This window comes from Actinoplanes sp. TFC3, assembly GCF_001553785.1.
GTDB lineage: Bacteria > Actinomycetota > Actinomycetes > Mycobacteriales > Micromonosporaceae > Actinoplanes.
In genome coordinates this window covers 4,580,337-4,635,943 of the sequence record NZ_LOJP01000001.1, presented here as the reverse complement: position 1 = coordinate 4,635,943, position 55,607 = coordinate 4,580,337, and the positions used below count along the sequence as shown (strand labels likewise).

Sequence of the window (55,607 nt, the reverse complement as noted above, 5' to 3'; positions counted from 1 at the left end):
GTTCCTGACGGGCCGTCGTTGGGTGGGCGGGCGCAGGCTGGGGAACAGAGCGGGCGGCACGGGCGGCCGGAAGCCGCGCCGGATCGCGGCGACAGCATCGGGCGGCACACCGGCGCCATGCCGATCGTGCGACCAGGCGAAGATCGTCGGATTCCGGGTACGAGCGAAGCGCCCGAAAACCGCGGCGGCCCCGACGCCACCGGGCCCATCCGCCGGCCCGGTCAGCCGCCGTCCCCACAAGCTGCCCGAGCCTCCGCTGCGGTGGTACCGCCGGTGGTACCCGGGCGCGAGGGCGTACGGACACCGGCCGTGCCGGGACGAGCCGGGGCCATGGCGGCGGGTACGGGTAACACCGGCCCCATTCCCAAAGTCGGACGAGTAACGCCCGGGGGGACGATTCGCGGGTCCGGAAGGGTGCCGCGGCCCGGTCAACCGGTTTCCGGTCAGCCCGCAACCGGTCAGCCTGCGCCGGGCAAATCTGCGCCGGGCCAATCTGTGCCGGGCCAATCTGTGCCGGGCCAATCTGTGCCGGGTCAGGCCGGGACAGGTCAGCCTGGGCAGGGACAGCGGGCGGCGGGTCAGACCCAGGCTGGGCAGCCGGGGCGCGGCACGGGGGCTGTCCGGGCGGCTGCGGCTGTGCAAGGTGCTGGTGCTGGCACGGGTGCCGATGTGCAGGGTGCGCCGGCGGGTGAGTTTCCCGGGCGGGGGGCGGATGATGCTGCTCCGGGGCAGGGTACCGCTGGAGTGGCCCGTGGTGGGGCTGCCGTGGTGCCGGGTCAGCCTGCTGGCGATCTGGCGCGCGGAGGGCTCGCGGACAGGCCGGGCCGGGGTGGAGTTGGCGCTGCCCCCGGACGAGCGACGGTACCGGGCGACGCGCCGGGCCGGGCAGCCGTTCCGGGAGACAGCTCAGGCCGGGCTGGCATTTCGGACGACCAGCCGGGCCGAGTGGCCATCCCGGGCGAGGGACCGAGCCGCACAGCCGTGGCCGGAGAAGGACCGGGGGAAGGAACGGGCCGAGCGAAGGTCCCGGCCGCCGGACCAGGCCGAGCCTCCGTCCCGGGAGTGAACGGACCGGGTCGGGCAGCCGTCCCGGGAGCAGGCGGACCGGGCCGGGCATCGGTTCCAGGAGCAGACGGGCTGGGCCGAGCATCGGTTCCAGGCGCAGGTGGGCCCGGCCGAGCATCGGTCTCCGTCCCGATCGGCGACGTAACCCCGATCGGTGAGGTAACCCCGATCGGTGAGGTAACGCGGATCGGTGAGGTAACGCGGATCGGTGAGGTAACCCCGATCGGCGACGACGTAACCCGGGAGGACGAGGAGCCCGGCACCGGCCGGCTCACCGGAAAAGCCCGCGCAGGCAGCGCGACCGTCGGCAAAGCAACACCCGGCGCACTTGTGGGCGTACCGGGGGATGGGTCTGATGGTGCGGACCCGCTGAGGCTTCGGGCCGCTACGGCCGGGGCGGAAGACGGGGCTGGGGCCGGGGGTTTGAAGGGGGCTCGCTCGGAGCTGCGGCGGCAGTTGCGGGCCAAGCGGCGGCTACGGGTGCTGACCTTGTTGTCGTTGACCGTTGTGGTGCTGGGGCTGCTGCCGATGGCTCTGGTGGTTCGCTCGGCTATGCGGGATCCGGTCTTCAACTCGCTTGACGCGTTGGATGTGCCGGGGTGGGCCGATCATGACACCGAGGACAAGATCAGTGGCAGCCGGTGGTGTTTCCTGGAGTGCCGGTTCCGGGAACGGCTGGTGCAGTCGGAGAAGCCGTTTGCCGAGACCAGCAAGGCTTATTCGGCCGCTTTGACCAGTGCGGGGTGGAAGCCGCTCGGGGACAAGTGCACCGATCAGCCGGTTGAGGACGGGAAGTACACCTGCTGGCAGCGCGACGAGTTCACTCTGGATCTCTGGGTACGTATTCCCGAGTGCGCGGTCGACGCCGTGGCGGCCCAGGATCCTGATGTGCTGCCCTCGGTCGGACCCGATGGAGTGGTTGAGACCGTCGATCCCTCGAAGTGCACCGGGTCCACGGTCAGCATCAAGGTGCAGAATGCCGTCACCGACCCCCGTGGCAAGGGCGCACCGGCCATCGACCCCTCGCTGGTGGGGGAGACTCCCGACCCCGTGCTGACCAATGATCCCCTGCTGAACCCGACACCCTCGGCGTCGTGACGCGGACTCCGGTGACGGACGGTAGGGTCTGCACGTTGAACTGAGGTCCGTCGGTAGAGGAGACGCGTGTAATGGACGCCGGGGAAATCGCAGGCCTGATCGCGGCGGGCGCGTTCTTGATGCTTGTGTTTGTACTTGCCGTGCCGATCTTGCGGCTGCGGCGCACCGTGGACGCGGCCACGCAGGCCATCAATGACCTGAACGACCGGACCGGTCCGCTGCTGGCCGAAGTAACCGGAACAGTGCAGAACGTCAACGTGGTGCTCGGGCAGTCGCAGGTCACACTGGACGGTCTGAACGTGCAGCTCGCCAAGGTCGACACGATGACCGAGCACGCCCAGAACGTCACCGCCAATGTCGCCAACCTGGCCACGGTGGTGTCCGCCGCCGCCGCGAACCCGCTGGTCAAGGTGGCCTCGTTCGGCTACGGCCTGCGCAAGGCCGCCGCGGCTCGCCGGCACGCCGAGGACGAGCGTGAGGTCCGTGCCACTCTCAAGCGGCGCCGCAAGTCCGCCCGCGCCAACTGACCAGGAGATATCGAGCATGAAGCGGTTGCTCTGGCTGGGCGTGGGCCTGGCTGTCGGCGCCATTGTCGTTCGCAAGCTGACCCGCAAGGCCAGCGAGTTCACGCCGTCGGGTATCGCCACCTCGCTGTCGGAATCCGCTGGCGGTCTGATGGAGTCGCTGCGTAGCTTCGTGGATGACGTCCGCGAAGGGATGGCCGAACGGGAGCAGGAGATCCACGAGGCCTTCGCCGCGGGTGAGCTTTACGAGGACAAGTTCGCCGAGCTGCGCGAGGAGGCGGAGCCCGGTTCGTACGGGCGGCATGCCCAGGAGGATCAGCGATGAAGACGGCGGAGATCAAGCGGCGCTTCCTGGCGCATTTCGAGGCTGACGGGCACACGGTTGTCCCCAGTGCCCCGCTGCCCGCCATCGACGACCCGAACCTGCTGTTCATCAACGCCGGCATGGTGCAGTTCGTCCCCTTCTTCCTGGGCCAGCGCACCCCGCCGTACGAGCGGGCGGTCTCCGTGCAGAAGTGCATCCGCACGCCCGACATCGACGAGGTCGGCAAGACCTCGCGGCACGGCACGTTCTTCCAGATGAACGGCAACTTCTCGTTCGGCGACTACTTCAAGGCCGGCGCGATCGACCTGGCCTGGGCGCTGTCGACCAAGCCGGTGTCCGAGGGCGGCTTCGGCCTGGACCCCAGCCGGATCTGGCCGACGGTCTACCTTGACGACGACGAGGCGTTCGAGCTCTGGAAGAAGATCGGGGTGCCGGTCGAGCACATCGTGCGCCGGGGCAAGAAGGACAACTACTGGTCCATGGGCATCCCCGGTCCCGCGGGTCCCTGCTCGGAGCTGTTCTACGACCGTGGCCCCGAATATGGCGCGGACGGCGGCCCCGAGGTCGACGAGGACCGGTTCATGGAGTTCTGGAACCTGGTCTTCATGCAGTACGAGATCACCAACGTGAAGAGCAAGGAAGACTTCACGATCGTCGGTGACCTGCCCAAGCAGAACATCGACACCGGGATGGGCCTGGAGCGCATCGCGTCGATCCTGCAGGGGGTGGACAACCTCTACGAGATCGATGAGGTACGTCCCATCCTCGCCCGCGCCGCGGAGATGACCGGCAAGCAGTACGGCGTGCACTCCGGTCACGTGGCCGGCGAGTCGCATCCCGACGACGTGCGCCTGCGGGTGATCGCGGACCATGTTCGTACCGCGCTGATGCTGATCGGTGATGGTGTCACGCCGGCCAACGAGGGCCGCGGGTATGTGCTGCGCCGGATCATGCGCCGCGCGATCCGGGCGATGCGGCTGCTGGGCTGGCAGGACCGCGCGCTGCCCGAGCTGCTGCCGGTGGCGCGGGACTGCATGGCGCCCTCGTACCCGGAGCTGGCGAGCGACTTCGACCGGATCTCCACGTACGCGTACCAGGAAGAGGATGCCTTCCTGTCCACGCTGCGGGCGGGCACGACGATCCTGGACACCGCGATCACCGAGACCAAGCAGGCCGGCACGGCGAAGCTGTCCGGCGACAAGGCGTTCCAGCTGCACGACACGTATGGCTTCCCGATCGACCTGACCCTGGAGATCGCTGCCGAGCAGGGCCTCGCGGTCGACCAGGACGGCTTCCGCCGGCTCATGGCCGACCAGCGCTCCCGGGCCAAGGCGGACGCGGCGGCGCGCAAGACCGGGCATGCGGACCTGTCGGCGTACCGTTCGGTGCTCGACAACGGCGGCCCGATCGAGTTCACCGGTTACCAGGAGGTCAGCCGGGAGTCGCGGGTGCGGGCGCTGCTCGGCTCCGGCGGCACCAGCGTCGCGGCGGCGGGCGAGGGCGACTATGTCGAGCTGGTGCTCGACACCACCCCGTTCTACGCCGAGGGCGGTGGCCAGCAGGCCGACACCGGCCTGATCAACGTGGGTGGCGGGCAGGTCGAGGTCGTCGACGTGCAGCAGCCGCTCCCCGGTCTGATCGTGCACAAGGCGCGCGTGGTGCGCGGCGAGGTGCGCGCGGGCGAGGCGGGCTTCGCCGAGATTGATGTCACACGCCGCAAGGCGATCTCGCGCTCGCACACCGCGACCCACCTCATCCACCAGACCATGCGCACGTTCCTCGGCGAGTCGGCCACCCAGGCGGGTTCGCTGAACGCGCCCGGCCGGCTGCGCTTCGACTTCAACACCCCCGGTGCGGTCTCGCCGAGCGTGCTGCACGACGTCGAGCAGCAGGTCAACGAGGTGCTGCTGCGGGACCTCGAAGTGCATGCGTTCATCACCTCGCAGGAGGAGGCGCGCCGGCTCGGTGCGATGGCGCTGTTCGGGGAGAAGTACGGCGACGAGGTCCGGGTGGTTGAAGTCGGCGACTACGCGCGTGAACTTTGTGGTGGCACGCACGTGGCCCGCTCCGGCCAGCTGGGCCTGGTGAAGATCCTCAACGAGTCGTCGATCGGCTCGGGCGTGCGCCGCGTGGAAGCGCTGGTCGGCATCGACGCGTTCGGCTTCCTGGCCAAGGAGCACCTGCTGGTGACCCGGCTGGCCGAGCTGTTCCGGGTGCCCGGCGACCAGGTCGCCGACCGGGTCGAGCAGACCGTCACGGCGCTGCGCGACGCCGAGAAGGAACTCGAGAAGATGCGGGCCCAGATGGTCCTCGGCGGCGCCGGCGCGCTCGCCGGGCAGGCCAAGGACCTGCACGGGGTGGCGTTCGTGGGCACCGAGGCGCCCGAGGGCGCGGCCACCAACGATGTGCGTACGCTGGCCCAGGAGATCCGCGGCAAAATTGACTCCGCCCGTCCGGCGGTGGTCGCGGTCGCGGCCCGCGCGAACGGCAAGGCGTCACTGATCGTGGCCGTCAACGCGGTGGCCAAGGGCCGCGGCTTGTCCGCGTCCGACCTGGTCAAGGGCGCGTTGTCGGGTCGTGGCGGCGGCAACGCCGATCTCGCGCAGGGCGGCGGCGTGAGCGCCGATCAGGTGCCGGTGCTGCTCGCAGCGGTGGAGAAAGCGGTCGGCGAGACCGCCTGAGGAAGGTGGGTGTCGGCGATGAACGCACTGCCGCGGGGTAGGCGGCTGGGCGTTGATGTCGGTAAGGTGCGCGTCGGGGTCGCACTCAGTGACCCCGACGGGATCCTGGCCACCCCCCTGGTCACGGTCTCCCGTGACATGGGGGCGGCGTCCGACGCCGTGCCCCGCGACATAGCTGAGCTCGGTCGCCTCGTGGGGGAGCACGAGGTGGTGCAGATCGTCGTTGGCCTTCCCGTGCGCCTCAACGGGCGCGAAGGGGATGCCGCCATCGACATTCGTGCGTACGCTGATCGGCTTGAACACGCGGTCAGGCCCGTACCCATCGTGCTGGCGGACGAACGGATGTCGACTGTTGTCGCCAGTCGCCGGCTCGCCGAGCGGGGGGTCAGGGGCAAACGACAGCGGGCGGTCGTCGACCAGGCGGCCGCGGTCGAGATTCTGCAGAGCTGGCTGGACGCACAGCGGAGGCGGACGACATGATCGACGAGCTGGACCTGGCGTTTGACGAACAGGCCGAGCGCGGCAAACCTCGCCACCGGCGCGGCTTCAACGGGGGCGGCGGCGGTAAGAGCGGGGGCAAGACCGCAATCGCATTCCTCATGGCGTTCGTGCTGCTCGGCGTGCTCGGCGTCGGCGGCTACCTGGGCTACGAGAAAGTGAAGGGCTTCTTCACCGCGGCCGACTACGACGGCGCGGGCGGTGAGGCGGTGCAGGTCTCCATCGCGGAGAACGCCAGCCTCACCGACATCGGCAACACCCTGGTCGACTCCGATGTGGTGAAGAGCACGGCGGCCTTCGTCGACGCCGCGGATGCGAACCCCAAGGGCAAGAACATCCAGTCGGGCACGTACAACCTGAAGAAGCAGATGGCGGCCGAAGAGGCCGTGACGATGCTGCTCGACCCCAAGTCGCGCGTGGTCAACGGGGTGACGATCAAAGAGGGCCTGACCACGGTGGAGATCTACGCCCTGCTGTCGGCGAAGACCCGCATCCCGGTCAAGGACTTCGAGGCAGCGGCGAAAAACCCGATCGACCTCGGTGTTCCGGACTTCTTCTTCAACCGGCGTGACGGCAAGAAGGCGTCGGGCACGATTGAGGGCTTCTTGTTCCCCGACACCTACGAGTTCCCGCCGAAAGCCACGGCTGCGGACATCCTGCGGACCATGGTGACCAAGTTCCTGGACGCCACGGCCGATATCGACTTCACCAAAACAGTTGAGGGCAGCCTGTCGGTCTCTCCCTATGAGGCGCTGATCGTCGCGTCGCTGGCCCAGGCGGAATCCGGCACCGCGGCAGACCTGCCCAAGGTGGCCCGTGTCGCCTACAACCGCGCGTACAAGAAGAAGATGCCGCTGCAGTTCGACGTCACCACGAACTACTGGCTGAAGCTGCAGAACAAGGACGCCAAGCACTCCGGCAAAATGACCGACGCCGAGTTGCAGGACCCGAAGAACCCGTACACCACGGAACTCAAGGTCGGTCTCCCGCTCGGTCCGATCGACAACCCGGGTAAGGCGGCGCTGCAAGCCGCTGCTAAGCCGGCGACCGGTGACTGGCTGTTCTTCGTGGCGATCGACAAGTCGGGCAACTCGGCGTTCGCGGTCACCAACGCCGAGCACGACGCCAACATCCAGAAGGCGTGCAGGAACGGCATCCCGCTCTGCTGACAAGCCGATGATCCGGCCGCCGCCGGCCACCCGGATCTTCGGGTGGCCGGCGGTCCTGCTTGTGGGCGAGGCGCGTCCTGCAGCAGCGTTGTGCTTTAAGGTCGGGGCGTGTCCACACCTTCCGGCCGCAAGGCGGCGGTCTGCGGTAAGCCGATCGCGCATTCGCTCTCCCCGGTCATCCACGCCGCCGGTTTCGCGGCGGCCGGGCTTTTCGGCTGGAGTTACACGGCCATCGAGTGCGCCGAGGCTGAGCTGCCGCAGTTGGTGGCGGGTCTCGGCCCCGAGTGGGCGGGCCTGTCGCTGACCATGCCGCTCAAGGAAAAGGCCCTGACGCTGGCCGCGGAGGCATCATCGGTCGCGGTGGCGACGGGTGCTGCCAATACTCTGGTACGTCGTGACGACGGCTCCTGGTACGCCGACAACACCGACGTTCCGGGCATGGTCCGGGTGCTCCGCGACGCCGGGCTACGCCGGTCGACCGTCGAGCCCGCGATCACCGTGCTCGGCGGCGGCGGCACCGCTCGGGCTGCCCTCGCCGCGGCGGCCCAGCTCGACGCGGCTGCGGTCACCGTGGTCACCCGCCGCCCCGAAGCCAGCGAGGAACTGCGCCCGGCGGCCGAGGCGCTCGGTGTCACCCTCACCGGGGTCAGCTGGACGAACGCCCCGGCCGCGTTCGAGGCCGACGCGGTGATCTCCACGGTGCCCAAGGGCGCGGCCGACAGCCTGGTCAGCCGGATCCCGTGGCGGGCGGGCACCGTGCTGTTCGACGCGATCTACGATCCGTGGCCCACCCCGCTGGCCGAGGCGGCGTCCGCGCACGGGGTGCGGGTGGTTTCGGGGCTGGACCTGTTGCTCGCTCAGGCGCTGGGGCAGTTCGAGCAGTTCACCAGGGTGGTGCCGGCTCCCGAACGGGCAATGCGCGAGGCTTTGACGGCGGCGGCCAGCGTTCGTTAGCGGTGCCCGGCGGGCTGTGGACGTACCGGATGGGTCAATGTCAGGACCGCGACCACCGCGACCGTTGCGAAAGCCGCGATGGCCAGGCCCATCGGTACTCCCTTGACCGGCTCGCCCAGCCCGGCCAGCGGGGCCGCCGCAGCCGCGATCACCGACTGGATGCCGCCCAGCAGAGCGGCAGCGGTGCCGGCTCGTTCCGGGTGCAGATCCAGCGCCAGGGCCATTGAGTTCGGCGTCATCAGACCGATGGTGCCGACCAGGATGAACATGCCGATGAGCAGCCCGGCCAGCACCCCGGTGGTCGCTGAGATCAGCACGATCACCCCGGCCGCCGCCTCCACGGCGAGGGTGACCACCAGGATCGCGCGCGGCGTGAAACGGTCGAGCAGCGGACTGTTGGTCTGGCTGGCGATGATCAGGGCGCACGAGTTGACGCCGAACAGGATGCTGAACACCGTCGCCGAGATGCCGTATCCCTCCTGCAGAACAAAGGATGAGCCGGACAGGTAGGCGAACATCGCCGCGAACGCGAACGACTGCGCGAGCGCATACCCCACGAAAACTCGGTCGGCGAACAGCGTCCTGGCGGCGCCGGCAATGTCCGCGAGGCCCCCGGAAGAGCGCCTTTCCGGTGCGAGCGTCTCCGGCATCCTCACCACAAGCAACACAAACAGTAGGCACGCGATCCCACCCAGCGTGACAAAGATGCCCGGCCACGCCGTCACCCTGAGTACAGCGCTACCCAGCGAAGGCGCCGCGATCGGGGCCAACCCGAAGATCAGAGAAAGCCGTGAGAAGAACTTGGCCGCCGCCACACCTGAGTAGAGGTCCCGCACGATCGCCCGCGCCACCACCACCCCGGCGCCACCCGCGAACCCCTGCGCCAGCCTCACCGCTGCCAGCAGCCCGGCGTTGGGGGCAAAGGCGCACAGCACCGACAAGATGGCGTACGCCGCCACGCCGGCCAGCAACGGCCGGCGGCGGCCCCACCGGTCGCTGAGCGGTCCGCAGACCAGTTGGCCAAGGGCGAGGCCGATCAGGCACGTTGTCAGGGACAGTTGGACCTGGGCATCCTCGACGTGCAGGTCCCGGGCGATAACGGGGAAAGCGGGCAGGTACATGTCGAGCGACAACGGCCCGATCCCCGTGATGAACCCGAGCATGACGACCATGAGCGCGGTGCTGGCAGGCCGGACGGTAAGGCGTGAAGACACGAGCGGACCATACCTCTGACGTTTGCGGTGGGGACGAGATCGACCGGGCCGGGTCGATCGGACGGTTCGGGTATGTGAGGGGGCCGGATGGCTTGCCGGTGGGTTGACCTGTCCGCTCAGCGGGATGGCGGTGGGGGGCCGGCGAGCCAGGAGCCGTACGTGCCAGACTGTGATCCGTGTTGCGCTGGCTTACCGCAGGTGAATCCCATGGACCGGCGCTCGTCGCCCTGCTGGAGGGCGTGCCCGCCGGGGTGCGAGTGACGAGCGAGGACATCGGGCGGGATCTTGCGCGCCGACGGCTGGGGTATGGCCGGGGTGCGCGGATGAAGTTCGAGCAGGATGTTGTCGAGATCATCGGCGGCGTCCGGCACGGGGTGACGCTGGGCAGCCCGGTGGCCGTCCGGGTGGGCAACTCGGAGTGGCCCAAGTGGGAGACCGTGATGTCCGCCGATCCGGTGGATGCCGCCGAGCTGGCCGCTCAGGCCCGCAACGCCCCGCTGACTCGGCCGCGGCCCGGGCACGCCGACCTGGCCGGCATGCAGAAGTACGGCCACACCGATGCCCGTCCCATCCTTGAGCGCGCCAGTGCCCGGGAGACCGCCGCCCGCGTCGCTGCTGGGGTGGTGGCCAAGGCCCTGGTCAAGCAGGCGCTGGGCATCGACATCGTGTCGCACGTCATCGAGATGGGGTCGGTGAGCGTCAAGTCCGGCCTGGTGCCCACGCCCGAGGACGCCGAGCGGATCGACGCCGACCCGGTTCGCTGCCTCGATCCCGAGGCCAGTGCGCGGATGGTGGCCGAGGTCGACGCGGCCAAGAAGGACGCGGACACGCTCGGGGGCATCGTGGAGGTGCTCGCTTACTCTGTACCTCCCGGTCTGGGCTCTCATGTGCAGTGGGACCGCAAGCTGGACGCCCGGCTGGCCGCCGCCCTGATGTCCATCCAATCGGTGAAGGGCGTGGAGATCGGCGACGGGTTCACCCAGGCCCGCTCGCGGGGTTCGGTGGCGCACGACGAGATCGTGCCGGGGCCCGTGGGGGTGCGGCGGGTGACCGATCGCGCCGGCGGGCTGGAGGGTGGCATCACCAACGGCGAGAGTCTGCGGGTACGTGCCGCGCTCAAGCCGATTTCGTCGCTGAACCGGGCGTTGCAGACCATCGACGTGACCACAGGCGAGGCAGCCACCGCGATCAACCAGCGGTCGGACGTGGCAGCAGTGGCCGCCGGTGCGGTGGTGGCCGAGGCGATGGTGGCGCTGGTGCTGGCGGAGGCGGCGACCGAGAAGTTCGGCGGCGACTCGGTGGGCGAGATCCAGCGCAACCTGGCCGGTTACCTCGACAGCCTGCTGATCCGCTGATGGCGCCCGCGGCAGTGCTGGTGGGCCCGCCCGGCGCCGGGAAGACCACCGTCGGCAAGGCGGTCGCCGAGCTGCTCGGCGTGCCGTTCGCCGACACCGACCACCTCATCGCGCAGCGCGCCGGCAAGCCGATCCCGGAGATCTTCTTCGACGACGGCGAGCAAACCTTCCGCGCGCTGGAGCGCGAGACCATCGCCGAGGCGCTCACGTCCTTCGATGGGGTTCTTGCGCTGGGCGGAGGAGCAATTCTCGACTCGGATACGAGGGAAGCGCTGCACCCGCACACCATCGTGTTCCTGTCCGTGGAGTTGCCCGACGCCGTCAAGCGCGTGGGGCTGGGCGCCGGCCGGCCGTTGCTGAGCGTGAACCCGCGGGCGACGCTCAAGTACCTGATGGAGGAGCGCCGCCCGCTGTACACGTCGGTGGCCACCCATACCGTGCACACCGATGGCCGCCCGCCCGAGGAGATCGCCACCGAGCTGGCCGGTCTTCTCAAGGTCGGGTGACCCGGCCCTCCAGGGCTTCGATGCGCTTGATCAAAGGCGCAAGCTCCGCTCGTACGGCGGTCAGCAGATCCGTCGCCGCAGCAGGCTGGGCCGTGGTCGCCCGCAGGTGCGCGTAACCCGCCACCGCCGCAGCGACCGCCCGTTTCGTCGCGCGCGCGTCCGCCCCGAGGTCGCGCAGCACCGCCCCGGCCACGCCGTCCGGTTCGGCGCTGAGCCCGATCAGCAGATGCTCACACCCCACGTAGTTGTGGCTCAGGCTCACCGACTCCAGCACGGCCAGCTCGATCGCCGCCACGGCCGGGGCGCTCAGGTGCCGGCCCTCCCCGGCGCCGCCCGGCTCGGCGGTGTCCGGCACGGTGATCGCCGCCACGTCGATGTCCATCGCGCCGAGCACCTGCAGTCCCAGGTTGCTGCCCTCGGCGATCAAAGCGTGCAGCAGGTCACCGGTGGTCACCGAGCGCCCGGCCGCCCGCTGCGCAGCCAACCCGAGCACCGTGGCCATCCGGGCGGTGATCTGCGGGAACTGCTCGGCGATCCGGTCGGGTTCCAGCGGCTGGGCCAGCGACTTGCGCAACCCGGCCACCCGGCGCAGGGCCTGCTGCAGCGCGTACTGGCAGATGGCGGACACCGGCAGCCCCGCCTCGCGGACCGAGTCGGCCAGGTCGTCGGGCAGGTACACGTTGATTTTCGGCATGCGACAGATGTAACCCCTCGGGGGGTTAGTTGTCTATAACCCCATATCCGCGCGACTAGCATCGCAGCCGATGGACGACGTGACCCGCATCCCCGTATCCGGCGACCGCCCCTACGACGTGCTCGTCGGGCGCGGCCTGCTGACCGCCCTGCCGCCGCTGGTCGACGGCGCCGCCCGTGCCGCCGTGCTCTATGCCGCGCCGCTCAAGGAACGCGCCGAGCAGGTCGCCGCCGCGCTCGCCGGGGCCGGCTTGCGCCCGCTGCCGATCGAGGTGCCGGACGCCGAGGCCGGCAAGAGCATCGAGGTGGCCGCGGGCTGCTGGGATCAGCTCGGCGCGGCCGGCTTCACCCGCACGGACGTCGTCGTCGGCGTCGGCGGGGGAGCGGTGACCGACCTGGCCGGCTATGTGGCGGCGAGCTGGCTGCGCGGGGTGCGCTGGGTGCCGGTGTCCTCCTCGCTGCTGGGCATGGTCGACGCGGCGGTGGGCGGCAAGACCGGCGTCAACATCGCCGCGGGCAAGAACCTGGTCGGCGCGTTCCACCCGCCCGCCGGGGTGCTCTGCGACCTCGGCCTGCTGACCACGCTGCCGGGCGACGACCTGCGCGCCGGGCTGGCCGAGGTGATCAAGTGCGGGTTCATCGCCGACCCGGCCATCCTCGAGCTGGTCGAAGGTGACCCGGCGGCCGCCGCCGACCCGGGCAGCGCGGTGCTGCGCGAGCTGGTCGAGCGGGCCATCCGGGTCAAGGCCGAGGTGGTCGGCGCCGACCTGCGCGAGTCCGGGTTGCGCGAGATCCTCAACTACGGGCACACGCTGGGTCACGCCATCGAGAAGCACGAGCGTTACCGGTGGCGCCACGGCCACGCGGTCGCGGTGGGTCTGGTCTACGCCGCCGAACTGGGCCGGCTCACCGGCCGCCTGGAGGACGCGGTGGCCGCCCGGCACGCCGCGGTGCTCAAGCTGGTGGACCTGCCGACCTCGTACCGCGCCGATGCCTGGGAGCAGTTGCTGCCGGCCATGCGCATCGACAAGAAGGCGCGGGCCGACACGTTGCGCTTCGTGGTGCTCGACGGCCTCGCCAAGCCCGGCATTCTGGCGGTTTCCGACGAGCACGTGCTCCAGCAGGCGTACGAGGTGGTGGCGCGATGAAGGTGTACGTGCTCAACGGCCCGAACCTGGGGCGCCTCGGCACCCGGCAAGTCGATGTCTACGGGGCCGGCTCTTATGCCGACCTGGTCGGGTTGTGTGAACGTACCGGGAAAGAACTGGGCTTGGAGGTCGAGGTCCGCCAGACCGACGCCGAGCACGAAATGCTGGGCTGGATCCACGCCGCGGCCGACGAGCAGACGCCGGTCGTGCTCAACCCGGGAGCCTGGTCGCACTACTCCTACGCGGTGCGTGACGCGTGCGCGATGCTGCGGGCGCCCCTGGTCGAGGTGCACATCTCCAACATCCACGCGCGCGAGGAGTTCCGGCACCACTCGGTGATCTCGGCGGTGGCCACCGGGGTGATCGCGGGCCTGGGCTTCGACGGCTACCGGCTCGCGCTGGCACACATCGCGGGACGCTCTCGCCCCGATTCGCCGGGTGACACCTCTCGCCGGTAAACTTCTTCGGTCACCTCCGCGTATCGATCACAGGGCAGGACATGGCTTCCACCAACGACCTGAAGAACGGCCTGGTGCTCAACCTCGAAGGCGAGCTGTGGGCCGTCGTCGAGTTCCAGCACGTCAAGCCGGGCAAGGGCGGCGCGTTCGTGCGCACCACGCTCAAGAACGTGCTCTCCGGCAAGGTCGTGGACAAGACCTTCAACGCCGGCACCAAGGTCGAGACGGCCACGGTCGACAAGCGCACGATGCAATACCTCTACCAGGACGGCGAGGACTTCGTCTTCATGGACCTGGACACCTTCGACCAGATCACCGTGCCCGGTGGCACGGTCGGCGAGGCCGCCAACTACCTGCTGCCCGAGGCCGAGGCCACGGTGGCGACCCACGAGGGCGTGCCGCTCTACATCGAGCTGCCGACCAGCGTCTTCCTCGAGGTCACCTACACCGAGCCGGGCCTGCAGGGCGACCGCTCCACCGGCGGTACCAAGCCCGCCACGGTGGAGACCGGCGCGACCGTCAACGTCCCGCTGTTCATCACCACCGGCGAGAAGATCAAGGTCGACACCCGCGACGGCCGCTACCTCGGCCGCAGCTGAGGCGTCGCCACATGGCTGAAGGTCCCAAAACGCAGATGCCTGCCCGCCGCAAGGCGCGCAAGCGGGCCCTGGACGTCCTCTACGAGGCCGACCTCCGGGACCTCTCCCCGCGCGGGGTGCTCCTGACATACCTGGAGCGCATCGAAAAGCCCCGCCCGGATCACCTCGACTACACCATCGGCCTGGTCGAGGGCGTGGCCGAGCACCTCGACCGCATCGACGAGCTGATCGCCAGCTACGCCGAGGGCTGGACCATCGACCGCATGCCGGTGGTGGACCGCAACCTCGCCCGCATCGCGGTGTACGAGCTGCTCTACGTCCCCGAGATCGACGATCCGGTAGCCATCACCGAGGCCGTCGAGCTGGCCAAGCAGATGTCCACTGACGACAGCCCGCGCTTCCTCAACGGCATCCTCGGCCGCATCGCCGAGTTCGCCACGCGCTGACCGTTTTCGCTCAGCCGATCCGGGCCCGCCCAGGGCCTGGGTCGGCTTTGCTGTGTCCCTCCGGCGCCGGCCCCAACGCCCGCGGTGGCCCGCGCTGCCTGCCGCTGCCCGCGCTGCCGTTACTGCCTGCGCTGCCGTTACTGCCTGCGCTGCCGTCACTGCCTGCACCGCCCGCGCTGGCTGCGGGCTGGTCCGGGCATGCAGAAGCCCGCGCCGCCTGATGACGGCACGGGCTTGCTGAGCCGGCCACGCGCGGATGCCCCGCCCGGCCTCCGGTGTTACCGGCTCAGTGGTGTCGACGCCGGCTCAGCTGGCGAAGAACGCGCGCGGGTCCGCGACGAGCACGCCCTGCTCGGTCAGGCGCTCGATGAGGCCCGACGGCGAGATGTCGTACACGATGGCGAGGGCGCGCAGGTCGTCGGCGCGGATGGACAGCACGCGGCCGTTGTAGTCGCCGCGCTGCTGCTGGATGGCCCTGGCGTAGCGGGCGACGTAGGCCAGGTCCTCACCGGCCGCGTCGTACAGCTTTTCCAGGTCCAGCACGATCTTGTTGGTGGCCTCGAGGCGGACTCCGCTGCCGTCGGGCAGCAGCTCCGACACGGGCACGCGGTAGAAGTCGGCCAGCTCGGCCAGGCGAGATACGGTCACGGCGCGGTCGCCACGCTCGTACGAACCCACCACGACGGCCTTCCAGCGGCCGTTGGACTTCTCCTCGACGCCCTGCAGGGACAGGCCCTGCTGCTGGCGGATGGAGCGCAGGCGGGCGCCAAGCGACTTGGCGTACTCAGACGGCATTCGGACACTCCAGTACTGTGCTGGCCCGGAGGGTTCTTCCTCCGGATCGCTACGCTGCGTGACGGTACGGAGTTTGCGTTCCCTGGTCAAGTGTCGGTTACCGATGAGTCGCTGAGCCAGGGAGGGAGTTGCCCGCATTCGTCCGTCTGGTCCCGTGGGTAGGCCACGTCACCATGGTCATCGCCGCCCTCACTGGTAACGTAGCGTCAGCCACCGGGCAGCCCATGATCGGGGTGCCCCAGCAATGCTCAGACGTCCTTTAACGACCCGTCCGGTGAGGCGGGGAAGGAGGTCCGCCGTGGCACAACCACGCGCCGACACCGAAACACCCAGCAAGATCATTCTGACGAGCTCCGACCTGCACCGGGTCGTGGACCGCATCGCTCATCAGATCCTTGAGAAGACCTCCGGGGCCACCGGCACGGTCCTGCTCGGGATCCCCACCCGCGGCGTTCCGCTGGCCCGCCGGCTGGCCGCGCGCATCCACGCCTTCGAAGGCATCGACATTCCGGTCGGCGCGCTCGACATCACGCTCTACCGCGATGACTTGCGCTTGCACGCCACACGCGCGCTGGGACGAACCGAAATCCCTGCTGACGGCCTTGATGGACGCAGGGTGATCCTGGTCGACGACGTGCTTTTTTCCGGCCGTACGGTCAGAGCAGCGCTCGACGCCCTCAGCGACGTCGGGCGCCCGAGTTCGGTGCAGCTCGCCGTGCTGGTCGATCGCGGCCACCGGGAGTTGCCGATCCGCGCTGACTATGTGGGCAAGAACATCCCGACCGCGCTGAGCGAGAAGGTGCGCGTCTCGCTCGCCGAGATCGACGACGGGATCGACGAGGTCAAGCTGTTCGGAGGGGCTCGATGATCAAGCATCTGCGCTCCGCGGCCGACTTGGACGCGGAAACCGCCACGCTGATCCTGGATACCGCCGGTGAGATGGCCGCGCTCGCGGGGCGTGAGGTCAAGAAGCTGCCGACGCTGCGCGGGCGGACCGTGGTGAACCTGTTCTACGAGGACTCCACCCGTACCCGGATCAGTTTTGAAGCCGCCGCCAAACGCCTCTCGGCCGATGTGATCAATTTTTCCGCCAAGGGCTCCAGCGTCTCGAAGGGTGAGAGCCTCAAGGACACCGCGCTGACCCTGCAGGCCATGGGCGCTGACGCGGTGGTGATCCGCCACCCGGCCTCGGGCGCCCCGCACCGGCTGGCCTCCTGGGTGGACGGCTCGGTGATCAACGCCGGCGACGGCACGCACGAGCATCCCACCCAGGCGCTGCTGGACGCGTACACGATGCGCTCGCGCCTGGGAAAGATCGACGGCCTGAAGGTGGCGATTGTGGGTGACGTATTGCACAGCCGCGTCGCCCGCTCCAACGTTCTGCTGCTCACGACGCTGGGCGCCGAAATCACGCTGGTCGGTCCGCCCACCCTGATCCCGGTCGACATCGCCGCCGCGCTCTCACCGCAGACGAAAGTGTCGTACGACCTGGATAGCGTCCTGCCCGACATGGACGTCGTGATGATGTTGCGGGTGCAGACCGAGCGGATGCAGGACTCCTACTTCCCCTCCGCCCGGGAATACAGCCGCCGCTACGGACTCGACGCCCCCCGCATGCGCAGGCTGCCCGAGCACGCGATCGTCATGCACCCCGGACCGATGAACCGGGGCATGGAGATCGCGCCCGAGGTAGCCGACTCGTCCCGCTCCACCATCGTTGAACAGGTCGCCAACGGCGTCAGCGCCCGGATGGCCGTCCTCTACCTGCTTCTGGGAGGCAAAGCATGACCGCCTGCACCGAACTGCGCTCGCCGGCGCCCCATCGCCGTCGTGACGGTGAGGGCCAGAAGGGCATGCCGGAAGGTGGCGCAGCATGAGGTCCTACTTGCTCAAAGGGGTCTCCCTCCTCGGGCAGCCCGCACAGGACCTGGTGGTTCGTGACGGTGTGATTGCCGAGGGCGGCAAGGCCGACGAGACGATCGACGCCGAGGGCCTGGTGGCCCTGCCCGGCCTGGTCGACCTGCACACCCACCTGCGCGAGCCCGGCCGCGAGGACGCCGAGACGGTCGAGACCGGTTCGCGGGCCGCGGCCCTCGGCGGCTACACCGCGGTGTTCGCGATGGCCAACACCTCCCCGGTCGCCGACACCGCCGGCGTCGTCGAGCAGGTGTGGCGGCTCGGGCGCGAGGCCGGCCTGGTCGACGTGCAGCCCATCGGCGCGGTCACCGTGGGGCTGGCCGGCAAGCAGCTTGCCGAACTCGGCGCGATGGCCACCTCGGCCGCCAACGTCCGGATCTTCTCCGACGACGGGAACTGCGTTGCCGACCCGCGGCTGATGCGCCGCGCGCTGGAGTACGTGAAGGCGTTCGACGGCATCATCGCCCAGCATGCCGAGGAGCCACGGCTCACCGAAGGCGCGCAGATGCACGAGGGCGAGGTCTCCACCCGCCTCGGGCGCACCGGCTGGCCGGCCGTCGCCGAGGAGGCGATCATCGCCCGCGACGTGCTGCTCGCCGAGCACGTGGGCAGCCGCCTGCACGTCTGCCACGTCTCCACCGCCGGTTCGGTCGAGGTGCTGCGCCAGGCCAAGGCCCGGGGCGTACGGGTGACCGCCGAAGTGACCCCGCACCACCTGCTGCTGACCGACGAACTCGCGGCCAGCTACGACCCGGTCTACAAGGTCAACCCGCCGCTGCGCACCGCCGCCGACGTGCAGGCGCTGCGCCAGGCGTTGATCGACGGGGTCATCGACATCGTCGCCACCGACCACGCCCCGCACGCCGTGCAGGACAAGGAGTGCGAGTGGGCGTACGCGCGGCCGGGCATGGTGGGTCTGGAGACCGCCCTGCCGGTCGTGCTCAGCGTGCTCGGTGAGCAGTGGAAACTCATTGCCGAGCGGATGTCGCGCACGCCGGCCCGGATCGCGGGCCTCAGCGGGCACGGCACCGACCTCAGTGCCGGATCACCGGCCAGCCTCACGCTGGTGGACCCGTCCGCCCGCCGGGTCGTCGACCCGTCCGGGCTGGCGAGCCTCAGCCGCAACACACCGTACGCGGGCACCACCCTGCCGGGTCGCATCGTGGCGACCTTCCTCCGGGGAGAGCCGACAGTCCTGGACGGGAAGGCCGTCAAGTGAAACCAGCAATTCTCGTACTCGAAGACGGGCGCGCATTCACCGGCGTGTCCTACGGCGCCGAGGGGGAGACCTTCGGCGAGGCAGTGTTCACCACCGGCATGACCGGCTACCAGGAGACGCTGACCGACCCGTCGTTCCACCGGCAGGTCGTCGTGCAGACCGCGCCGCAGATCGGCAACACCGGGGTCAACGACGAGGACGACGAGTCCGGCAAGATCTGGGTGGCCGGCTACGTCGTGCGGGACCCGGCCCGGCGCCCGTCGAACTGGCGCTCCACCGGTGACCTGGGCGAGCGCCTGGCCGCCGAGGCCGTGGTCGGGATCAGTGGCATCGACACCCGCGCCCTGACCCGGCACCTGCGCTCGCGCGGGGCCATGCGGGTCGGCATCTCCACCGTCGACCTCGACCCGGCCTCGCTGCAGGCGCGCGTGCTGCAGCAGCCGCAGATGTCCGGTGCCGACCTGTCCGCCGAGGTGTCCACTGCCTCGCGCTACACCGTCGAAGCCGAGGGTGAGCACCGGTACACGGTCGCCGCGCTCGACCTCGGCATCAAGCGCAACGTGTCGCGGCGCCTCGCCGAACGCGGTGTCACCACGCATATCTTCCCGGCCACGGCTTCGATCGAGGAGTTGCTGGCGGTCAGCCCGGACGCCGTCTTCCTCTCGCCCGGCCCCGGCGACCCGGCCACCGCGGACGGTCCGGTCGCGCTGGCCCGCGAGGTCATGACGCGCAAGGTGCCGCTGTTCGGCATCTGCTTCGGCAGCCAGATCCTGGGCCGCGCGCTCGGCTTCGGCACCTACAAGCTGGGGTACGGCCACCGTGGCATCAACCAGCCGGTGTTCGACAAGACCACCGGCAAGGTCGAGGTGACCAGCCACAACCACGGCTTCGCGGTCGACGCGCCGCTGAACACCGTGATCGACACCGGCTTCGGCGGTGTCGAGGTCTCCCACGTGTGCCTCAACGACAACGTGGTCGAAGGCCTGCGGGCGCTCGAAGTGCCCGCGTTCACCGTCCAGTACCACCCCGAGGCGGCAGCCGGCCCGCACGATGCGGATTACCTGTTCGACCGGTTCGTGGAACTCGTCGAGAAGGTCGAGGCCCGCTGATGCCCAAGCGTTCCGATCTCAAGCACATCATGGTGATCGGCTCCGGCCCGATCGTCATCGGCCAGGCCTGCGAGTTCGACTACTCCGGCACCCAGGCGTGCCGGGTGCTGCGGGCCGAGGGGATCCGCGTCTCGCTGGTCAACTCCAACCCGGCCACGATCATGACCGACCCGGAGTTCGCCGACGCCACGTACGTCGAACCCATCACCCCGGAGTTTGTCGAGCTGGTCATCGCCCGCGAACGTCCCGACGCGATCCTGCCCACCCTGGGTGGCCAGACCGCCCTCAACACCGCGATCGCGCTGCACGAGAACGGCGTGCTGGACAAGTACGGCGTCGAGCTGATCGGCGCGAACGTCGACGCGATCCGCCGCGGCGAGGACCGCCAGCTGTTCAAGGAGATCGTCGCCAAGGCCGGCGGCGAGACCCCGCGCAGCCGGGTGTGCCACTCGATGGACGAGGTCCGCTCGACCGTCGCCGAACTCGGCCTGCCCGTGGTCATCCGGCCCTCGTTCACCATGGGTGGCCTGGGCTCGGGCATGGCCCACACCGGCGAGGACCTCGAACGCATCGCCGGGGCCGGGCTGGCCGCGTCCCCGGTGCACGAGGTGCTCATCGAGGAGAGCGTGCTCGGCTGGAAGGAATACGAGCTCGAGCTGATGCGCGACAAGCACGACAACGTCGTGGTCGTGTGCTCGATCGAGAACATCGACCCGATGGGCGTGCACACCGGCGACAGCGTCACCGTCGCGCCCGCCATGACGCTGACCGACCGCGAGTACCAGCGCCTGCGTGACCTGGGCATCGCGGTGCTGCGCGAGGTCGGCGTCGACACCGGCGGCTGCAACATCCAGTTCGCGATCAACCCGGACGACGGCCGGTTGGTCGTCATCGAGATGAACCCGCGCGTCTCGCGTTCCAGCGCGCTGGCCTCCAAGGCGACCGGCTTCCCGATCGCCAAGATCGCGGCCAAACTCGCCATCGGCTACACCCTCGACGAGATCCCCAACGACATCACGCTCAAGACGCCGGCGGCCTTCGAGCCGGCGCTGGACTACGTGGTCGTCAAGATCCCGCGGTTCGCGTTCGAGAAGTTCCCCGGCGCCGATGCCGAGCTGACCACCACGATGAAGTCCGTCGGCGAGGCGATGAGCCTGGGCCGCAACTTCGCCGAGGCGCTCAACAAGGCGATGCGCTCGATGGAGACCAAGGCGGCCGGCTTCTGGACCGCGCCCACGTTCGAGGATGTGGACGAGGCCCTGGCGGCGCTGAAGGTGCCGCACGACGGGCGCCTCTACACCGTGGAGGCCGCGCTGCGCCTGGGTGCCAGCGTGGAGCAGGTGCACGAGGCCAGCGGCCGCATCGACCCCTGGTTCCTCGACGAGATCAAGGCGCTGGTCGACCTGCGCGCCGACATCCTGCAGGCCCCGGTGCTCGACGAGGCGATGCTGCGCCGGGCCAAGCGTTCCGGGCTGTCGGACCGCCAGCTCGCCGCGCTGCGACCCGAACTGGCCAACGAGGACGGCGTGCGCACGCTGCGCCACCGGCTCGGCATCCGCCCGGTCTACAAGACGGTCGACACCTGTGCCGCCGAGTTCGAGGCCAACACGCCCTACCACTACTCCACGTACGACGAGGAGACCGAGGTCGCGCCCTCGGACCGGCCCAAGGTGCTCATCCTGGGCTCCGGGCCCAACCGCATCGGGCAGGGCATCGAGTTCGACTACTCGTGCGTGCACGCGGTCATGGCGCTCAAGGGTGAGTACGAGACCGTCATGGTCAACTGCAACCCGGAGACCGTGTCCACCGACTACGACACCGCCGACCGGCTCTACTTCGAGCCGCTGACCTTCGAGGACGTGCTCGAGGTCTTCCACTCCGAGGACTCGTCGGGCAAGGCCGCGGGTGGGCCCGGGGTGCTCGGCGTGATCGTCCAGCTCGGCGGGCAGACGCCACTGGGTCTCGCTCAGCGATTGAAGGCTGCGGGCGTACCCATCGTCGGCACTTCTCCTGAATCCATCGACCTTGCCGAGGACCGCGGGTTGTTCGGGGCGGTGCTGGCCAAGGCCGGTCTGCGCTCGCCCGAGCACGGCACGGCGACCTCGTTCGAGCAGGCCAAGGCCATCGCCGACGAGATCGGCTACCCGGTGCTGGTCCGCCCGTCCTATGTGCTCGGCGGGCGCGGCATGGAAATCGTGTACGACGAGCCCACGCTGGCCGACTACATCGCGCGGGCCACCGAGATCTCGCCGCACCACCCGGTGCTGGTGGACCGCTTCCTCGACGACGCCATCGAGATCGACGTGGATGCGCTCTGCGACGCCACCGGCGAGGTCTACCTCGGCGGCGTGATGGAGCACATCGAGGAGGCCGGCATCCACTCCGGCGACTCGTCGTGCTCGCTGCCGCCGATCACGCTGGCCGCCCCGCACCTGGCCGAGGTGCGCCGCTACACCGAGGCGATCGCTCGCGGCGTCGGCGTGCGCGGCCTGCTCAACGTGCAGTACGCGCTCAAGGACGACGTGCTCTACGTGCTGGAGGCCAACCCGCGCGCCTCGCGGACCGTGCCGTTCGTGTCCAAGGCGACGGCGGTGCCGCTGGCCAAGGCGGCCGCCCGGATCATGCTCGGCGCGACCGTCAAGGAGCTGCGCGACGAGGGCATCCTGCTGCGGGACCGCGACGGCGGCTCGACCCCGGCCAACGCGCCGATCGCCATCAAGGAAGCGGTGCTGCCGTTCAAGCGGTTCCGCACCCCGGCCGGGCAGGGCGTGGACAGCCTGCTCGGTCCCGAGATGAAATCGACGGGCGAGGTCATGGGCATCGACCCGGGCTTCGGGCCGGCGTTCGCCAAGTCGCAGGCGGCGGCGTACGGCTCGCTGCCCACCAGCGGCAAGGTCTTCGTCTCGGTGGCCAACCGCGACAAGCGCTCGATGGTCTTCCCGATCAAGCGCCTGGCCGACCTGGGCTTCACCATCGTCACCACCGCGGGCACCGGCGAGGTCCTGCGCCGGCACGGCATCGAGTGCGAGGTCGTGGCCAAGCACTTCGAAAGCCCCGGTCAGAACGCGGTAGCCCTGATCAGCGCGGGGGAGATCGCGCTGATCATCAACACCCCGCAGGGATCCGGAGCAAGTGCCCGATCCGACGGGTACGAAATCCGCAGCGCGGCTGTCACCCACGACATCCCGAGCATCACCACCGTGCCTGGCGTGGCGGCGGCGGTCATGGGCATCGAGGCTCTGATGCGCGGCGACATGTCCGTACGTCCGCTGCAGGAGCTGCACGCGGCTCTGCGGGACAACCAGTGACGTTCTTCGAAACCGCCGTCCGCCCGGTGCTTTTCCGGGTGGGCGGCGGCGACGCCGAGCAGGCCCACGAGTTCACGCTCAACCGTCTCGCGGGCCTGCCCCCGGCCGCGCTGCGCTTGCTGAGCCGCCAATACGCGGTCAGCAAGCCGACCGAGGTCTTCGGCGTACGCTTCCCCAACCCGGTCGGCCTGGCCGCCGGGATGGACAAGAACGGCGTCGCGCTGCGTTCCTGGCCGGCCCTCGGGTTCGGCTTCGTCGAGGTGGGCACGGTCACCGCCCAGCCCCAGCCGGGTAACGACCGCCCCCGCCTGTTCCGCCTGCGCGACAGCGAAGCCGTGATCAACCGGATGGGCTTCAACAACCAGGGTGCCGCCGCGCTGGCCGCCCGCCTGCGCGACCTCGGCCCGCTCGGCATCCCCCTGGGCGTGTCGCTGGGCAAGTCCAAGGTGACGCCGCTGGAAGATGCCGTGCAGGATTACCTGACCTCGTACGAGCTGCTGCACCCGTACGCGGACTACATCGCGGTCAACGTGTCCTCACCCAACACCCCGGGCCTGCGAACCCTGCAGGACAAGTCGGCGATCGCGGCCCTGCTCGGCGCGCTGGTCGGCAAGACCCCGGTGCTGGTCAAGATCGCCCCCGACCTCAGCGGCCCGGCGATCGCGGAGCTGCTGGAAGTCTGCCTCGCGTACGGCGCCGCCGGGATCATCGCCACCAACACCACCCTGTCCCGCGATGGCCTGGCCGCACCGGACCAGCCCCGCGGGACGGAAACGGGCGGCTTGTCGGGCCGCCCCCTGACCGAACGAGCCCGCAAGGTGGTCCACTTCGTCCACCAGGAGACCGGCGGCAAACTCCCCATCATCGGCGTGGGCGGCATCCTCGAAGCCGACGACGCAGCCCGCATGTTCGACGCGGGAGCGGCGCTGGTCCAGCTCTACACCGGCTTCATCTACCGGGGCCCGGCCCTGGTGAAGGCGGCCGTACGAGCCTCGGGCAAGGCTACGGCCGCGAGATGAGCAGGGCGGTCGGGCGGGTGACGCTCGACCGGGGGACTGGCGACGCGACGGCGCCTGTGGGACGGCTCCCATGGGCGCCGTTCGTGGCTCTGGTGGCGGTGCGGGCCATGACCAGGGCCTCCTGGTCTCGGACTGACGGACCTTGGGCCGCCAAGATCGCGGGTGCGGCGAGGACACCGGCTGGCCGCGGTGCAGCGGGGCACCGGGCCGCCGTCCGGGCGGAGCCTCACGAAATACCCGTTCGCCGCGTTGTTCGGCGGCGGATCGGGGACCGTGCCGGGCGTAACCACTCAAGGTCATCTGCATTACCAGTTGCGGCGGCGCTGCGGTGTCCGCCACCTGACAGCAAAGGAACTTGTCGATATGGAGACCTTCGGCGATCGGCTGCGTGCTGCCACGGCGGCCAGGGGGCCGCTGTGTGTGGGCATCGATCCGCACCCCGGTTTGCTGGAGCGCTGGGGGCTCGGTGACGACGTCGCCGGCCTGGAGCGTTTCGCCTTTACGGTTGTCGAAGCACTGGCCGATCGGGTCGCCGTCTTCAAGCCGCAGTCGGCGTTCTTTGAGAGATTTGGGTCACGTGGCATCGTCATCCTTGAGTCAATTATCCGACAGTCACGCGATGCCGGTGTGCAGGTACTTCTCGACGTGAAGCGCGGTGACATCGGCTCGACGATGGCCGCTTACGCGCGGGCGTACCTGGATTCGGACAGTGCTTTGAGTGTTGACGCGATTACGGTGAGTCCCTATCTCGGAGTGGGCTCTTTGCGGCCCGCCTTCGATCTCGCGGCGGCGAACGGGGCCGGCGTCTTCGTTCTGGCGCTGACGTCAAATCCGGAAGGATCGGAGGTCCAGCACGCCGTCACGGCCGGCGGGCGAACCGTCGCGCAGACCGTCATCGACGAGATTTCCCAGCTCAACGCGGGTGTGGAAGGTCTTGGAAGTTTCGGACTGGTGGTCGGCGCGACCATCGGGGAGACCGGCCACGACCTCTCCAAGGTCAACGGACCGCTGCTCGCTCCGGGCCTCGGCGCGCAGGGTGGCGACCCCGCCGGGCTGCGCGCGATCTTCGGCGAAAGCCTGCGGAACGTGCTCCCTTCGTACTCACGGGAGGTTCTCGCCGCAGGCCCCGACCCGGCCGCATTGCGGGCCGCAGCGGACCGCGCGACGGACGCTTGCCGGGCCGTGATCGGGTGAAACCGCCTGCCTACCAGGCCCGGCCGCACCGCGATCAGGGGTACCCCCACGTTGCCGAAAGCGCCATTGACCGCTAGTTTTCCCCGCGCCGGGAACCACATGCCCCTTTGGTTCCCTGGCACACCACGTTTCACAGATGCGCCGGTATTGAACTACAGGCGCGATAGGGACCTGAGGAGAACTGGTGCCGCTCCCGTCACTGAGCCCCGAGCAGCGTAAAGCCGCGCTGGAAAAGGCTGCGGAGATTCGCAAGGCCCGGGCCGAGCTGAAGGAACAGCTCAAGTCCGGCAAGACCACCCTCGCCGCCGTGCTCGACCGGGCAGAGGGCGACGACGTCGTCGGAAAGTTGAAGGTCTCGGCCGTGCTCCAGGCGCTGCCGGGCATCGGCAAGATCCGGGCCACCCAGATCATGGAGAAGCTCAAGATCGCCGACAGCCGTCGCCTCCGTGGCCTCGGCGAGCAGCAGCGTAAGGCCCTCCTGGGGGAGTTCGCTGCGAACTGACTCTGCGGCTCGTGTAGGAATGAGCCGTGAGCATGGATGACGACGCGCGCCCGGCGGCCCGACTCACCGTCCTTTCCGGCCCCTCGGGGGTGGGCAAGGACAGCGTGATCGAGCTGATCCGGGCGCGCTCGCCATGGATCAAGCTGTCGGTGTCGGTGACAACCCGCAAGAAGCGCGATTACGAGACGGACGGCGAGCACTACCACTTCGTCACCCGTTCGGAGTTCCAGCGCCTCGTGAACGGCGATCAGCTACTCGAATGGGCGGAGTTCGCGGGCAACCTCTACGGCACGCCCCGCGCCCAGGTCGAGGGATGGCTCGCCCAGGGCCGCCCGGTGCTGCTGAAGATCGACCTGCAGGGCGCGCGCCAGGTGCGCGGCTCGATGCCGGACGCCCAGCTTGTATTCCTGGCCCCGCCCAGCGTCGAGGAACTGCGCCGCCGCCTGGTCGGCCGGGGCACCGACGACGAAGAGACAATCCGCCGCCGCCTCGCCCACGCGGACGAGGAGCTGGCCGCCGAGAAGGAGTTCGACCGTACGGTCGTCAACGACTTCGTCGAGCGGGCCGCTGATGAGCTGGTAGGATTGCTCGGTTCGTCTTTCCTGACTCCCGAACAGCTTTAACGTTAGGACGTCTTTTCGTGGGAACCATCGCCAACCCCGAAGGCATCACCAACCCGCCGATCGACGAGCTGCTCGACAAGACCTCGTCGAAGTACTCGCTGGTGATCTTCGCGGCCAAGCGCGCCCGCCAGGTCAACGCCTACTACAGCCAGCTCGGTGAGGGCCTCCTCGAGTACGTCGGTCCCCTCGTGGAGACCACACCGCAGGAGAAGCCGCTCTCGATCGCCATGCGCGAGATCAACGCCGGGCTGCTCACCGCCGAGGCGACCGACAACCCCTGATCTCCGCATGATCCGCTGAACCCGCGCCGCTCACCGGCGCGGGTTTTTGCTTTCCCGCAGACGCGCCGGCCGCAGCATCCTGACGTACGACGGGGTGGGGGAGGCGCCCGAAACGGTCCCGCCCGCCGCAAGCCCAGCGTGCTGAGGCATCGTGGAGGGGCTGCGCCCTGAGGCGGAACCCGACTGAGTCCAGTTTGCGAAGGTGGTCATGGCTGAGATCGTGCTCGGCGTTTGTGGTGGCATTGCCGCTTACAAGGCTTGCGAGCTGCTGCGGCAGTTCACCGAATCGGGGCATTCGGTCCGGGTGGTGCCCACCGCTTCCGCCCTGCAGTTCGTGGGGGCTCCGACCTGGGCGGCGCTGAGCGGTAAGCCGGTGATCACCGAGGTCTGGGACGACGTGCACGAGGTGCCGCACGTGCGGATCGGTCGCAGCGCCGAGCTTGTCGTTGTCGCCCCGGCCACGGCGGACCTGCTGGCCAGGGCCGCGCACGGGCTGGCCGATGACCTGCTGACCAATACGTTGCTGACGGCTACCTGTCCGATTGTGTACGCGCCGGCGATGCACACCGAGATGTGGGAGAACGCCGCTACTCAGGCGAACGTGGCTACGTTGCGGGCGCGCGGGGCCATCGTCATCGAGCCGGCCGTGGGGCGGCTCACCGGGGCGGACACCGGCAAGGGGCGGCTACCCGACCCGTCGGCCATTTTTGCGACCGCGATGCGGGTGCTGCGGGGCGCCGGCAGGAGCGATCTGGCGGGGCGGCGGGTTGTTGTTACCGCAGGTGGGACGCGCGAGCCGGTGGATCCGGTCCGGTTTCTGGGCAACAGATCTTCTGGCAAGCAGGGGTACGCCCTCGCTCGTGCAGCCGTGGCCAGGGGCGCCCGGGTCACGGTTATTGCGGCGAACGTCACTTTGGCCGTACCTGCGGGAATTGATCTCGTTGAAGTTGGCACAACTGAAGAATTACGGAAGGCCACTGTGGAGGCGGCCGGCGGCGCTGACGTTGTTGTCATGGCGGCTGCCCCGGCTGACTTCCGTCCGGCTGTGGTCGCCGAGAAGAAGATCAAGAAGCAGGATGACGGGGCTGCTCCGGTTCTCGAACTGGTGACCAATCCCGACATAGCGGCCGAGATAGGCGCGAGTAAACGTCCTGGTCAGGTGCTCGTGGCCTTCGCTGCCGAGACTCATGACGCGCTGGAGAACGCGCGCGGCAAGCTCGTACGCAAACGTGCGGACCTGATCGTCGTTAACGAGGTGGGCACCGACTTGGTCTTCGGCGCCGACGACAACACCGTCACCATCCTGGGCGCCGACGGCAGCACCGTGCAGCTCGGTATCCTCCCCAAAGACGATGTGGCGGATGCGATATGGGACGAGGTCGCTTCGCGGCTGAGCGAGCAGGCCGGCGACGATGGGACAGCCGGACACCACACCACCAAGCCTTGAGCGGCGGGCACTACACTGCCGCGCAACGAACCTTCGACGAATCCTGAGGAGCACCGTGGCACGCCGCCTGTTCACTTCCGAGTCGGTCACGGAAGGCCACCCGGACAAGATCGCTGACCAGATCAGCGACGGTATTCTCGACGCCCTGCTCACGCAGGACCCGCGCAGCCGCGTTGCGGTGGAGACCTTGATCACCACCGGGCAGGTGCACGTCGCCGGCGAGGTGACCACGCAGGCGTACGCGGACATCCCGAGCATCGTGCGCGAAACCATCCTCGGGATCGGCTACGACTCGTCGAAGAAGGGCTTCGATGGCGCCTCCTGCGGCGTCAGCGTGTCCATCGGCTCGCAGTCGCCGGACATCGCCCAGGGCGTCGACAGCGCCGTTGAGCTGCGCGAGGGTGCCTCCGACCACGTCCTCGACGCCCAGGGCGCCGGCGACCAGGGCATGATGTTCGGCTTCGCCTGCTCGGAGACCCCCGAGCTGATGCCGCTGCCGATCGCGCTCGCGCACCGCCTCGCCCGCCGTCTGTCGGCCGCGCGCAAGGACGGCACGATCCCCTACCTGCGCCCGGACGGCAAGACCCAGGTCACCATCGAGTACGACGGCCTGCGCCCGGTTCGCCTCAACACCGTCGTGGTGTCCTCGCAGCACGCCGCCGACATCTCGCTCGATTCGCTGCTCACCCCGGACGTCCGCGAGCACGTCATCGCGCCCGAGCTCGAGGGTCTCGACCTCGACACCGAGGACTACCGCCTGCTGGTCAACCCGACCGGCCGCTTCGAGATCGGCGGGCCCATGGGCGACGCCGGCCTGACCGGGCGCAAGATCATCGTTGACACGTACGGTGGATACGCGCGCCACGGTGGCGGCGCGTTCTCCGGCAAGGACCCGTCGAAGGTGGACCGCTCGGCCGCGTACGCGATGCGCTGGGTGGCCAAGAACGTGGTCGCCGCCGGTCTCGCCGAGCGCTGCGAGACCCAGGTCGCCTACGCGATCGGCAAGGCCCACCCGGTCAGCCTGTTCGTGGAGACCTTCGGCACCGAGAACGTGCCGGTGGAGCGCATCGAGAAGGCCATCAACGAGGTCTTCGACCTGCGCCCGGCCGCCATCATCCGCGACCTCGACCTGATGCGCCCGATCTACCAGCAGACCGCCGCCTACGGCCACTTCGGCCGCGAGCTGCCCGAGCTGCTCTGGGAGAACACGGACCGTGCCCAGGACCTGAAGAACGCCGCCGCCTGACAAGTGGCGCAGCACACGGGTGCCTCGGCGTCGGCCGGGGCACCCGCTCTGTTCCCCGCCCCTGCAGCCGCGCCCGAACCTGCAACGGGTTCTGTCAAGGCGGCCGGGAATGTCGCACCCCGGGGCAAGAATAAGGGGGTGGACCGATCACCCGCGCCTGCCTTGCCGGTGGCGAAGGTGTCGGTCGACGTGCCGCTGCCGCACCTCGACCGCCCGTTCGACTACCTGGTGGCCGCCGGCGACGATGCCGCGGCGCAGCCCGGGGTGCGGGTGAAGGTTCGCTTCGCCGGGCAGATGGTAAACGGGTTCCTGCTCGAACGCGTCGAGTCCAGCGCCCACGCGAAGGTGGCATACCTGGACAAAGTGGTGTCGCCGGAACGAGTACTGGATCCGGAAATCGCCCGCCTGTCCCGAGCGGTGGCGGACCGGTACGCGGGCAATTTGTCCGATGTGCTCCGTCTTGCGGTGCCCCCGCGGCATGCCCGGGTCGAGGCGCAGAAGAGCCCGGCGGGCGGTGCCCCAGGAGCGGGCGCCGCGGGAGCCGAGTCCGAGGGAGCCGAGGCGGGCGCCGGAAACGCCGGCCCGTCGAACCACCTCGCCGGCGAGAGCGGCGGCGGGGCCGACTACCCCGCCGGTCCAGCCTTCCTGCACGCGCTGGAGCAAGGCCGCGACCCCCGAGCCGTCTGGTCCGCCCTTCCCGGCGAGGACTGGGCCGCCCGCATCGCCGAAGCAGCCGCCGCCACCGCGAGAGGCGGCCGTGGCGTTGTCATCGTCGTCCCCGATGCTCGCGACCTCGAGCGCCTCGATCGCGCGCTGGGTAAGGCGCTCGGCGACGGGCAGCATGTGGCACTGCACGCCGCGGCCGGCCCCTCCGAGCGGTACCGGCGCTTTCTTGCGGCCAGCCGGCACCACATCAAGGTTGTCGCGGGGACTCGGGCGGCCATGTTTGCTCCGGCCGCTGACGTGGGGCTTGTGGTTATCTGGGATGACGGGGATGACCTGCATGCCGAGCCGCGTGCCCCCTATCCGCATGCGCGGGAGGTGCTGCTCACCCGGGCCCAGGCTGCCGGGTGCGCGGCGTTGGTGGCGGGCTTTGCTCGTACCGGGGAAGCGCAGTTGCTTGTTGAAACGGGCTGGGCCAAGGAGATTGTGGCGGCTCGGGACATGATTCGGGCTCGGTGTCCGGCGATCGCCCCTACCGGCGATGATCCGCAGTTGGCGCGGGATCCGGGGGCTGCCACCGCACGGTTGCCGAGTTTGGCGTGGCAGGCGGCTCGGCAGGCGTTGCAGGCCGGCGCTCCGGTGCTCGTGCAAGTTCCGCGGCGGGGTTATCTCCCCAACGTTGCCTGTGCCGAATGCCGCACGCCTGCCCGATGCCCGCACTGTTCCGGACCCCTTGGCCTGGCCGGCGCGCGCGACGTTCCGACCTGTCACTGGTGTGGCCGGGCGGCTGCGGCGTACGCGTGCCCGGCCTGTGGCGGGCGGCGGTTACGAGCTTCCATCACGGGTGCCCGGCGTACGGCTGAGGAGCTGGGCCGGGCGTTTCCGGGAGTTCCGGTACGAACCTCGGGGCGCGACGAGATCCTCGATACGGTGGCCGGAGAGGCGGCGCTGGTGGTTGCCACTCCGGGGGCCGAACCGGTGGCCGAGGGCGGGTACGGAGCCGTGCTGCTCCTGGACACCTGGGCACTGCTGACCCGCGCTGATCTGCGCGCCGCCGAGGAAACCATGCGGCGCTGGTTCTACGCCTCCGCGCTGGCCAGGCACAACGGCCGGGTTGTGGTCGTCGCGGACGGTTCGCTGGCGCCCGTGCAGGCCCTGCTGCGCTGGGATCCGGGCTGGTTCGCGGCCCGTGAGCTGGCCGAACGCCGGGAGTTGGGGTTCCCGCCGGCCACCAAGTTCGTCAGCCTGACCGGGCGGACCGAGGCGGTGGCCGAGTTGCTCGACGCCGCCCGGTTGCCCGAGGAGGCCGAGATTCTCGGGCCGGTGCCGGCCGCGGACGACCAGGAACGCATGCTGGTCCGGGTGTCGCGCGGGCGGGCGGCGGAGCTGGCCAGGGTGTTGCACGAGGCCGCGGGGGTGCGCAGCGCGAAACGGGCGACGCTGCCGGTGCGCATCCAAGTGGATCCCGCCGAACTCCTTTAGTGCGAGGCCGGACGCTGAAGGCCGACAGCGAATAGTGATCGACACCGGCATGGCCGCCTCTTCACAATGGAGTGATGGATGTCGCCGCCGCAGTCGCCACCTTGCTGTCCCCCGGGGCCGGGCGTGACCCCTATCCCGCCTACGCGGCGCTGCGCAGTGCCGGGCCGATCGTCGGTCACGGCGGTGCGTTTTTCGTTTCCGGGTACGAGCCAGCCGACGCGATCCTGCGTGACCCGATCATGCGTACGTACGACAGCACCCTGCTCGACCAGCACTTCGACGACTGGCGGGACAACCGCGGGGTGGCCTTGTTCGTGGACTCGATGCTGCGGCAGAACCCGCCGAACCACACCCGGATGCGCCGGCTGGCCTCGGGGGTGTTCACCGCGCGCCGCGTCGGCCGGCTGCGCCCGGTAATCGAGGCGCAGGTCGGGGACGCGCTGGACGAGCTGGCCGCGCACGCGCAGGACGGCGTGGTCGATGTCATGACGCACCTGGCCTACCCGCTGCCGATCGCGGTGATCTGTGCCCTGCTCGGGGTGCCGCCGGAGGATCGCGCACAGTTCCGGCGGCTGGCCGAGGCGCTGACCGCGGTGCTGGAGGTGCGGTTCAGCGAGTCGGAGGCGATCGCCGCGCACGCCGCCGCCAAGGAACTCGAGGCGTATTTCGAGGCTCTGATCTCGATCCGCCGTCAAGATCCGCGGGATGACCTGGTCACCGCGCTGGCCGCGGCGCACGAGGCCGGCGGGGACAAGCTGACCGCCGACGAGCTGCTGGGCAATCTGGCGTTGCTGCTGGTGGCGGGCTTCGAGACCACCACCAACTTGCTCGGCAACGGTCTGCGCCTGCTGCTGCAGCGTCCCGAGCTGGCGAACCGCTTGCGCGCGGATCCTGAGTTTGCGCCCGCGGTGGTCGAGGAGACTCTGCGGTACGACCCCCCGGTGCAACTGACCGAGCGTTTCGCCGGCGAGGACCGGGTCGTTGCGGGGCTGCCCGTGCCGGCCGGCGCCGAGCTGATCCTGTTCCTGGGGGCGGCGAATCGGGACCCGCACCGCTTCACCGACCCTGACCGCTTCGACCCGGACCGCCCCGGCAACGCCCCGCTGTCCTTCGGCGCGGGTGCGCACTACTGCCTCGGTGCCCCGCTCGCCCGGCTGGAGGCGCAGGTGGCTCTGCCCGCGCTGCTGCGCCGCTTCCCGCAGTTGGCGGCGGCGGGGGAGCCCGAGCGCCGCAACCGGTTGACCTTGCGGGGCTGGGCGGCGCAACCGGTGGCGCTCGGGGCGGCCACCGGGGCCTCCGTAGAATGGGCCGGGTGACCATCCAGCCCATCCGTCTTTTCGGTGATCCGGTGCTGCGCGAGCAGGCCGAGCCGGTCGTCGGCTTCGACAAGGAACTGCGCACCCTTGTGAAGAACCTTGTCGACACCATGCGCGACGAGGGTGGCGCCGGGCTGGCCGCACCGCAGCTCGGGGTGGGTCTGCGGGTGTTCGCGTTCGACGTCGACGACGTGGTCGGGCACATCGTCAACCCGGTGCTGAGCTTCCCCGACGCCGAGGAGCAGGACGGCCCCGAGGGCTGCCTGTCGATCCCGGGCGTCTATGTCGACACCAAGCGCCGGCAGAACGTGGTGGCCGAGGGCTTCAACGAGCACGGCGACCCGATCCGGCTGATCGGCACGGGTCTGATGGCGCGTTGCGTGCAGCACGAGACCGACCACCTCGACGGGGTGTTGTTCCTCGACCGGCTCGACCCGGCCGGCCGCAAGGCCGCGATGAAGCAGATCCGCGCCTCCGAGTGGTATGACGCGGGCAAGCCGCCGGTGGTCAGGACCAGTCCGCACGGGCGCGGTCTGTTCGGTCTGGGCCGGTGATCCCATGCGTCTGATCTTTGCCGGTACGCCCGAAGTCACGCTGCCGTCGCTGGAAGCCATCGCCGCGTCGTCGCACGAGCTCATCGCCGTCGTCACGCGCCCCGACGCCCCCGCGGGCCGGGGCCGCAAGCTGGTCCGCTCGCCCGCCGGGGCGTGGGCCGGCGAACGCGGCATCGAGGTGCTCACCCCGCAGCGCCCCCGCGAGCCCGAGTTCCAGGACCGCCTGCGCCAGCTCGCGCCCGACTGTGTGCCGGTGGTCGCCTACGGCGCGCTGGTGCCCCCGTCCGCGCTGGAAATCCCCGAGCACGGCTGGGTCAACCTGCACTTCTCGCTGCTGCCCGCTTGGCGCGGCGCGGCCCCTGTGCAGCACGCCGTCCTGCACGGCGACGAGGTGACCGGCGCCAGCGTGTTCGAGCTGGAGGCGGGCATGGACACCGGCCCGGTCTACGGCACGCTCACCGAGCAGATCCGCAGCGCCGACACCTCAGGTGACCTGCTGGGCCGGCTCGCTACCGAGGGCGCCGGGCTGCTGGTCGCGGTGCTCGACGCGATCGAGGCCGGCGCTGCCCGCGCGCACCCGCAGCCCGCCGACGGAGTCTCGATGGCCCCGAAGATCACCGCCGAGGATGCGCGGGTCCGCTGGGGTGACCCGGCGTTCGCCGTCGACCGCCGGATCCGGGCCTGCACGCCGGCCCCCGGCGCGTGGACCACTCTGCGCGGCGAGCGGCTCAAGCTCGGCCCGGTGCGCCCGGTGGCCAACGCCGCCAGCCTGGCCCCCGGCGAGCTGCTGGTCGAGCGCACCCAGGTGCTGGCCGGCACCGCCACCACCCCTGTCATCCTCGGCGAGGTCCGCGCCGCCGGGAAGAAGCCCATGTCCGCCGGTGACTGGGCCCGAGGTTTGCGGATCAATCCGGGAGAGCAGCTTCAGTGAGTTCCGAGCACCGCGCCGATCGTCCGCACAACACCGGCCGCCCGCGCCGCCCGGGAGGCCCCGGCTACGGGCGCACCCAGGATCGTGACGCGCGCTCCGGCCGGGCCCCGCGCGCCGGGCGCCCGCCGTCCGACCCGGCCCGCCAGGCGGCGTACGAAGCCATCGCAGCGGTGCACCGCGACGACGCGTACGCCAACCTGGTGCTGGCCGGGATCCTGCGTGACCTGGGCCTGCACGGGCGTGACGCCGCGTTCGCCACCGAGCTGACCTACGGCACGCTGCGGGCGCTGGGCACCCTCGACCTGATCATCGCCGATGTTGCCGGGCGGGACGTGACGCGCATCGACCCGCCGGCCCGCGACGCGCTGCGCCTGGGTGCCTACCAGCTGCTGTTCACCCGGGTGCCCGCGCACGCCGCGGTGAACCAGACCGTCGACCTGGTCCGCTCGGTGGCCCCGGGCGCCGCCGGGTTCGCCAACGCGGTCATGCGCGGCATCTCCGAGACCGGGGTCGAGGACTGGCTGGCCAAGATCGCGCCGGACTACGACGAGAACCCGGTCGGCAACCTCGCGGTGGTGCACAACCACCCGGAGTGGGTGATCCGCTCGTTCGCCGAGTCGCTGGGCGGCGACCTGCAGGACACCGCGCGCCTGCTGATCGAGGACAACCAGCCGCCGGTCGTGCACCTGTGCGCCCGTCCGGGCCGGGCCGACGCGGTGGACCTGGCCGACGAGGTCGGTGGGGTGCCGGGGGCCTTCTCGCCGTACTCGGTGTATCTGACCCACGGCGGTTCCCCCGCTGAGCTGGCCGCGATCCGCGAGGGCCGCGCGCACGTGCAGGACGAAGGCTCCCAGTTGGTCGCCGCGGCCCTGCTCGCGGCGCCGGTCGAGGGTCAGGACACCCGCTGGCTGGACCTGTGCGCGGGTCCCGGCGGCAAGACCGGTCTGATCGGCTCGATCGCCGCCCAGCGCGGCGCCGAGGTCACCGCGGTTGAGGTGGCCGATCACCGGGCGCGGCTGGTCGAGCAGGCCACCACCGGGCTGCCGGTCACCGTGCTGCCGACCGACGGGCGCACCGTGGGACGCGACCCCGACCTGCCCGAGGAGGGCTTCGACCGGGTGCTGGTGGACGCGCCCTGCACCGGTCTGGGTTCGCTGCGCCGGCGCCCCGAGTCGCGCTGGCGCCGCAAGCCCGCCGACCTGCCGCCGCTGACCCGGCTGCAGCGCGAGTTGCTGGTCTCGGCCCTGCGCGCGGTACGCCCCGGTGGCGTGGTCGCGTATGTGACCTGCTCCCCCCACATGGTGGAAACGCAGGTCACGGTCACCGAGGGTGCCCGCCGCAGCGGTGTCGACGTCGACTTCGTGGACGCCAGGCCGCTACTGCCGCCGGGCATGCCCAAGCTCGGCCCGGGCCCGACCGTGCAGCTCTGGCCGCACCGGCACGGCACCGACGCCATGTTCCTGGCCGTGCTGCGCCGCACGAGCTGATTTTCCACGCTTTGGGTCAACAAAGTGCAGGTATGCGGGGCGCATGGATGTCATCGGAGCAGGATTCGGGCGCACCGGCACGCTGAGCCTCAAACTGGCCCTGGAGCGGCTCGGCTTCGGGCCGTGCCTGCACATGCGGGCGCTGCTTGACGATCCCGAGCGGGCCGCGTTGTTCCGCCGGGCCGCCGGGCATGAGCCGGGCGCGCTGGGCAAGGCGATGCAGGGCTACCGTTCCACGGTGGATTGGCCCGGCGCGTACTTCTGGCGTGCCCTGGTCACGGCGAACCCCCAGGCCAAGGTCATCCTCACCGTGCGTGACCCCCGGACGTGGTACGCCAGCGCCCACCGCACGATCTATCAGGCGTCCCGGCATGCGGCCGGCGACATGATCGACACCGTGGTGTGGGACGGCACGTTCGCCGGCCGGTTCACCGACCGTGACCACGCCATCCGGGTTTTCCGGGAGCATGCCGCAGCGGTACGCCGGGAAGTGCCCGCTCACCGCCTGCTGGAGGTGCAGGTGAGCCAGGGCTGGGCCCCGATCTGCGGCTTCCTCGGCGTGCCGGTGCCCCCGGAGGACTTCCCCCACGTGAACGACACCGCCAGCTTCCAGGAACAGGTGGCCGGGCGCCGCAGGTGAGGTCCTACACTTCACTCGTGGAGTCATCGCCGATCATCGCCCCCAGCATCCTCGCCGCGGACTTCGCGCGTCTGGCCGACGCCGTGCATGACATCGAGGGCGCCGCCGATTGGGTGCACGTCGACGTCATGGACAACCATTTCGTGCCGAACCTGACGATCGGCCTGCCGGTGGTGCAGAGCCTGCGCAAGGCGACCAGCATCCCGTTCGACGTGCACCTCATGATCACCGATCCGGAGCGCTGGGCGCCGGGCTACGCCGAGGCCGGGGCGTACAACGTGACGTTTCACGCCGAGGCCTGCGAGAACCCGGTGGCGCTGGCGAAGACGCTGCGCGCGGCCGGAGCCAAGGCCGGGCTGGCCATCGACCGGGACACGCCCGTGGAGCCATACCTGGAACTGCTGCCCTATGTGGACACCGTGCTGATCATGACGATCAAGGCCGGGTTCGGCGGGCAGAAGTTCATGCCGGAGATGCTGGACAAGGTCCGCGACGTGCGCCGCCGGATCAGGGCCAAGAACTTGCAGGTACGCCTGGAGGTCGACGGTGGCATCGCGGCCGACACGATCGAGCAGGCAGCCGAGGCCGGCGCGGACGCCTTCGTGGCCGGCACCGCGGTCTACGGCGCCGACGATCCCGCCGAGGCCGTCCGCAAGCTCAAGGCGCTCGCCGAAGGCACTACGGTACGAGCATGAGTTCGAAGCCGGTCAACGTCAGTGATGCGCCGGGCGCGGATCCGGCCGACCGGCCCGACCTGGTCATGGTCGTCGACGATGACGACGACATCGCCGGCTTCGTCGCGTTCAACCTGCAGGTGCACGGCTTCGAGGTGCTCCGGGCGCACCACGGCGAGGAAGCGCTCGAGATGATGGAAACGCGCAAGCCCGACCTGGCAGTGGTCGACTGGATGATGCCGGTGATGGACGGCGTCGAGCTGACCCGCCGGCTACGCGCCGAGCCGCTCACCTCCGCGCTGCCGGTGATCATGCTGACCGCCAAGGGCATGACCGTGGACAAGGTGGTCGGGCTGACCGCAGGGGTCGACGACTACCTGGTCAAGCCGTTCGACACCGCCGAGCTGATCGCCCGGGTGTCCTCCACGCTGCGGCGCAACAAGGAGTTCCGCGAGGTCTCGCCGCTGACCGGGCTGCCCGGCAACGCCCGGGTCACCCGCGAGATCGTCGACCGGATGAAGGGCAGCACCGACTTCTCCGTCGGCTACATCGACATCGACCGGTTCAAGCCGGTGAACGACGTGTACGGCTTCGACCGCGGCGACGAGTTCATCACCACGCTCGCGCGCAGCGTGCACCGGGCGGCCACCGCGGCGGGCCGCCCGTCGGTGTTCCTCGGCCACATCGGCGGCGACGACTTCGTGTTCGTCTGTCACCCCGACCAGGTGCTGCCGCTGACCAAGCACATGGTGACCGACTTCGAGGCGGCGGCCGACCGGCTGTACGACCCCGAGGATGCCCAGCGCGGCTACATCGAGGTGCCGGACCGCCGCGGGGGTAAGCAGCGGGCGGCCCTGGTCACCCTGTCGATCGGTGTCGCGCAGTCCACGCAGGGCGGGCGGCGCTTCGTCGACTACCGCGAGGTTGTGGCGGTGGCCTCGGAGATGAAGAAGGTCGCCAAGAGCCAGCCAGGGTCGTACGTGGCCATCGATCGCCGCAAGAGCGAGCCGGAGCCCGACGAACCCACGTTGTGATCTGGATCCCGGCCTGGGTGGCAAATCGAGTCCGGCGTGACACACTCGGGGTTAACCCACCACGCGCTGGCGGGACTCGGTGAAATTCCGAACCGGCGGTGATCCCCGCATTCTGGGGTAAGCCCGCGACCCGGACGCCGCACCTTGGCGGCCGGTGGACCTGGTGGGATTCCGGGGCCGACGGTGGATCGCACGGCCGCTCGTGGAGCCGCACGATCCGACAGTCCGGATGGGAGACAGCGCGCGGGACAGGACCGTGGGCTCGTTTTCCAGACCCCATGACCGGGGAACGCTTGGCGTACCCCGATGTCCTTCTCCCTGCGTTGGCATCCCGCTCGTCGCGCGTGACCGATCCGCGCGAGGAGAACGCAGCCGATGCTCACCGAGGATCAAGCGATGGCCCGCGCGATTGCGCTTGCCGCCCGTGGCCTCGGCACCACCAGCCCCAACCCGATTGTCGGGTGCGTGCTGCTCGGTGCGGACGGCGAGGTCGTCGGGGAGGGTTTCCACGCGTACGCCGGTGGCCCGCACGCCGAGATCGTGGCGCTGGCCCAGGCCGGTGACAAGGCGCGCGGCGGCACCGCAGTGGTCACTCTGGAGCCGTGCAACCACACCGGTCGCACCGGTCCGTGCGCGCAGGCGCTGATCAACGCCGGGGTTGAGCGCGTGGTGATCGCCGTCGACGACCCGACACCCGCCGCGGCCGGGGGAGCCGCCACGCTGCGCGACGCCGGGGTGCGGGTCGAGACCGGGGCGCGCCGGGGCGAGGCGGAGGCCGGCAACGTGGCCTGGCTGACCGCCGTGCGCCGGGGCCGGCCCTATGTGACCTGGAAGTACGCGGCGACCCTGGACGGGCGCTCGGCGGCCGCTGACAGCACCAGCAAGTGGATCACCTCCGAGCCTGCGCGTACCGACGTGCACCGGCTGCGCGGCACGGTTGACGCCGTCATCGCCGGGGTCGGCACGGTGCTCGCCGATGATCCGCACCTGACGGTCCGGGATCTGCGGAACGGCTCGCTGGCGGTCAAGCAGCCGCTGCGGGTGGTCGTCGACAGCTTTGGCCGTACCCCCGGAAATGCCCGCGTGCGCGACAGCGCCGCGGAAACCTGGGTCGCCACCGCGGCCGCGCTCGGGGCCGGACCCGACGGCCGCGTCGACCTGACCGCTCTGCTTGCCGAGTTGTACTCGCGGGGCGTGCGCGCCGCTCTGCTCGAAGGCGGACCGGTGCTGGCCGGCGGCTTCCTGGCGGCGGGCCTGATCGACCGGGTCGTGGGCTACGTCGCCCCCAAACTGCTCGGCGCCGGACGCACCGCCCTGGTCGACGCCGGCGTCACCACCATTGCCGAGGCCATCGAGCTGGACCTGGACGAGGTCACGCAGATCGGCCCGGATGTTCGCTTCACCGCCACGCTCCGCGAGAAAGGACACTGATGTTCACAGGCATCGTCGAGGAACTCGGTGAGGTCGTGCACCTGAGCGACGCGGGGGGCGACTCGGCCGTTATCGCCGTGCGCGGGCCGCTGGTCACCGAGGACGCGAAACACGGCGACTCGATTGCGGTGAACGGCGTCTGCCTGACCGTCATCGACGCCACCGGCGGGGTGTTCACCGCCGACGTCATGGGCGAAAGCCTGCGGCGCACCTCGCTGGGCGCGCTCGCGGCCGGGTCCCCGGTCAACCTGGAACGCGCCGCGACCGCCGGCACCCGGCTCGGCGGGCACCTCGTGCAGGGCCATGTCGACGGCGTGGGCCGGATCATCTCGCGCGAGCCGGCCGAGCAGTGGGAGGTGCTGACCTTCTCGCTGCCGCCCGAGCTGGCCCGCTACGTGGTGGAGAAGGGCTCGATCACCGTGGACGGGGTGTCGCTGACCGTCATGGCGCTCACCGCTGACACCTTCAGCGTCGGGCTCATCCCGACCACGCTCAAGCTCACCGTGCTCGGGTCCAAGAGCGCCGGCGACCCGGTCAACCTCGAGGTTGACGTGATCGCCAAGTACGTCGAGAAGATGCTGGGGGAGCGCCATGCGTGAGCGGGTGGAACGGGCGATCGCCGACATCGCCGCGGGCAAGGCCGTGATCGTGGTCGACAACGAGGACCGCGAGAACGAGGGCGACCTGATCTTCGCCGCGCAGATGGCCACGCCCGAGCTGGTCGCGTTCATGGTTCGCTACTCCTCGGGCTACATCTGCGTACCGCTGAGCGAGCAGGAGGCCGACCGCCTCGACCTGCCGCCGATGTTCCACACCAACCAGGACGCGCGCGGCACGGCGTACGCGGTGACCGTCGACGCCCGCCACGGCGTGAGCACCGGCATCTCCGCCGCCGACCGGGCCCACACCATCCGGCTGCTCGCCGGCGCGGACACCCAGCCCGCCGACCTGTCCCGGCCCGGTCATGTGGTGCCGCTGCGCGCCAAGCCGGGCGGGGTGCTGCGCCGCCCCGGGCACACCGAGGCGGCCATCGACCTGGCCGTGCTCGCCGGGTTGCGGCCCGCCGGGGTGCTGTGCGAGATGGTCAACGACGACGGCACCATGATGCGCCGGCCCGGCCTGGAGGCCTTCGCCGCCGCGCACGATCTCGCGCTGATCAGCATCGAGGAGCTCATCGAATACCGCCAGCACCACGAACGCCAGGTCGAGCGGGTCGTCGAGACCCGGCTGCCCACCGAGCACGGCGACTTCACCGCGGTCGGCTACCGGGCGAGCGTGGACGGTTCCGAGCACGTGGCGCTGGTGCGCGGCGACCTCGGCGACGGTCAGGACGTGCTGGTGCGCGTGCACTCGGAGTGCCTGACCGGCGACGTGTTCGGCTCCAAGCGCTGCGACTGCGGCCCCCAACTGGACGCGGCGCTGGAGCGCGTCGCCGAGGCGGGCCGCGGCGTGGTGCTCTACATGCGCGGGCACGAGGGCCGGGGAATCGGGCTGCTGCGCAAGTTGCAGGCCTACCACCTGCAGGACAGCGGCCTGGACACCGTCGACGCCAACCTCGAACTGGGCCTGCCGGCCGACGCCCGCGACTACGGCACCGGCGCGCAGATCCTGTACGACCTCGGCGTGCGCTCGATGCGCCTGCTCACCAACAACCCGGCCAAGCGCGCCGGCCTGGAGGGCTACGGGCTGACCATCACCGGGCGCGAGGCGCTGCCCGTGCGGCTGCACCCGGAGAACGTGCGGTACCTACGGACCAAGCGTGACCGTATGGGCCACCTGTTCGAGGCTCTGGGCTGATAATCGTTTCTACGATCAAGGGGGCACACATGGCCGGTTTCGGAGATCCGCACCTGGACACCGTCGACGCAGGCGGGCTCAAGCTCGGCATCGTCGGCTCCCGCTGGCACAGCGACCTGGTCGACCACATGGTCGAGCGGGCCGAGGCAGCGGCCAAGGCTTGCGGCGTGAATGACGTGGTGGCGGTGCGCGTCGCCGGCTCGGTGGAGCTGCCGATCGTCGCGCAGGCCCTGGCGAAGAAGTGCGACGCAGTGGTGGCGCTGGGCGTGGTCATCCGCGGCGAAACCGCGCACTTCGACTACGTGTGCGACGCGGTGACCGCCGGGCTGACCAGGGTCGCCCTGGACGAGCGGACCCCGGTCGCGCACGGCGTGCTCACCGTCGAAAGCCTCGGGCAGGCCCGCGACCGGGCCGGCCTGGAGGACTCGATCGAGGACAAGGGCTGGCAGAGCGTCGTGGCCGTGCTCGACGCGGCGCTGACCATCAAGAACCTCTAGCGGCTAGAGCCGGCCCGCCTCGATGATGCGGGACAGGAACTGACGGGTGCGCGGCTCGACCGGGTCGCCCAGCACCTGCGACGGCGGCCCGGCTTCCAGGACCCGGCCGCCGTCGAGGAACACGACCCGGTCGGCGACCTGGCGGGCGAAGCCCATCTCGTGGGTGGCCAGCACCATGGTCATGCCGTCGTCCTTGAGCCCGCGGATCATCGTGAGCACCTCGCCGACGAGTTCCGGGTCGAGCGCCGAGGTCACCTCGTCCAGCAGCAACAGCCGGGGGCTGTTGACCAGCGCCCGCACGATGGCCACGCGCTGCTGCTGACCGCCGGAGAGCCGGTCGGGATACGAGTCCGCCTTGTCGGCCAGCCCCACGCGCTCCAGCCACTGCATGGCCTGCTGCCGGATCTCCACCGCACCGCGCCCGTGCACCTTGTCCGGCGCCAGGGTGATGTTGCGCAGCACGCTCATGTGCGGGAACAGGTTGTAGGACTGGAACACCATGCCGATGCGGCGCCGTACCTGATCAGGGTTGGCCTTCGGGTCGGTGATGTCCTCGTCGTCGAGGCGGATGGTGCCATCATCGATTTCGGTCAGCAGGTTGATGCAGCGCAGCAGCGTGGACTTGCCGGAGCCGGAGGCCCCGATCAGCGCCACCACCTCGTGCTCGTCCACCTGCAGCGACAGATTGTCGAGCACCACCGTCGAACCGAACGTCTTACGGACGTTTTCGCAGCTCAGCAGCATAGTTCAGGCTCCCGCGGACTGGCGGCGGGCCGCGCGCAGCGTGACCCAGTCGGTGACCCCGATCAAGGGCAGGGCAAGAAGCACGAACAGGACCCCGGCGACGATGTACGGCGTGAAGTTCGTGTAGTAAGCCGAGTCGATCTGCGCTGCTCGTACCGCGTCGATCGGACCCGCCAGCGACACCAGCCCGACGTCCTTCTGCAGCGCCACGGCATCGTTGAGCAGCGCCGGAGTGACCCGCCGGACCGCCTGGGGCAGCACCACATGGCGCATCGTCTGGCGGTAGGTCAGCCCCAGGGACCGGGCCGCGGCAAGCTGGCTGGGGTGCACCGACTCGATGCCGGCGCGGATCACCTCGGCCAGGTAGGCGCCGTACACGATCACCAGCGTCGCCCCGCCAAGCACCAGCACGCTGGGCATTCCCTGCAGCCGCAGCCCCGGAACGCCGAGCGTGAAGACGTACAGCACGATGATCAAAGGCAGACCGCGGAAGGTGTACGTGTACCCGGTCGCCAACGCCCGCAGCGGGAAGAACACCGGACCTCGCAGCGTGCGCGCGACGGCCACGAGCAGCCCCAGGGCCAGCGCGGCGATCGTGCACACCACGAGCAGCCGGATGTTGAGCCAGAGGCCCTCGATCACCTGCGGGAACGCCTTGCGGGCGATGTCGAGGTCGAAGAACGACCCCTTGACGCGGTCCCAGCCGGGCGCGCCGGTGACGCCGATGACCAGCGCGCCGCCCACCACCGCGGTGGACAGCGCCGCGAGCAGCACCGAGCGGACCGTCTGCCGTCTGCGGTAGGCGATCCGCCCGAGGTGGAGGTCGCTGGGCCGGTGCTGCTCGCTCACGAAAGTTCGGGGGCTCCGCCGCTGGTCAGCCACGTCTTCTCAAGCACCGCGAGGGTGCCGTCCTGGCGCAGCTGATCCACGGCGTCGCTCACGCACGGCGTCAGCTTCGAGCCCAGGTCGAGCACCAGGCCGAACTGCTCGGGCACGCCCACCTGCGGCAGCTGACCCACGATGATGCCGTTGTCCAGCTCCGCCGCGGTCATGTAGAACGCGGTCGGCAGGTCCACCACGAGCCCGTCGATCTGCCCGTTCTGCAGCGCCGCCTTGGCGTCGTCGTTGTTGTTGTAGACCTGCGCCTGCGCGCTGGGCTTGATCAGCTCGTTGATCGCCTGGTAGCTGGTCGTGCCGACCTGCGCGCCCAGCTTGGCGTTCTTGAGCTCGGCCACGGTCTTCGCGTTCGCGATCTTCGAGCCCTTGGTGGTGATCACCGTCTGGCGTACGAGGTAGTACGGCGAGGAGAAGTCCACGGCCTTCTTGCGCTCGTCGGTGATCGAGAACTGGTTGATGTCGAAGTCGAACGCCTTGGGGCCGGGCGCGATCGCGTTGTTGAACGTCACCGAGGTCCACGTGACGTTCTGCGCCGGGTAACCGAGGCGCTCGGCAACCGCGTAGGCCACGGCGGACTCGAAGCCCTTGCCGTTCGCCGGCTTGTTGTCGGTGAACCAGGGCTCGTACGCCGGGTTGTCGGTGCCGATCGTGAGCTTGCCCGCGGCCACGGTGTCCAGGGCGCCCTGGGCGCAGGTGGCGTTCGAGGCGGACGCGGAACCGGAACCGGTGGCCGATGGCGACGCGGCCTCATCGGCGGGTGCGCAGGCGGCCAGTGTGGCGAGGAGCACAGTGGCACCGCCGAACGCGGCGAGGGTGTTTCTGAGCATGAACCGCAGCCTAGGGCACGTCCCAGTAGATAGGCCCGTCCGTTGCCACCCCGTAATGAGCTGCAACAATCTGGCGTCGTGAAGACGTTCGAAGAGTTGTTCGCCGAGTTGCAGCAGCGCGCGGCCGAGCGGCCCGAGGGTTCGGGCACCGTCGCGGCGCTGGACAAGGGCGTGCACTTCATCGGCAAGAAGGTCGTCGAGGAAGCCGCAGAGTCCTGGATGGCCGCCGAGCACGAGGGGCCGCAACGCACCGCCGAGGAGCTCTCGCAGCTGCTCTACCAGGCGCAATGCCTCATGATCGCCACTGGACTCGACCTTGAGGACGTTTACCGACATCTCTGACGTGCCCTCGCCCCTCATTGATCTTCTTCGAAGGAGCACGTCATGTTGCGTATCGCCGTCCCCAACAAGGGAACCCTGTCCGGACCGGCCGCCCAGATGCTGCGCGACGCCGGTTACCGCCAGCGCACCGACCCCAAGGATCTCGTCTGCCGTGACGAGGACAACAACGTCGAGTTCTTCTACCTGCGCCCCCGCGACATCGCCACGTACGTCGGTTCGGGTGATCTGGATCTCGGCATCACCGGCCGCGACCTGCTCGTCGACTCCGGGGTCCCGGCGCGCGAGGTGCTTGACCTGGGCTTCGGGGGCGCCACGTTCCGCTGGGCCGCCCCGGCCGGCACGCTGGAGTCCGCGGCCGGCATCGGCGGGCGGCGCATCGCCACCGCCTATCCCGGCGTGGTCGAGCGCTACCTCGCCGAGCACGACCTCAAGGCCGAGGTGGTCCGCCTCGACGGCGCCGTGGAGAACGCGGTCCGCCTGGGCGTGGCCGACCTGATCGCCGACGTGGTGGAAACCGGGGCCACGCTGCGTCAGGCCGGACTGGCCACACTCGGTGAGCCGCTGCTGCGCTCCTCGGCGATCCTGATCGCCCGCGCCAGCGACGACCCCGGCCCCAAGTTGTCCCAGTTGGTCCGGCGCCTGCAGGGTGTGCTGGTGGCCCGCGGCTACGTGATGCTGGCCTACGACGTGCGCGCCGACCTGATGGAGAACGCCACCGCGCTGACCCCGGGCATCGAGTCGCCGACGGTGTCCCCGCTGCACCGCGAGGGCTGGGTGGCGGTGCAGGCCATGGTCCGCCGCGCCGACGTGCACCGCGTCATGGATGAGCTGTACGAACTCGGCGCCCGGGCCATTCTGGTCACCGACATCTCGAACTGCCGGCTGTAGGGGTGGCACAGTGGTTGACGTGAGTACGCAGCAGCAAGTCGAGTTCCGGCCCAAGCGCATCCGCTGGGTCGCGGGCATCTGCGCGGCAGCGGTGGTGATCCTGTTCACCGCGCTGAGCTTCGGGCTGCACGGCTCGACCGGCGACGGCTTCGGGCAGTTCGAGCGCGGCGATCAGAGCGCGATGATCGGGCTGGGCGTGCTGGCCGGGCTTGGCATCCTCGCCTTTACCCGGCCGCGGGTGAAGGCGGACGCCAGTCACGTGCAGATCCGCAACGTGCTCGGCAACTACGACCTGCCCTGGGCGGCGGTCAAGGCGGTGCGCTTCGACCGGAACTCGGCGTGGGCGATGCTGGAGCTGCACGGCGACGAGACGGTGTCCGTGCACGCGCTGCAGGCCGCCGACAAGGACTACGCCGTGCAGGGCGTGCGCGCGCTGCGGGCCCTTCATTCGGCCGCCACGCCCTGAGCTGGTAGACTTCTGCGTTAGTCGACCACGCCTGCCCTCCGACGACCGCAAGATCGACGCGGCTGGCGCGAAAGAGGAGCCCGCTTGGCTCCCACCCACGTCGTCCCTTGAGGCGGCATGGGTCCGGTCAACCGATCACGGGAATATCCCGCGGTGGGTGTGCGTCCTTGTATGGGCGCCGATGACCGGTCGAGCGGGCCCTGGCATATGCCGGGGCCTTCTGCTTTCCCGCCGCCCGGTGGTCAGAGGGCGGCGCGAGGCCGACCGACATTGGCAGAGCCGTCGCCGCATCGCCGGCGAGGGCGACCATAAGTACGTTCTGAGGAGGCCCCATCAGCGTCGAACCACGCGTTAACGAACAGATCCGGGCACGAGAGGTCCGGCTGGTCGGCCCCGAGGGTGAGCAGGTGGGCATCGTCCCGCTCGAGCGCGCCCTGCAGCTGGCCGCCGACGTCGACCTGGACCTGGTCGAGGTTGCGCCGATGGCGCGCCCGCCGGTGTGCAAGCTCATGGACTTCGGCAAGTTCAAGTACGAGAGCGCACTCAAGGCGCGCGAATCGCGGCGCAACCAGCAGCAGACCGTCATCAAGGAAATGAAGCTGCGCCCCAAGATCGACCCGCACGACTACGAGACCAAGAAGGGTCACGTGGTGCGGTTCCTCAAGGCGGGCGACAAGGTCAAGGTGACGATCATGTTCCGCGGTCGTGAGCAGAGCCGCCCGGAGCTGGGTTTCCGGCTCCTGCGCCGGCTCAGCGAGGAGATCTCGGAGCTCGGCTTCGTCGAGGCCAGTCCCAAGCAGGACGGCCGCAACATGATCATGGTGCTGGCCCCGCACCGGGCCACCAAGGCCGCAGCGGTCGCGGCCGCTCCGGGTGCCAAGACCCGCGAGCCGCGCGAGGGCGAAGAGGCCGAAGCGCCGGCCACCGAGAGCACGGCAGAGTAATTGAGGCCCCGCGGTGATCAGGCCGCGGGGAAGATTTGATGAGAGTAGGCGTCAAGTGCCGAAGATGAAGAGCCACACCGGCATGGGTAAGCGGGTGAAGGTCACCGGCAAGGGCAAGCTTGTTGTCGAGCAGGCCGGCAAGCGTCACCTGCTGGAGGGCAAGTCCTCCAAGACCACCCGCCGGATGACCGGTACGGTCGTCGTGGCCAAGGCCGACACCAAGCGAGTGAAGAAGCTGCTGGGCCGCTGACGCGCGCGCCACAACCGTTCCCCTGTTAGGAGTACTGAAATGGCACGCGTCAAGCGGGCAGTAAACGCCCAGAAGAAGCGTCGCACGTTGCTGGAGACCGCCAGCGGATACCGCGGTCAGCGCTCGCGCCTGTACCGCAAGGCCAAGGAGCAGGTGCTGCACTCGATGCAGTACTCGTACCGCGACCGCCGTGACCGCAAGGGCGACTTCCGCCAGCTGTGGATCACGCGCATCAACGCCGGTGCCCGCGCCAACGGCATGACCTACAACCGCCTCATCCAGGGCCTCAAGCTGGCCGGTGTCGAGGTGGACCGCAAGATCCTGGCCGACCTGGCCGTCAACGACGCCGCCTCGTTCGCGGCGATCGTCGAGATCGCTCGCGCCGCCGTTGCGGCCGAGGGCACGGGTGGCGCTGCCGCCCAGGCCGCCTGAGTAACGCACCGCACTTTGGGAACGCCTTCCGCCGCGGCGGGAGGCGTTCCTTTGCATCCGGAGGGCTTTCTGTGACGTTCACCCCGCGCACCCCGAGGGTCGTCGCGGCCCGCCGCCTGCAGCGCCGCCGCGACCGGGACAAGGCCGGGCGGTTCCTGGCCGAAGGACCCCAGGCGGTGCGATCGGCGCTGGCTGCGGGAGTGGTTCTCGACTTGTTCGGTACGCCCGAAGCCCTCGCCCGCCACGGCGACCTGGCACTGCAGGCACCCACCGTGTCCCCGGTCACCGATGAGGCGCTCGCCGGCCTGGCCGAGACCGTGCAGCCCCAGGGGCTTGTGGCTGTCTGCGAACAGGTGGACGTACCGCTGGCTGGTGCTCTTGCCAAGAATCCCCGGCTGGTGGCGGTGGCCGTGGAGATCCGGGATCCGGGCAATGCCGGGACGATCCTGCGTACCGCCGACGCGGCCGGGGCCGGGGCGGTCATCTTCGCGGGTGACGCCGTGGATCCGTACAACGGCAAATGTGTCCGCTCCTCGGCAGGCAGCCTGTTCAACGTGGACGTGGTCCGGGCGCCGTCGCTTTCGCTGAAAGAGCTGAATGCGTTCCAGGTGCTGGCCACTACCGGGTACGGCGACACCGACCTCGATGAGCTGCTCGACGACGGTTCCCTGGCTGCCCCGACCGTGTGGTTGTTCGGCTCGGAGGCGCACGGACTCGATTCGTCCTACCTGCGGGCGGCGGACAAGAGGGTGCGCGTACCCATCTACGGGGGTGCCGAGAGCCTGAACCTGGCTGCCGCCGCAGCGGTCTGCTTGTATGCTTCGGCCAGAGCGCAACGCTCCTCTTCTGCTGGAGATCCTCATGAGTCAGGTGTTTAGCCGGCCCGCTGGTCGCGGGCACGTGCGCTGACTCTTTGCGCTTACTTCCCTGACCGGCGGGCGGCGGCTGAGCCGCGCGTCCGTACACTGATCCACCTGAGTCACCCCCTCGCGGCCCTCGCTGCGCTCGGTGCACTCGGCTGCGACGGCCGTTGGCTTATCCGGTGTGAGGGAGTTCGCCCGACCATGTCTTACCGCAACGATCCGTACGACCCGAAGCAGGCGGCTCTGCTGGCCCCCGAGGCTCTCGAAACCGCGGTCGCCGAGGCCGAAGCGGCCTTCGCCGAGGTCACCGACCTCGACGCGCTCGGTGCGCTCAAGCCGGCCCACCTGGGCGACCGTTCGCCGGTGTCGCTGGCCCGCCGCGAGATCGGCTCGCTGCCCCCGGCCGCCAAGTCCGACGCCGGCAAGCGCGTCAACGTTGCCCGCCAGGGCGTGCAGGCCGCGTTCGACGCGCGCCAGGCCACGCTGGAAACCGAGCGCGCCGCCCGCGTGCTGGTCGAGGAGCGCGTGGACGTCACGCTGCCCTGGGACCGCCGGCCGCAGGGGGCCCGGCACCCGGTGACCACGCTGATGGAGCACATGGGCGACCTGTTCGCCGGCATGGGTTACTCGGTCGTGGACGGCCCGGAGCTGGAGCTGGAGTGGGCCAACTTCGACGCGCTCAACATCGGCCCGGACCACCCGGCGCGCGGGCTGATGGACACGTTCTACGTGGACCTGCCCGGCCTGGTGATGCGCACCCACACGTCACCCGGTCAGGTGCGCACGATGCTCAAGCAGCAGCCGCCGATCGCCGTGGTCAGCCCCGGGCGGGTGTACCGCACCGACGAGGTGGACGCCACGCACAGCCCGGTGTTCCACCAGATCGAGGGCCTGGTCGTGGACGAGGGCATCACGATGGCGCACCTCAAGGGCACCCTCGACCACTTCGCCAGGGCGCTGTTCGGCCCGGACGCGCGCACCCGGTGGCGGCCGCACTACTTCCCCTTCACCGAGCCGTCGGCGGAGTTCGACGTGTGGTTCGCCCAGCACCGCGACGGCCCACGCTGGGTCGAATGGGGTGGCTGCGGCCTGGTCAACCCGCAGGTGCTGGTGGCCTCCGGCATCGACCCGGAACGCTATTCCGGGTTCGCGTTCGGCATCGGGGTCGAGCGCACGCTGATGTTCCGCAACGGCGTCAGCGACATGCGCGACATGGTGGAGGGTGACGTCCGGTTCACCCGCAACTTCGGTATGGCGGTCTGACATGAAGCTCTCCCTTTCCTGGCTGCGCGAGTACGTCGAGCTGCCCGCTGCCCCCGACCCGGCCGAACTCGACCGCACCCTGGTCGGCCTCGGCATCGAGGTCGAATCCGTTGTCGACCAGGCCGCCACCGTCAAGGGCGGCCTGGTCGTCGGGCGGGTTCTCGAGATCGAGGAACTCACCGGCTTCAAGAAGCCCATCCGCTTCTGCCGTGTCGACGTCGGCAACCCCGAGCCGCAGGAGATCGTCTGCGGGGCCCGCAACTTCGCGGCCGGCGACCTGGTCGTGGTGATCCTGCCCGGCGGCGAGCTGCCGGGTGGCTTCGTGATCGGCGCGCGCAAGACGTATGGCCGCAACTCCCACGGCATGATCTGCTCGGCGGCCGAGCTGGGCCTGGGCACCGACCACGACGGCATCGTCGTGCTGCCGGCGGATTCCGCGGTGCCCGGCACCGACGCGCGCCCGGCGGTCGGGCTCGACGACGTCATCGTCGACGTGGAGATCACCCCGGACCGGGGCTACCAGATGAGCGTGCGAGGCATCGCGCGCGAACTCTCCCACGCCTACGATGCCGCCTTCACCGACCCCGGCCACGGCTCCGCGGTGGCCCCCACGGCCGAGGCGCCGCACCCGGTGCGCGTGGAGGACACCGTGGGCTGCGACCGTTTCTCGGCGGTTGTGGTGCGCGGCATCGACCCGAGCGTCCCGTCGCCCGGCTTCATCCAGCAGCGCCTGACCACCGCCGGCATCCGGTCCATCTCGCTCGCCGTGGACATCACCAACTACGTGATGCTCGAACTCGGCCAGCCCATGCACGTGTTCGACCTCAACCTGCTGCGCGGCGGGCTGGTCGTGCGCCGGGCCCGGCCGGGGGAGAAGCTGACCACCCTCGACGGGGTGGCCCGCGTTCTCGACGCCGAGGACATGGTCATCTGCGACGAGTCGGGTCCGATCTCGCTCGCCGCGGTCATGGGCGGCGAGACCAGCGAATACCAACCGACCACCGTGGACGTGCTGCTCGAGGCGGCACACTGGGACCCGGTCATGGTGGGACGCACGGCCCGCCGGCACAAGCTGTTCAGCGAGGCGGCCAAGCGCTGGGAGCGGGGCGTCGACCCGCAGCTCACGCTGGTTGCCCTGGCGCGCGCTGTCGAACTGCTGACCACGTACGCCGGGGGCACGCCCGACGAGTTCGTGCTCGACATCAACCACGTCGCGGACCCGGCCCCGATCAACCTGCCCACGGACCTGGCCACCCGGCGCATCGGGGTGCCGTACGGGGTGGACCAGCTCGGCGACCTGCTCACCAAGGTCGGCTGCACGCTGACCGGGGTGGAGCCGCTCGACGTGACCCCGCCGTCCTGGCGTCCCGATCTGCTCGCCCCCATCGACCTGGTCGAGGAGGTGGCCCGCCTCGGTGGCTACGACGCCATCCCGAGCGTCCTGCCCGCGACGCGTGGCGGTGGCGGGCTGAGCGCCGAGCAGATCCGGCGGCGCACGGTGGGCCGGGCCATGGCGGAAAGCGGCTACGTCGAGGTGTTGTCGTACCCGTTCGTCGCCCCCGGTGCCGCCGACGCCTTCGGCCTGGCCCCCGACGACCCCCGGCGCAGCGCGGTCAAGCTGACCAACCCGCTGTCGGAGCAGGAGCCGCTGCTGCGCACCTCGCTGCTGCCGCCGCTGCTGGCCACCCTCAAGCGCAACCTCGGCCGGGGTGAACGTGACATCGCCCTGTACGAGCTGGGCACGGTGTTCCAGCCGCACCTGAGTGCGACGGCCCCGCCGGTGCTCGGCGTGGACCGGGCACCGTCGGAGCCGGAGTGGACGGCGGCCAACGCGATCGTCCCGGCGCAGCCGTGGCACCTCGCAGTGGCGCTGACCGGTGACGCCGCCCCGGCCGGCTGGTGGGGTCAGGGCCGCACGGCCACCTGGGCCGACGCGATCGAGGCGGCTCGCACGGCGGTGTCCGCGGCGGGCATCTCCCCGGAGCGCGTCACCGTGCAGGCGGCCGGCTACGCGCCGTGGCACCCGGGCCGCTGCGCCGCGATCCTGGTCGACGGCAAGCTGACCGGGCACGCGGGGGAGCTGCACCCGGCCGTCCTGTCGACCTTGGAGCTGCCCAAGCGCACCTGCGCCATGGAGATCGACTTGGACGCGCTGCCGGTCAAGCCGGTCACCCAGGCCCCGGTCATCTCGTCGTTCCCGCCGGCGCTGATCGACGTGGCGCTGGTCGTGGAGTCGTCGGTGCCGGCCGCGTCGGTGCAGGAGGCGCTGGTTGCCGGGGCGGGTTCGCTGCTGGAATCGGTGCGGCTGTTCGACGTCTACGAGTCGGCGGCCCAGCTCGGCGAGGGGCTCAAAAGCCTGGCGTACAAGCTGACCTTCCGCGCCCCTGACCGCACGCTCACGGTCGAGGAGGCGGTGGCAGCTCGTGATGCGGCCGTCGCCGAGGCCGCGTCCCGCACCGGCGCCACCCTGCGCGGCGCCTGAGATTGCTTCATCGGGCCGGGTTCTCCGCCTCCGCGGAGTGCCCGGCCCGCTGTTCTTGGGGCTCAGCCGATCTCCACCGTCACAGGTGTGCCGGAAGGTGGATTGCCGAACAGCTCAGCCGCGTTGCCTCCTCGGGCGAACAGCTCGAAGCACGCGCGTTTTTCTTCGCCTTCGCTTCCACTGGGCGCTTGGTTGCCGCGAGGCCAGCCGGAGCTGCCGGGGGCGAACGAGACCGTTCCCGCCGGCACGGTGAAGACCCCGTCGCTGACCATGGCTTCAACCCGGGCGTCCCCGATGCGAACCCGAACCGTCGTCCCCACCTGCGCCGGCGCCTCGTACCAGCTGGTCTTCAGGTTGCCGTACCCGTCGGTGTAAATCACCGCCCGCTCCGGCGCCCGCGCCACAGTCACCGGCTCGCCCAGCAGGCTCTCGTCCCCGCGAACCAGCCCCGCCACCGCCGCCGGAAACACATCCCTGGACCGGAACTGCGACCCGGCGTCCGGCACGTTCACCGCGCGCAGCGGCACACCCTCGTCGGCCAGGAAGGACAGGCTGGCCCCGGATGCCACCCCAACCACCAGGACGCCCGAAGCGAGCCGGGCCGCCACCAACCGTTCGCCGGCGTTGTCCTCGCGGGGTTCGTCCTCATCCTGCCGCGGTGCCACGTTCGCATAGATCACCCGGTCGGCGGGCCCCTCACCGAACCCGAGCTGGGCCACGCAGAACCCGGCACTCACCGTGTCGAACGGCGGCACCGGGATAGCGGCCACATCAGCCTCCGGCAGCAACCCGGCGAGGCGCTGCCGTACCTCGGCGAACGCCAGATCCCCGGTCCCGTAGTCAGCAACGATCGTCAGCAGCATCCCCTCAACTTACGCCCGCCCGAACTCACCGGCCGGTAAATGCGCGGTGGCCGGGAGGCACCGCTGGCAGGATGCTGCGCATGAAAGCCGACCTCCAGAAGTATCTTCAGGACGCTCGCGACGCGCTGCTGTGGAAACTCGACGGCCTGTCCGACTACGACATCCGCCGTCCCCTCACGCCCACCGGCACCAACCTGCTCGGCCTGGTCAAGCACGTAGCGCTGGTGGAAACGGGATACCTGGGCGAGTCGTTCGGCCGTCCCATCGCCAACCAGCTTCCCGGACTTGAGGACGAGGCCGAGCCCAACGCGGACATGTGGGCCACCCCCGAGGAATCCCGTGAGCTCATCATCGACTTCTACCGCCGGGTATGGGCCCATGACGACGAGACCATCACGACCCTGGACCTGGACGCCGTCGGCCGAGTTCCTTGGTGGCCTGCGCAGACGCGGGAGGTGCCGCTGCACCGGCTGCTGATCCACATGATCTCCGAAACCGAACGCCACACCGGCCACGCCGACATCGTCCGCGAACTCATCGATGGTGCCGCCGGAATGCGCCAAAGCTCCAGCAACCTCCCCGAAGGCGATCCCGCGTGGTGGGCCGCGTACCGGGAGAAGGTCCAGCACGCAGCCGACAAATACGCCGGCTCCTGATCAGGCCACGGTGCGGCTGTTCATGGTCAGGGAATGGGCGTCGGTGTCGGGCTCCTCCAGCCCGAAGCTCAAAATCCGCCGGGGCCGGATGCGAATGATGGGCGCCGGCGTGCCATAGCCCGAGTCGGCCGGAGCGTCGAGAGCCTCGGCGGTGCCACGAATCTCCAAGCAGCGCACACGCCAAGGATTGGTGGACGGCACGTCGTCAACAACGAACGCAACCTGCCCGTTGGCCGCGACATTGCGATACTTGCGACTGTTGGCCATATGGAACCCAGCAATGTCGATGGTGCCGGTACCCGCGTTGTAGCGAAACCCCACCGGACTGTTCTGCAGCGTGCCATCGGGCCGCAACGTAGCCAGCCGGCCAAGCTGCTGTCCGGCCAGATACGCCAGCTCACTCTCCGAAAAGCTCATCCGGCGAGCCTGCACCCTCAACCTCAGTTGAGGTCAAGTCCGCCGTTGGGCAACTATTCAACCGCCCGTCAGTTCCTCAGCCCCGATCGTGCAGCGTCACCTCGTACCCGTCGGGGTCGGCGAACGTGAACGTGCGGCCGAACGGGCCGTCGATGGGTGCCGAGACGATGCGAACTCCGGCGGCTTCGAGGGCGTCGTGGAGGGCTTGGGAGTCGGGCGCGTGCAGCCACAGGGCTACGCCGCGGCCGGGGTAGGGGTTCTCGTCGACGATGGCTTCGCGTACGGCGAAGGCGATGGGCTTGGTGGCGAAGACGACGGCGTGCGGCGGGCCGGGCTGGCGCTGCAGGCCGAAATGCTGCTCGTAGAAGGCTGCGGAGCGTTCAAGGTCGCGTACCTGCAGGGAGATGAAGTCGGGTCCGGTGACAGCCATGGTGGTGCTCCTCTGCTGAGTATGTCAGTTATCTGACATGGCTTAGCGTATGTCAGGATGCTGACATGGGTCAAGTCGAGTTGGACACCTCGTTGGGGTACTTGCTGAAGATGGCGTCGAGCGCCCTGCACTCGGCGATGGAGGCGGTGCTGCGGCCACTCGGAATGACGATCACGCACTACTCATGCCTGGAGCTGCTGTCCCAGCGCCCCGGCCTGTCCAACTCCGACCTGGCCCGCGGCACCTTCGTGACCCGCCAGTCCATGAACGTGCTTTTGCAGGCGCTGGAACGCGACGGACTGGTCGCCCGGCCCGAGCGCGCACCCTCAGGGCGGGTGCTGCCCACCACGCTGACCGCGAAGGGCCGCCACCAGCTCGAAACCGCAAGCGCCGCCGTCCGTGCCGTCGAGGAGCGCATGCTCAACGGTCTGACCGCCACGGAACAGAATCAGATGCGCCACTTCCTCCGCTCCTGCGTCGCCTCCCTCACCACCCCGCAGACGCCCTGACCTCCCGGCCGGCAGAACCGGCTCAGCCCGCAGAGTCCCGCACGCCCAGCCCCGGGCACCTTACGCCGGATGGGGACGCTGTCGAGTTGTATCGCCGCTTGCCTGTGAATCATTGATCGGAGCCGGCTTGCGGATCGATCGGCGCCTCGGTGACGCGGGGATGTGGGTCGCGGCGATGTCGTAGGGGTGAGCTACGGTCGCCCGGATGAGACCGCAGACCGTTCTCTCCGTCCTCGCCGAGCTGGCTCCCGCCGGCGGTGACCGCGTGCACGACGTCACGCGGGGAGGGCAGCCGTTGCTGTGGCTCAAGGACGCCGAGCGTGCGCCGCGCAATGCCGACAGCGACCGTCTTGCCGCGGTTGATGCGCTGCATCGCGACGAGCGCATCCTGCGGCGGGGGTGGGGGTTCGTGGCTGGGCGGGCCGAGATCGAGGG

Annotated in this window: 59 protein-coding genes; 50 read left to right on the top strand and 9 right to left on the bottom strand. The window is 69.9% G+C overall.

The features are described 5' to 3' along the window. The first annotated feature begins 463 nt into the window (after nt 1-463). The 8 genes from TFC3_RS40500 (at nt 464) to TFC3_RS20830 (ending at nt 8,314) form a co-directional block, all read left to right on the top strand. Entirely contained in the window at nt 464-1,066 is a 603-nt protein-coding gene (locus TFC3_RS40500) for a pentapeptide repeat-containing protein (RefSeq protein WP_369819684.1), read from the top strand. Nucleotides 1,067-1,488: 422 nt separating this feature from the next. Then, entirely contained in the window at nt 1,489-2,163 is a 675-nt protein-coding gene (locus TFC3_RS20860) for a hypothetical protein (RefSeq protein ID WP_067502541.1), read from the top strand. Nucleotides 2,164-2,234: 71 nt separating this feature from the next. Continuing rightward, nucleotides 2,235-2,690, top strand: coding sequence for a DUF948 domain-containing protein (locus tag TFC3_RS20855; protein ID WP_067502538.1), 456 nt, complete (start codon nt 2,235-2,237; stop codon nt 2,688-2,690). Nucleotides 2,691-2,706: 16 nt separating this feature from the next. Next, entirely contained in the window at nt 2,707-3,012 is a 306-nt protein-coding gene (locus tag TFC3_RS20850) for a hypothetical protein (protein WP_067502535.1), read from the top strand. Beyond that, entirely contained in the window at nt 3,009-5,693 is a 2,685-nt protein-coding gene (gene alaS / locus TFC3_RS20845; protein ID WP_067502531.1) for an alanine--tRNA ligase, read from the top strand. Before TFC3_RS20850 ends, alaS begins: the two co-directional genes overlap by 4 nt. 18 nt (nt 5,694-5,711) lie before the next feature. After that, nucleotides 5,712-6,173, top strand: coding sequence for a Holliday junction resolvase RuvX (gene ruvX / locus TFC3_RS20840; protein WP_067507163.1), 462 nt, complete (start codon nt 5,712-5,714; stop codon nt 6,171-6,173). Then, the gene (mltG, locus tag TFC3_RS20835; RefSeq protein WP_067502528.1) at nt 6,170-7,360 is read left to right on the top strand and encodes an endolytic transglycosylase MltG; all 1,191 of its coding nucleotides are present in this window, start codon (nt 6,170-6,172) and stop codon (nt 7,358-7,360) included. The genes ruvX and mltG overlap by 4 nt, the downstream gene beginning before the upstream one ends. A gap of 108 nt (nt 7,361-7,468) precedes the next feature. After that, on the top strand, nt 7,469-8,314 hold the full coding sequence (locus TFC3_RS20830) for a shikimate dehydrogenase (protein ID WP_067502525.1): 846 nt from the start codon (nt 7,469-7,471) through the stop codon (nt 8,312-8,314). Here TFC3_RS20830 and TFC3_RS20825 read toward each other — a convergent pair. Then, nucleotides 8,311-9,528, bottom strand: a complete 1,218-nt coding sequence (locus TFC3_RS20825; RefSeq protein ID WP_236718233.1) for a multidrug effflux MFS transporter — start codon at nt 9,526-9,528, stop codon at nt 8,311-8,313. The genes TFC3_RS20830 and TFC3_RS20825 overlap by 4 nt on opposite strands. A 176-nt stretch (nt 9,529-9,704) precedes the next feature. Here TFC3_RS20825 and aroC point away from each other — a divergent pair, with 176 nt between their 5' ends. Beyond that, nucleotides 9,705-10,883: a chorismate synthase gene (gene aroC / locus TFC3_RS20820; protein WP_067502520.1), complete on the top strand. Its 1,179-nt coding sequence runs from the start codon at nt 9,705-9,707 to the stop codon at nt 10,881-10,883. Continuing rightward, nucleotides 10,883-11,389 carry a shikimate kinase gene (locus TFC3_RS20815; protein ID WP_067502517.1) on the top strand — a complete coding sequence of 169 codons (507 nt, stop codon included), beginning with the start codon at nt 10,883-10,885 and terminating at the stop codon, nt 11,387-11,389. The genes aroC and TFC3_RS20815 overlap by 1 nt, the downstream gene beginning before the upstream one ends. On the opposite strand, the gene TFC3_RS20810 is transcribed toward TFC3_RS20815, so the two are convergent. Continuing rightward, nucleotides 11,376-12,083: a Clp protease N-terminal domain-containing protein gene (locus TFC3_RS20810; protein WP_067502514.1), complete on the bottom strand. Its 708-nt coding sequence runs from the start codon at nt 12,081-12,083 to the stop codon at nt 11,376-11,378. The two genes, TFC3_RS20815 and TFC3_RS20810, sit on opposite strands and share 14 nt — an antisense overlap. Before the next feature lie 70 nt (nt 12,084-12,153). On the opposite strand from TFC3_RS20810, the gene aroB reads away from it, so the two are divergent. Genes aroB through nusB form a run of 4 tightly spaced genes read left to right on the top strand, consistent with a single transcriptional unit; the run spans nt 12,154 to nt 14,733 of the window. Next, complete coding sequence (aroB, locus tag TFC3_RS20805) at nt 12,154-13,230, top strand: 3-dehydroquinate synthase (protein ID WP_067502502.1); 1,077 nt, start codon at nt 12,154-12,156, stop codon at nt 13,228-13,230. Further along, nucleotides 13,227-13,688 carry a type II 3-dehydroquinate dehydratase gene (gene aroQ, locus TFC3_RS20800; RefSeq protein ID WP_067502499.1) on the top strand — a complete coding sequence of 154 codons (462 nt, stop codon included), beginning with the start codon at nt 13,227-13,229 and terminating at the stop codon, nt 13,686-13,688. The genes aroB and aroQ overlap by 4 nt, the downstream gene beginning before the upstream one ends. A gap of 41 nt (nt 13,689-13,729) precedes the next feature. Next, nucleotides 13,730-14,287, top strand: coding sequence for an elongation factor P (gene efp / locus TFC3_RS20795; RefSeq protein WP_067502494.1), 558 nt, complete (start codon nt 13,730-13,732; stop codon nt 14,285-14,287). 35 nt (nt 14,288-14,322) lie between these two features. Further along, entirely contained in the window at nt 14,323-14,733 is a 411-nt protein-coding gene (gene nusB / locus TFC3_RS20790; RefSeq protein ID WP_173745391.1) for a transcription antitermination factor NusB, read from the top strand. Nucleotides 14,734-15,039: 306 nt separating this feature from the next. Here nusB and TFC3_RS20785 read toward each other — a convergent pair whose 3' ends face one another. Beyond that, nucleotides 15,040-15,528: a transcriptional regulator gene (locus TFC3_RS20785; RefSeq protein WP_015624001.1), complete on the bottom strand. Its 489-nt coding sequence runs from the start codon at nt 15,526-15,528 to the stop codon at nt 15,040-15,042. A 298-nt stretch (nt 15,529-15,826) separates the two neighbouring features. On the opposite strand from TFC3_RS20785, the gene pyrR reads away from it, so the two are divergent. The 24 genes from pyrR (at nt 15,827) to ribH (ending at nt 41,899) form a co-directional block, all read left to right on the top strand. Next, on the top strand, nt 15,827-16,396 hold the full coding sequence (gene pyrR / locus TFC3_RS20780) for a bifunctional pyr operon transcriptional regulator/uracil phosphoribosyltransferase PyrR (protein ID WP_067502491.1): 570 nt from the start codon (nt 15,827-15,829) through the stop codon (nt 16,394-16,396). Beyond that, the gene (locus tag TFC3_RS20775) at nt 16,393-17,316 is read left to right on the top strand and encodes an aspartate carbamoyltransferase catalytic subunit (protein WP_067502489.1); all 924 of its coding nucleotides are present in this window, start codon (nt 16,393-16,395) and stop codon (nt 17,314-17,316) included. The genes pyrR and TFC3_RS20775 overlap by 4 nt, the downstream gene beginning before the upstream one ends. A gap of 85 nt (nt 17,317-17,401) precedes the next feature. Continuing rightward, a complete protein-coding gene (locus tag TFC3_RS20770) occupies nt 17,402-18,664 on the top strand; it encodes a dihydroorotase (RefSeq protein WP_067502481.1) in 1,263 nt (420 codons plus the stop codon). Beyond that, nucleotides 18,661-19,773 (top strand): glutamine-hydrolyzing carbamoyl-phosphate synthase small subunit, encoded by a 1,113-nt coding sequence (carA, locus tag TFC3_RS20765; RefSeq protein WP_067502479.1) that lies wholly within the window; start codon nt 18,661-18,663, stop codon nt 19,771-19,773. Before TFC3_RS20770 ends, carA begins: the two co-directional genes overlap by 4 nt. Continuing rightward, complete coding sequence (gene carB / locus TFC3_RS20760; protein WP_067502478.1) at nt 19,773-23,081, top strand: carbamoyl-phosphate synthase large subunit; 3,309 nt, start codon at nt 19,773-19,775, stop codon at nt 23,079-23,081. Before carA ends, carB begins: the two co-directional genes overlap by 1 nt. After that, nucleotides 23,078-24,100 (top strand): quinone-dependent dihydroorotate dehydrogenase, encoded by a 1,023-nt coding sequence (locus TFC3_RS20755; RefSeq protein WP_067502475.1) that lies wholly within the window; start codon nt 23,078-23,080, stop codon nt 24,098-24,100. The genes carB and TFC3_RS20755 overlap by 4 nt, the downstream gene beginning before the upstream one ends. A 363-nt stretch (nt 24,101-24,463) precedes the next feature. After that, nucleotides 24,464-25,294, top strand: coding sequence for an orotidine-5'-phosphate decarboxylase (gene pyrF / locus TFC3_RS20750; protein WP_067502472.1), 831 nt, complete (start codon nt 24,464-24,466; stop codon nt 25,292-25,294). Nucleotides 25,295-25,478: 184 nt separating this feature from the next. Continuing rightward, complete coding sequence (gene mihF / locus TFC3_RS20745; protein ID WP_015623992.1) at nt 25,479-25,796, top strand: integration host factor, actinobacterial type; 318 nt, start codon at nt 25,479-25,481, stop codon at nt 25,794-25,796. Between the two features lie 32 nt (nt 25,797-25,828). Continuing rightward, nucleotides 25,829-26,419: a guanylate kinase gene (gmk, locus tag TFC3_RS20740; protein WP_067502468.1), complete on the top strand. Its 591-nt coding sequence runs from the start codon at nt 25,829-25,831 to the stop codon at nt 26,417-26,419. A gap of 17 nt (nt 26,420-26,436) precedes the next feature. After that, a complete protein-coding gene (rpoZ, locus tag TFC3_RS20735) occupies nt 26,437-26,700 on the top strand; it encodes a DNA-directed RNA polymerase subunit omega (protein WP_015623990.1) in 264 nt (87 codons plus the stop codon). 208 nt (nt 26,701-26,908) lie between these two features. After that, the gene (gene coaBC, locus TFC3_RS20730) at nt 26,909-28,147 is read left to right on the top strand and encodes a bifunctional phosphopantothenoylcysteine decarboxylase/phosphopantothenate--cysteine ligase CoaBC (RefSeq protein ID WP_067507161.1); all 1,239 of its coding nucleotides are present in this window, start codon (nt 26,909-26,911) and stop codon (nt 28,145-28,147) included. A 55-nt stretch (nt 28,148-28,202) separates the two neighbouring features. Next, the gene (metK, locus tag TFC3_RS20725) at nt 28,203-29,393 is read left to right on the top strand and encodes a methionine adenosyltransferase (RefSeq protein ID WP_067502465.1); all 1,191 of its coding nucleotides are present in this window, start codon (nt 28,203-28,205) and stop codon (nt 29,391-29,393) included. 138 nt (nt 29,394-29,531) lie between these two features. Further along, nucleotides 29,532-31,538 carry a primosomal protein N' gene (locus TFC3_RS20720; RefSeq protein ID WP_161952648.1) on the top strand — a complete coding sequence of 669 codons (2,007 nt, stop codon included), beginning with the start codon at nt 29,532-29,534 and terminating at the stop codon, nt 31,536-31,538. A 74-nt stretch (nt 31,539-31,612) separates the two neighbouring features. Next, nucleotides 31,613-32,854: a cytochrome P450 gene (locus TFC3_RS20715; RefSeq protein WP_067507155.1), complete on the top strand. Its 1,242-nt coding sequence runs from the start codon at nt 31,613-31,615 to the stop codon at nt 32,852-32,854. Continuing rightward, nucleotides 32,851-33,408: a peptide deformylase gene (gene def / locus TFC3_RS20710; protein WP_067507153.1), complete on the top strand. Its 558-nt coding sequence runs from the start codon at nt 32,851-32,853 to the stop codon at nt 33,406-33,408. The genes TFC3_RS20715 and def overlap by 4 nt, the downstream gene beginning before the upstream one ends. A gap of 4 nt (nt 33,409-33,412) precedes the next feature. Beyond that, nucleotides 33,413-34,339 carry a methionyl-tRNA formyltransferase gene (gene fmt, locus TFC3_RS20705; RefSeq protein WP_067502462.1) on the top strand — a complete coding sequence of 309 codons (927 nt, stop codon included), beginning with the start codon at nt 33,413-33,415 and terminating at the stop codon, nt 34,337-34,339. After that, nucleotides 34,336-35,826, top strand: a complete 1,491-nt coding sequence (locus TFC3_RS20700; protein ID WP_067502457.1) for an RsmB/NOP family class I SAM-dependent RNA methyltransferase — start codon at nt 34,336-34,338, stop codon at nt 35,824-35,826. Before fmt ends, TFC3_RS20700 begins: the two co-directional genes overlap by 4 nt. 43 nt (nt 35,827-35,869) lie before the next feature. Continuing rightward, nucleotides 35,870-36,466: a sulfotransferase family protein gene (locus tag TFC3_RS20695; protein WP_067502454.1), complete on the top strand. Its 597-nt coding sequence runs from the start codon at nt 35,870-35,872 to the stop codon at nt 36,464-36,466. A gap of 17 nt (nt 36,467-36,483) precedes the next feature. Continuing rightward, entirely contained in the window at nt 36,484-37,161 is a 678-nt protein-coding gene (rpe, locus tag TFC3_RS20690) for a ribulose-phosphate 3-epimerase (RefSeq protein ID WP_067502443.1), read from the top strand. Continuing rightward, nucleotides 37,158-38,174, top strand: a complete 1,017-nt coding sequence (locus TFC3_RS20685) for a response regulator (protein WP_067502440.1) — start codon at nt 37,158-37,160, stop codon at nt 38,172-38,174. The genes rpe and TFC3_RS20685 overlap by 4 nt, the downstream gene beginning before the upstream one ends. Before the next feature lie 375 nt (nt 38,175-38,549). After that, entirely contained in the window at nt 38,550-39,605 is a 1,056-nt protein-coding gene (ribD, locus tag TFC3_RS20680; RefSeq protein ID WP_067502437.1) for a bifunctional diaminohydroxyphosphoribosylaminopyrimidine deaminase/5-amino-6-(5-phosphoribosylamino)uracil reductase RibD, read from the top strand. Next, entirely contained in the window at nt 39,605-40,204 is a 600-nt protein-coding gene (locus TFC3_RS20675) for a riboflavin synthase (protein ID WP_067502435.1), read from the top strand. The genes ribD and TFC3_RS20675 overlap by 1 nt, the downstream gene beginning before the upstream one ends. Further along, nucleotides 40,197-41,402, top strand: coding sequence for a bifunctional 3,4-dihydroxy-2-butanone-4-phosphate synthase/GTP cyclohydrolase II (locus tag TFC3_RS20670; protein WP_067502432.1), 1,206 nt, complete (start codon nt 40,197-40,199; stop codon nt 41,400-41,402). The genes TFC3_RS20675 and TFC3_RS20670 overlap by 8 nt, the downstream gene beginning before the upstream one ends. 29 nt (nt 41,403-41,431) lie before the next feature. Next, a complete protein-coding gene (gene ribH / locus TFC3_RS20665; protein WP_067502427.1) occupies nt 41,432-41,899 on the top strand; it encodes a 6,7-dimethyl-8-ribityllumazine synthase in 468 nt (155 codons plus the stop codon). A gap of 3 nt (nt 41,900-41,902) precedes the next feature. On the opposite strand, the gene TFC3_RS20660 is transcribed toward ribH, so the two are convergent. Genes TFC3_RS20660 through TFC3_RS20650 form a run of 3 tightly spaced genes read right to left on the bottom strand, consistent with a single transcriptional unit; the run spans nt 41,903 to nt 44,367 of the window. Then, nucleotides 41,903-42,643, bottom strand: coding sequence for an amino acid ABC transporter ATP-binding protein (locus TFC3_RS20660; RefSeq protein ID WP_067502424.1), 741 nt, complete (start codon nt 42,641-42,643; stop codon nt 41,903-41,905). Between the two features lie 3 nt (nt 42,644-42,646). Further along, entirely contained in the window at nt 42,647-43,492 is an 846-nt protein-coding gene (locus tag TFC3_RS20655) for an amino acid ABC transporter permease (RefSeq protein ID WP_067502420.1), read from the bottom strand. Next, the gene (locus TFC3_RS20650; protein WP_067502417.1) at nt 43,489-44,367 is read right to left on the bottom strand and encodes an ABC transporter substrate-binding protein; all 879 of its coding nucleotides are present in this window, start codon (nt 44,365-44,367) and stop codon (nt 43,489-43,491) included. The genes TFC3_RS20655 and TFC3_RS20650 overlap by 4 nt, the downstream gene beginning before the upstream one ends. A gap of 78 nt (nt 44,368-44,445) precedes the next feature. On the opposite strand from TFC3_RS20650, the gene TFC3_RS20645 reads away from it, so the two are divergent. The 9 genes from TFC3_RS20645 to pheT all read left to right on the top strand — a co-directional run bounded on the left by TFC3_RS20645 (nt 44,446) and on the right by pheT (nt 52,297). Next, complete coding sequence (locus TFC3_RS20645) at nt 44,446-44,709, top strand: phosphoribosyl-ATP diphosphatase (protein WP_067502414.1); 264 nt, start codon at nt 44,446-44,448, stop codon at nt 44,707-44,709. Between the two features lie 42 nt (nt 44,710-44,751). Continuing rightward, complete coding sequence (gene hisG / locus TFC3_RS20640; protein ID WP_067502411.1) at nt 44,752-45,597, top strand: ATP phosphoribosyltransferase; 846 nt, start codon at nt 44,752-44,754, stop codon at nt 45,595-45,597. A gap of 19 nt (nt 45,598-45,616) precedes the next feature. Then, a complete protein-coding gene (locus tag TFC3_RS20635; RefSeq protein WP_067507151.1) occupies nt 45,617-46,063 on the top strand; it encodes a PH domain-containing protein in 447 nt (148 codons plus the stop codon). Between the two features lie 332 nt (nt 46,064-46,395). Next, nucleotides 46,396-47,007, top strand: a complete 612-nt coding sequence (gene infC, locus TFC3_RS20630; RefSeq protein ID WP_067502409.1) for a translation initiation factor IF-3 — start codon at nt 46,396-46,398, stop codon at nt 47,005-47,007. A gap of 55 nt (nt 47,008-47,062) precedes the next feature. Further along, complete coding sequence (gene rpmI, locus TFC3_RS20625) at nt 47,063-47,257, top strand: 50S ribosomal protein L35 (protein WP_067502406.1); 195 nt, start codon at nt 47,063-47,065, stop codon at nt 47,255-47,257. A 39-nt stretch (nt 47,258-47,296) separates the two neighbouring features. Beyond that, on the top strand, nt 47,297-47,689 hold the full coding sequence (gene rplT, locus TFC3_RS20620) for a 50S ribosomal protein L20 (protein WP_067502403.1): 393 nt from the start codon (nt 47,297-47,299) through the stop codon (nt 47,687-47,689). Nucleotides 47,690-47,760: 71 nt separating this feature from the next. Beyond that, entirely contained in the window at nt 47,761-48,567 is an 807-nt protein-coding gene (locus tag TFC3_RS20615) for an RNA methyltransferase (protein ID WP_067502400.1), read from the top strand. Nucleotides 48,568-48,753: 186 nt separating this feature from the next. After that, the gene (pheS, locus tag TFC3_RS20610) at nt 48,754-49,815 is read left to right on the top strand and encodes a phenylalanine--tRNA ligase subunit alpha (protein WP_067502397.1); all 1,062 of its coding nucleotides are present in this window, start codon (nt 48,754-48,756) and stop codon (nt 49,813-49,815) included. Between the two features lies 1 nt (nt 49,816). Beyond that, nucleotides 49,817-52,297 (top strand): phenylalanine--tRNA ligase subunit beta, encoded by a 2,481-nt coding sequence (gene pheT, locus TFC3_RS20605; RefSeq protein WP_067502395.1) that lies wholly within the window; start codon nt 49,817-49,819, stop codon nt 52,295-52,297. 62 nt (nt 52,298-52,359) lie between these two features. Here pheT and TFC3_RS20600 read toward each other — a convergent pair whose 3' ends face one another. After that, complete coding sequence (locus TFC3_RS20600) at nt 52,360-53,160, bottom strand: S-adenosyl-l-methionine hydroxide adenosyltransferase family protein (protein ID WP_067502394.1); 801 nt, start codon at nt 53,158-53,160, stop codon at nt 52,360-52,362. Nucleotides 53,161-53,240: 80 nt separating this feature from the next. Between TFC3_RS20600 and TFC3_RS20595 the strand changes: the two genes are divergently transcribed. Further along, on the top strand, nt 53,241-53,816 hold the full coding sequence (locus TFC3_RS20595) for a DinB family protein (protein ID WP_067502392.1): 576 nt from the start codon (nt 53,241-53,243) through the stop codon (nt 53,814-53,816). Here the strand turns inward: TFC3_RS20595 and TFC3_RS20590 are convergent, their stop codons facing one another. After that, entirely contained in the window at nt 53,817-54,233 is a 417-nt protein-coding gene (locus TFC3_RS20590) for a PPOX class F420-dependent oxidoreductase (protein WP_067502390.1), read from the bottom strand. A gap of 76 nt (nt 54,234-54,309) precedes the next feature. Continuing rightward, nucleotides 54,310-54,663 carry a VOC family protein gene (locus TFC3_RS20585; RefSeq protein ID WP_067502384.1) on the bottom strand — a complete coding sequence of 118 codons (354 nt, stop codon included), beginning with the start codon at nt 54,661-54,663 and terminating at the stop codon, nt 54,310-54,312. A 65-nt stretch (nt 54,664-54,728) separates the two neighbouring features. Between TFC3_RS20585 and TFC3_RS20580 the strand changes: the two genes are divergently transcribed. Both TFC3_RS20580 and TFC3_RS38165 read left to right on the top strand, forming a co-directional pair. Continuing rightward, nucleotides 54,729-55,172 carry a MarR family winged helix-turn-helix transcriptional regulator gene (locus TFC3_RS20580; RefSeq protein ID WP_067502381.1) on the top strand — a complete coding sequence of 148 codons (444 nt, stop codon included), beginning with the start codon at nt 54,729-54,731 and terminating at the stop codon, nt 55,170-55,172. A 205-nt stretch (nt 55,173-55,377) separates the two neighbouring features. Then, nucleotides 55,378-55,607 (top strand): hypothetical protein (locus TFC3_RS38165; RefSeq protein WP_161952647.1); only part of this gene is annotated, 230 nt, incomplete at its 3' end.

What these genes read in the sequence shown, in the direction of transcription:
- gmk (WP_067502468.1), top strand. Translation starts at nt 25,829, where the DNA reads ATGGATGACGACGCGCGCCCGGCGGCCCGACTCACCGTCCTTTCCGGC.
- alaS (WP_067502531.1), top strand. Translation starts at nt 3,009, where the DNA reads ATGAAGACGGCGGAGATCAAGCGGCGCTTCCTGGCGCATTTCGAGGCT.
- coaBC (WP_067507161.1), top strand. Translation starts at nt 26,909, where the DNA reads ATGGCTGAGATCGTGCTCGGCGTTTGTGGTGGCATTGCCGCTTACAAG.
- TFC3_RS20715 (WP_067507155.1), top strand. Translation starts at nt 31,613, where the DNA reads ATGGATGTCGCCGCCGCAGTCGCCACCTTGCTGTCCCCCGGGGCCGGG.
- TFC3_RS20775 (WP_067502489.1), top strand. Translation starts at nt 16,393, where the DNA reads ATGATCAAGCATCTGCGCTCCGCGGCCGACTTGGACGCGGAAACCGCC.
- nusB (WP_173745391.1), top strand. Translation starts at nt 14,323, where the DNA reads ATGCCTGCCCGCCGCAAGGCGCGCAAGCGGGCCCTGGACGTCCTCTAC.
- TFC3_RS20675 (WP_067502435.1), top strand. Translation starts at nt 39,605, where the DNA reads ATGTTCACAGGCATCGTCGAGGAACTCGGTGAGGTCGTGCACCTGAGC.
- TFC3_RS20855 (WP_067502538.1), top strand. Translation starts at nt 2,235, where the DNA reads ATGGACGCCGGGGAAATCGCAGGCCTGATCGCGGCGGGCGCGTTCTTG.
- fmt (WP_067502462.1), top strand. Translation starts at nt 33,413, where the DNA reads ATGCGTCTGATCTTTGCCGGTACGCCCGAAGTCACGCTGCCGTCGCTG.
- TFC3_RS20590 (WP_067502390.1), bottom strand. Translation starts at nt 54,233, where the DNA reads ATGAGCTTTTCGGAGAGTGAGCTGGCGTATCTGGCCGGACAGCAGCTT.
- TFC3_RS20600 (WP_067502394.1), bottom strand. Translation starts at nt 53,160, where the DNA reads ATGCTGCTGACGATCGTTGCTGACTACGGGACCGGGGATCTGGCGTTC.
- TFC3_RS20580 (WP_067502381.1), top strand. Translation starts at nt 54,729, where the DNA reads ATGGGTCAAGTCGAGTTGGACACCTCGTTGGGGTACTTGCTGAAGATG.
- TFC3_RS20650 (WP_067502417.1), bottom strand. Translation starts at nt 44,367, where the DNA reads ATGCTCAGAAACACCCTCGCCGCGTTCGGCGGTGCCACTGTGCTCCTC.
- aroQ (WP_067502499.1), top strand. Translation starts at nt 13,227, where the DNA reads ATGAAGGTGTACGTGCTCAACGGCCCGAACCTGGGGCGCCTCGGCACC.
- ribH (WP_067502427.1), top strand. Translation starts at nt 41,432, where the DNA reads ATGGCCGGTTTCGGAGATCCGCACCTGGACACCGTCGACGCAGGCGGG.
- TFC3_RS20850 (WP_067502535.1), top strand. Translation starts at nt 2,707, where the DNA reads ATGAAGCGGTTGCTCTGGCTGGGCGTGGGCCTGGCTGTCGGCGCCATT.
- aroB (WP_067502502.1), top strand. Translation starts at nt 12,154, where the DNA reads ATGGACGACGTGACCCGCATCCCCGTATCCGGCGACCGCCCCTACGAC.
- rplT (WP_067502403.1), top strand. Translation starts at nt 47,297, where the DNA reads ATGGCACGCGTCAAGCGGGCAGTAAACGCCCAGAAGAAGCGTCGCACG.
- efp (WP_067502494.1), top strand. Translation starts at nt 13,730, where the DNA reads ATGGCTTCCACCAACGACCTGAAGAACGGCCTGGTGCTCAACCTCGAA.
- TFC3_RS20695 (WP_067502454.1), top strand. Translation starts at nt 35,870, where the DNA reads ATGGATGTCATCGGAGCAGGATTCGGGCGCACCGGCACGCTGAGCCTC.
- TFC3_RS20595 (WP_067502392.1), top strand. Translation starts at nt 53,241, where the DNA reads ATGAAAGCCGACCTCCAGAAGTATCTTCAGGACGCTCGCGACGCGCTG.
- ruvX (WP_067507163.1), top strand. Translation starts at nt 5,712, where the DNA reads ATGAACGCACTGCCGCGGGGTAGGCGGCTGGGCGTTGATGTCGGTAAG.
- pheS (WP_067502397.1), top strand. Translation starts at nt 48,754, where the DNA reads ATGTCTTACCGCAACGATCCGTACGACCCGAAGCAGGCGGCTCTGCTG.
- hisG (WP_067502411.1), top strand. Translation starts at nt 44,752, where the DNA reads ATGTTGCGTATCGCCGTCCCCAACAAGGGAACCCTGTCCGGACCGGCC.
- mltG (WP_067502528.1), top strand. Translation starts at nt 6,170, where the DNA reads ATGATCGACGAGCTGGACCTGGCGTTTGACGAACAGGCCGAGCGCGGC.
- carB (WP_067502478.1), top strand. Translation starts at nt 19,773, where the DNA reads ATGCCCAAGCGTTCCGATCTCAAGCACATCATGGTGATCGGCTCCGGC.
- TFC3_RS20770 (WP_067502481.1), top strand. Translation starts at nt 17,402, where the DNA reads ATGAGGTCCTACTTGCTCAAAGGGGTCTCCCTCCTCGGGCAGCCCGCA.
- TFC3_RS20785 (WP_015624001.1), bottom strand. Translation starts at nt 15,528, where the DNA reads ATGCCGTCTGAGTACGCCAAGTCGCTTGGCGCCCGCCTGCGCTCCATC.
- TFC3_RS20585 (WP_067502384.1), bottom strand. Translation starts at nt 54,663, where the DNA reads ATGGCTGTCACCGGACCCGACTTCATCTCCCTGCAGGTACGCGACCTT.
- ribD (WP_067502437.1), top strand. Translation starts at nt 38,550, where the DNA reads ATGCTCACCGAGGATCAAGCGATGGCCCGCGCGATTGCGCTTGCCGCC.
- TFC3_RS20685 (WP_067502440.1), top strand. Translation starts at nt 37,158, where the DNA reads ATGAGTTCGAAGCCGGTCAACGTCAGTGATGCGCCGGGCGCGGATCCG.
- TFC3_RS20810 (WP_067502514.1), bottom strand. Translation starts at nt 12,083, where the DNA reads ATGCCGAAAATCAACGTGTACCTGCCCGACGACCTGGCCGACTCGGTC.
- TFC3_RS20670 (WP_067502432.1), top strand. Translation starts at nt 40,197, where the DNA reads ATGCGTGAGCGGGTGGAACGGGCGATCGCCGACATCGCCGCGGGCAAG.
- pheT (WP_067502395.1), top strand. Translation starts at nt 49,817, where the DNA reads ATGAAGCTCTCCCTTTCCTGGCTGCGCGAGTACGTCGAGCTGCCCGCT.
- TFC3_RS20815 (WP_067502517.1), top strand. Translation starts at nt 10,883, where the DNA reads ATGGCGCCCGCGGCAGTGCTGGTGGGCCCGCCCGGCGCCGGGAAGACC.
- pyrF (WP_067502472.1), top strand. Translation starts at nt 24,464, where the DNA reads ATGGAGACCTTCGGCGATCGGCTGCGTGCTGCCACGGCGGCCAGGGGG.
- TFC3_RS20660 (WP_067502424.1), bottom strand. Translation starts at nt 42,643, where the DNA reads ATGCTGCTGAGCTGCGAAAACGTCCGTAAGACGTTCGGTTCGACGGTG.